Raw genomic sequence first — 57671 nt, forward strand, 5'->3', positions numbered from 1 at the left:
GCGAAGATCACATTAAACAGATCGCAGTTCGTATGGCTTCAACGCCTTTCCCGGTTGTTGTCGAACCCAGTTCGATGTCAGTCAGGGAATCTTCGGAATATAAATATCCGATACATGGCAATGACGACCTGGACATGCATCGTCGCAATATCATTGTCAAGATGCTGCAGGCGATGAACGTTCAGGATGCGGACGAACGTGTTGTTGTGGCCCCTGCCTTCACACCTGGCTTCGAAGGCTTCGAAGCCTACAGGGCTTACTCCACCGGATTCTCGAATCGCGGAAATGGCGGTGGATTTGGCGGTGGATTTGGTGGTGGATTTGGTGGTGGTGGTGGTGGATTCGGCGGCGGTGGCGGTGCGGGTGTCTTCTAAACTCGACTGACTGAAAACTGATTTAAGGTGGACGGATTCTTAAGAATCCGTCCACCTTTTAATAAAACGATCCATTCACACCTCTCATCACAGAATTAAAATTTTCAACCATTTCTGCAGACGATTTTTTTCACTGTGACACCTTAGAATTCCAGTTGAATTCTTCAATATTTTAGTCGAATTACGTCAGGACAGAGTTATGAACGACAAAGGATTGTTTTGTTCAGCTGTAATCCTCATCATTTCACTTCAGGGATGCGCCCAACTGGGAACACAGGTTTCCAAGGTGAAATCAGCTTTACCGGGAAAACATCATTCGGAACAGGTATTAACTGCGGCACGCGGCTTTGAGCGTAAAAAAGAGTGGATGGCAGCGCGGAAACAGTACGAAACCTATCTGAAAAAGAATCCTCGTAGCGTTGTCGCCTGCCATCGATTAGGGATTGTCTGCTCGCAGCTGGGTGATTCGGTTGCTGCCACACGTTACTTCACTCAGGCAAAACAGCTGGATCCTAATAATTCAGAAGTGCTGAACGACTTCGGTTATGCCCTGTATAAACGCGGTCAATATGAAGCTGCGGAAAAAATCCTGTCAGCAGCCCTGCGGAACGATGCGAATAATAAACGTGTCATGAACAATCTGGCGTTAACAGTAGGAAACCAGGGACGTTTCAAAGAAAGTTACACACTCTTCCGCAATATCATGTCAGATGCTGAAGCCCATGCGAATGTGGCATACATTCATACTCAGCGGGGTGAAGGGGAAATGGCCCTTAAGGAATATGATCTGGCATTAACCGCTGACCCGACTCTGGAAACCGCTGGTCTGGCTGCAGCCGAATTGGCTGTGATGAAAAACATCTATCTCGCAAAACAGGAAATTCAGCCACAAGCTCAACCGGACAAACAGCTCGCTGCCAGCCAGGCACAGCCTGCTCAAACCGCTCCTGAAAAAACAGCGACAAAGAATCCATTGAGCGAAAAAACGGTCACGAGACAAAGTGTCGCCAGTCGGACGGAAACAGTAAAACCGGCTGGAGAACCCGATTTTCGTAAAATACCAGTTCAGCAGAATACTCAGTTAGTGAGTGCAAATCAGACTGCTCCAGAAGAATCACGGCAGTCTCTCAATTCACCAGTCAAAATAAACAGGCAGAAACTGGTGACACAGGCGACTCTCAAGAGAGAGTTACTTGCTCCAGCTGAGCCTGCTCCTGTAGCTAAAACCGCGCCGGTTATCGAAAATCAGGCCGAAGAAGAACTGGAACCGCTGGAGATCAATTCGTTCCGCAGCCTGGATGAAATCACCGAGGAAGACAAACCAGCCATTATCCGGATCTCAAACGAGGTTCCAGCAGAAGCACCCATGTTCCGCTCACTTAATGAACTAACCAGTCCGTAAACCTCTGTCACGCTTAGTTGATCCGTGCTTCAATTGCTTTCACCGTGGAAGCAGCCTGAAAACGAAAACTGTTTTTAGTCGTAGTGCGCGTGACCTCCTCAATTTTTTTGAGGCTTTTTTCTGTGCCAATCTCTTTCAACACACGTAAGACATTCACCAGTACAATAAACTGATCAGGATCCAGCTGTTCCAATACGGCATCTTCAGCTCCACTCCCATACTCAATCAGCTTCTTAGAAGCATGATGAGCTTTCACCGGGTCCTTCAGGAGTCCTGCCACTGCCTCGACACCTTCTGGGGTTTCGTGTTTCAGGATCGCTTCCATCACGTTTTCCTGGCCCAGAATATTCACTTCGGATAACACTTCGGTCATTGCAGGAATATCATCCTTCGACGACCAGACAACAAGCGCCCGTGAGGCATCCAGCACAACAGTGATGTCTTTACTATTCAATACCCCGATTAAGATTCCGGATATTTCTCGATTCGGTTGCTCTGGCTTCGCCTGGCTTAACTTCTGCAATGCCGCTTTTCGCTTGAAAATATCTTTTGTTGCCAGATCCTTAAGTATTGTCTTCAATCCGGCGTCAATATTCTCGGGAATCTCAAATCGGGCTGCCTCCTCACGTTTTTTCATTTCAGCCGCTTGCTTCGCCATGGCTGCTTTCTGGTCTGCTCTCAGCTTTGCCAGTTCGTCTGCACTCAACAGTGTAGATGAAACGGTAATCGGAATTTTTTGCGTGATGTTCTCTGAACGCTTAATGAGTTTGTAATTCAAAGCCAGATTTTTAATGCACCCCTGTTTTTGATCGAACTGAACCGTGCCGTCTCCGGACAGTTCTACTTCCGGACCACTGTCTTCGATCATCGAAACTGTCTGGTAAGAGTACTTGACTTCTACAGTCACCAGATCTCCCTCTTGATTAACAATCTTATAATCCGTCGTTTTCTTGGCTCCCAGTGTCTTTTCTACATTCGAACCCCGTAAAGGAGAGGAAAAACGATCTGAGGAGATGACTGATATCTTGCTTTTTTCAGATTCCGACCATGATCGCTCCCCTTCAGGTGAAAGCGGAATCAGGTTGATCTGAGAGAGGTGTCCCAGCAGATAAGGCAACAAGGATGAACCTTTAACGGTATCGATTTCGCCAAAGCGGTTCAGTTTAATTTCATGTTGTTCAAACGCGCCTGAAAAGTTGCCAGACAGTCCGGCAAAAGGACTGTGTAGTTGCATTCGCATCGGGGGAATCAAGATACGCCTGCTCTTCCGTTTGGTCACGGAATTCAGACTTCCCGTACATCGTACAGAGATGGAATCGGCATCAGACTCGGTCACGTCATATTGCTCAACTCCGCTTAGCGTTTCCGCATACTCTTCCATGCTGACTTCAATTTTGACTCGATAAGCATACTGCTGGCCTTTTTCCCAGTTGTATTTCAGGCGAAGCGGCTCTGCAGCCAGGCTGACAGCCGGGGCAGTGAACAGCAGGAAAGAGTAAGCCCCAAACAGCAAACTGGCAAACATCAATCGAGAGAAGTGACGAGCGAACATTGGAGACTCCACGCAAAGAATGAAACTGGTATCTTCCGGTAAAACACCAGGCAGATGTCCCTGCCAGTATACACATAATTACTCACGTTGCATTAGTTTTATCGTGTTTTTTCCGGTCCTCCTGCATTCATCCTTTCAGCAGCCAGTCGACAGCCGCTGCTTCTCGATTTGCCGTTTCATTATACAAAGTCACCTGATTCAGTTGGCCAGCCGCATTGTATGTCGCCTGAATCAGCTCAGGAACCGAACTTGATTTTCCCGCAAGCCAGAGCGATGCTGGCTGACACAGAGACAATAATCCTTCCACGTCACCATACTTGATGGCGCCAGGCCACAAACGCAGATCCCGAATATTAGTGATCTCCTTAAAACGGAAGCCCCTCGTATCAACAGCCAGTTTCTGAATGATATCGGAAGAGTGCGCACCAGCCGCAGCCGCCAGTACTCCGGAAAAACCAAAACCAGCCAGAGCAATCGATTGAGGCTGACTATCGTGATGCTTCGAAAATGCGAGTACATTCAAGATGTCATGAACCTGCTTCGAGAAAACCGGATGATTATAGCCCAAGGTATACCCGGCGAATTCCCGGGGATTATTTACCACAGGCATTTCCGTTGGGGCCGCCTGCAGCTTGCTGAATTCTCCCTGATATAATACATCGATCCCCGCGACAGCAGTCCCGGAATCAACCAGTCGCTGGATCGGCGATTTGAGAGTTCCATCAGCTTTCAACAGTCCGGATTTCCCCTGATTGTCTAACCAGATCACGACTTTCTGATTCCATTGATCAGGCAAAAAGAAGAGGGTTGGTGTGACTTCTTCATATCGTTTGTTTTTGATCAATGTATGATACTGTCGATAACCTGATTTGGATTCTTCAGAAAGATTCTCTGGTTCCAGGTCTTCTTTATCGGGCAGCGAACGGCCGATCATCACTTCAATCGCGCCGCCGACAACTCGGCGGTACTCCGCCAGGCTCTTTTGATCCCGCGGCGTTAATCGTTTAATCTGTTTCGCATTATTCTTCGCCAGCGTATGTAGAATTTTGATTTCCGATTGTTCATCTCCGGGAGGAGCCGGGTATTTTTTGTTCCAGACAGTTAATTCCTCACGAGACAGCGGCTTGAAATCAGCTTCAACAATCGGAGAAGACAATCCCAGTTGAAAATGCTGATTGAAGAACTCATACATCATCGCCCGACTGACATAATTATAATTATGAGGGAACGGAAAGTATTTCCCGATCACATTTTCTGGCACACCCAGCATTTTAAAATGCTGTTTCAGTTCCGGCAGACCTTTGCTTTCAATTTCTTTCGTCCAGTCATCAGCCGCCGTCACGCCCAGCGGACGCGGTGCCAGCAAAGCTGCAAATTCAATATTGCCCGTTCCGACGCGCAGATAGGTCGCATTTTCACAGGTACAGCCCCCCTGCATCGCAGTAGAAACCATCACTGCTGGAAACGCAGCGGTAATCCGCTGATCGATGGCAGCCAGGATAAATGTTTGTGTCCCGCCGCCACTGGCCCCCGTAATCCCGATCCGTTTCTGATCGACTTCCGGCAGAGAGCAAACCCAGTCCAGCGCACGAATCGAGTTCAAAGTCTGCAAACCCAGCGCGCTGATCAGCCGCAATTCTGATTGCGCGCTGAACAGCCCCCAGTTCTTTTCACTCGACATTTCGGGCCGCTGTTTCGCAAAGCGGTGGATCAGATCATAACTCAAACAGAAACCGTCGGCGTATCCGAGCATATCATAATGAAAGACCATACACCCCATGCGCGCCAGTTCGACACAGCGCGCCTGTAATGGATAGCGTCCGCCGACTTCATATTTTTCTGCGCCCGCTTTAATATTAGCCTGAACCTTCTGCGCCCCACTGTCATAGAAACGGCCTTCTGCAAAATGTCCATGCGGCGAGAGTACCATCGGAAATGGTCCTGATTTGCCTTTCGGACGATACAGGTTACCGGTCACATACAGTCCCGGAGAACTTTGAAAAAATACTTTCTCAACGGTGTACTCATCCCGATCTACTTTTCCATGGAGAGTTGCGTTGATTTTTGTATTCTCTGGTTCAGGCCAGACTCCGGCGGCGACTTTAATCTGCCGCCTGACATATTCAGCTCGCTTTTCCCAGGCTTCCGGCGACTCCGCAGGCGTAAACGGGAAGTAACCATTCAGGTCCTTCAATGCTTCCAGCCGACTGTCTTTAAATGCCGGGTCTTCGTCCGCTGCGAATACGGATGCCAGTCCCGTGGGAGAACCAATGACTCCTGCGGACACCAATGCCAGGCCAATATTCTGCAAAGCAGTTCTGCGGTCCATGGAAATCTGGTCGTCATTCTGAATCATCGTAGCCCCGCTTTCTTCATTGATGCGATCTGAGAGGTAATTCCAGCTGGAATCGAGATTGAATTTCGTCTATTCAGTCTAACCGGAACCACTTGATTGTTGCCAGTCCGAGAGTGCCTTTTACGGGAGTGTCGTACCCGATTCACAGGCTTCGCAGGAGTCAGGCCCGTTTTCTGATCAGGTACACAGCAATTAGAATACACAGCAAAGCGATGCCCGATACCAGGCTCCAGATCAGAGGAATGGAATGAGGCTGTGGAGCCGCCTGATAGGTGGGAACGTGGTGGCGCTCCCCCATCGCCAGCGAGTCGGGATGATTGGGAAATGCTTCCGCAGTGATCGACAGATCTTTCCACAAAACCTGGACGGGAGTTTCCAGATCGCTCTGCTGTGCTCCCAGCCGCAGCAGATCGACATCGGCTGTTCCCAGCTCAACTTCACGTAGTTCGCGAAACTCGTCTCCCGCTCCATCAGAAACCAGGAATTTCAGCTGACTCCCGGTTCTGATCAGCTTCAGTTTTCCTGAGTTCTGCTTCGCGTCAACCAGTTTGACATCAAAATTGCGTTTTCCTTCAACTGTTGTCGAAAGAGTGGTACTGAATACGTGCTTCTTCCCCGGGCGTAATAATCGACCAATCATCGCAGCCGATTCTTTTTCATCATGCATCCTTAAATAGACGCTCGGCCCCATTCCATAACCTGACTCGGGATTTTTCCAGCCAGGCACCTCATAAGAAGCAGTGATTTCAAAATCACCACTTAACTGAAATCGAGGGCTGATTCCTACTGAAGAGATTTTATGCCCCGCCGGCAGTCTCAAGAAAAGACCATCCCTGCGCGGCTCTATCAATTTGACGATTCCTCTTCCCAGTGGCACGAGTTGCCCGTTATCAAACTGTTCTCCGAGGAAATCGAATTTCAACTCGCGTTTTTCCTGCTCGGCCTGGAGTGCTCCCGTACTCAACTGTACCAGACAGATCACGCACAAAAAAATCACTGCAGAATGAAATTGTGACTTCACAGACCTGCCCCCGTTACGGTTTCTCCACCAGAGATGGTTCCCATTGCCTGCCAGATCTCTGTATTGATATTTTCATTCACAAATCGGACAACGCCATCTCCCATCAACACATTCACCCCCTGACCATGCCAGCTGGAGGGATTCAAAATGACCCCATCCCAGGTAAGTCCATTTTTACAATTCGTCCGATTCGGAGTTCGCACATGGTTATAACGGGTCCAGTTCATATTCCCTGCCAGCCAGGTCTGCCCCGATTCGACATCATACTGGTAGGCCCCTGCTGACTGGGGTATTAATCCTCCACAGGCATCAGAAAACTGACTTTCTGTCCAGACTCCCTGCAGGTTATATAAATCTGACAGGGGATCAATCACTGTGTCATCCCAACTGCCTTTGACATGCTCACTGAACATAGCTGTCTGAGAGAGTCCGTCTTTAACATCCCGCATGCGAACGCTGCTGTTCTGCCCAAACATCCCGTTCCCTGCTCTACCCGACCAGGAACTCCCGTTACATGACCGATAGTTATTGGGCCCCCAACGACTTTTCAGGCGGTCCAGGTCACTGGGACAGATAAAAACAGGTAGCCTGGCTTGTGCAGCCGCCCCGTTGATCACTTCATTAAATCGCAGTTCCAGTTCTTCCTGATCACCATCTGCTGCATTCACAAAGGGATAAAAGGGAGCGACATTGAAATTCAACTGATTATAAACCACTGCCTGATCCAGGTAAGGCAGTAACATCGCATGTGCAGAATAGCGACGATCTGCCAGGGTCCCCAGAGAGGAGATCGGCCCATCATGATCAGCGCCCACTCCAAATGGCAGTACGTCGTGGGATGCGTGGTAAGACTGTAAGGCAATCCCGATCTGATGCAGATTATTGGCACACTGCATTTTGCGGGCGGATTCGCGGACTGCCTGCACCGCGGGTAAGAGCAATGCAATCAATAGACCAATAATCGTGATCGCTACCAAAAGCTCTATCAAGGTGAACCCAGGTCGGATCAGCTTTACTGCTCTGCTGCCTTTATATTCAATGGCCTTCATCTATAACCCTCTAATCTAGCCTCTTTTAGACAACTTCTGGACCACCACCGCAATTTTTACATTTAATTCTTTCAAATTTCTCAGTTTTCTGAGTTAAGAAATGAACCTCACTATACAACTAACTACTGAAGTCTAACTTGAGCAGGCTTTCACAGATAAACGCGCATTTTTCACAGATAAACACGCATTTAATGGTCAGATTCACTTTTTTTTGATAATTGAAACTTTAGACATCTTTTCAATAGAGGAAACCTACCTACAGTAATGCCGTATCTCCCTATGAACATTCAAACAAATATTCAGAAAAACATCGTGTTCAGGATTACTAAAGTTTTATAATCGCAACTCCAGTTAATTTATAATCTTACGATTCGTTTCCACGTCTAATTTTGTTTAACTAAATATTTTAGACTGCATAATTCAAGTATGTTTTCAATCGTCCTCCTTGCCGTGTAGACGATAGTATACTAGAATAGAAGCTATATGAAAAATCAGGATTCAATGTGAGTATCACATGAAGACACCCTCAATTCTTCTTTTCTTGATTTTTCGTACTACTTAAGAGATCCCAAAGCGGTTCTGTTTTGGGATCAGGCATTTTTTTGTTCCTGATTGTTTCAGGAATCTATGATCAGTTCACTCTATATTGAAGAAATGGGGTACTTTGTTATGGCAGGCACCAAAGCAAACCTTACACAACGACAGCAGGAAATTTATGATTTCCTGAAAGACAAGATCATTAACCGTGGTTATGGCCCGACCGTCCGTGAAATCGGTGCCAATTTTGGCATTCGCTCCCCCAATGGCGTGATGTGCCACCTGAAAGCCCTCGAAAAGAAAGGGCTCATTACTCGCGAATCTCACATGTCACGTGCGATTCAGTTGTGCGATCACTCACAGAAACGGACACGACTTCCACTGGCTGGACAAATCGCCGCAGGAAGCCCTGTTCTGGCTGTCCAGGATGATGAGCATATTGACTTCGGCTCCCTGTTTGATCCCGATGATCAGTTCTGCCTCAAAGTCAAAGGCGTTTCCATGATCGAAGATCAGATCGCTGATGGAGATTATGTCATCGTCCACAAGCAGAACACCTGCAAAGAAGGTGATATTGTTGTCGCGCTGGTCGATGGTCAGGAAGCAACCTTAAAACGTTACTATTCCGAAGGCGATCGCATTCGCCTTGAGCCCGCTAACTCCAGCATGCAGCCAATTTACTCCAAGAATGTTGACATCCTCGGAGTTGTGACAGGAGTCATTCGAAAATATTAAAAGGATCTGTCTCGCTGAATCATCTGTAGCAACACTGTAACAGATAAAAGCAGACGGTATGTTTTTCGAAGCTAATTCAAATCAATGCTCTGGCAGAAAATGCCAGAGCATTTTTTTATATGCATGGAAAACGTGGTGGACAGACGGGCTTAACCAGCGGCCCGAGTCTGATACTGATTCAGTTTGTTGTACAGCGTTTTCAATGCGATACCCAGTTCAGCCGCACATTTGGGTTTATCACCATCGTGCGTATCGAGAACATGGTAAATCACTTCCATTTCGATATCCCGCAATGTTTTCCCCTCCATGCCCTCGGTCCAGTTGACGGCAGTCGAACCAGAAGACATCGGAATCGAAGAATGCCGGGTCAGATTGGATGGCAAATCGCCGACCTGAATCTGGACGCCATCCCATAAAATCACTGCATGTTCCAGAGCATTGGCCAGCTCCCGAACATTGCCTTTCCAGTCATACTCCTGCAGGATCTCAATCGTATCTGGTGAGAGAATATCCAGGGGAATGGAATCCTTTTTCAAATGCCGTTTCAACAGCACACGAGAAATTTCCGGAATATCGCCTTTTCGTTCCCGCAATGCTGGAAGATTGATCTCAAACGTATTCACGCGGAAATAAAGATCTTCGCGGAATGTGCCTTCCGTAACCATTTCTTTCAAATCACGGTTGGTCGCGCAGACAATCCGCACATCAACATGGAATGTTTCACTGTCACCCACGCGACGGACTTCTCCTGATTCCAGGAAACGCAGCAGTTTCACCTGCATGGTTTTGTCCAGTTCTCCCAGTTCATCCAGGAAGAGTGTACCGCCATTGGCAATCTCGATCAGACCCTTACGTGGTGTATCTGCACCGGTAAAGGCTCCTTTACGATGACCAAACAGCTCGCTTTCCACCAGGTTTTCCGGCAGGGCACCACAGTTAACAGGGACAAAGGGCATAGAAGCACGCGTACTCAAGTCGTGAACTCTGCGTGCCACCAGTTCTTTCCCGGTCCCGGTTTCTCCGAGGATCAGCGCCGTCGAATCGGTCGGTGCGATCTTTTCGATCAGTTTTTTCACCCGCATCATCGGGGGCGTTTCCCCCACAATCTGGCAGGGACCTTCCACACTTTTCAAGCGGGATTCCAGGGCATAATTTTTATTCTGCAGGGATCGTTTATCAGCCACTTTCTGTAAAACAGTAGCAATATCAATCAGTTTGCATGGTTTCGGCAGGAAATCATAAGCGCCGCGTCGGATCGCCTGAATCGCTTCGTCGATACTGCCATGACCGGTACTGATAATCACTTCGGTCTCGGGGGAGACCTTATTAATATGATCGACGACATCCCAGCCACTCAAACCAGGCATCCGTAAATCAACAATCGCTGCATCAAAGGTAATTTTATCCAATGCGATTAGTGCCGACTGGCCATCTTCACAAATGGTGACATCATGTCCCATACGTGGCAGCTCAATTCGCATGACTTCCCGAATTGCCGCTTCATCGTCGACAAACAGGACCCGTAATTTATTGACCGAATTACTCAAGTTGTGCTCCTTCTTCCTGCTCTGACATCCTGTCAAAGAGAAAGCCATTTAACAAATTTCATAACCGAATGGTATTCAGGAAGGATTATGGGAAAGGCTCTGGAGAAAGCCAGTTCGCAGTGAACTGACTCATCCTGTTCTCCAGTTTCGATACTCAAAGTTGCAGCCCCGGAACCGGGACTCCATACAGGACCTTTCTCTGCACGAACTGTGTCAAATCAGGAAGGGAAATACTGAGACTTGCCTGCAGTACAGAGAACATCCATTTTCTCCTGTATCGTTAACTTTATGTGAATCATTTGTGGGGAGAGACGTGTGATATCAGATTTTGAAAATCGTGGCAATCGGAGAATCGCAGAAACTCCATCAGAAAAAAATACCACTAAAGTATTAAGCAGCAACACTTTGCAGCTTAGTCTTTTTCGGCAGTTCAACAAAAATGGTACTGCCCAGCCCGGGCCCGGGACTTTCCACTTCGATCTCACCACCATGATCTTTTACAATCCGATGTGTGATGGACATGCCCAGCCCCGTCCCTGTTCCATCTGCCCTCTGAGTGAAGAAGGGGTCAAACAGACTCTCTTTCACTTCCTGGGTCATCCCTCGACCATCATCCCGAAAAATCAGGGTGACCGAATCAACATGCTCATGGACTTCGATCTCCAGATTTCCCCCGACTTCCATAGATTCCAGGGCATTCGTCATAATATTAAGAACCACCTGCTTGATTTCAGCAGGGTTAAATTCAGCTCTACAGGGATTGCGGACAGAAAAATGAATGTTCCTGCCTTTCAGTCGCTTGATCAGGTTGACCATGGAGCAGACTTCATCAATGACTCCTACAAGATCATTCTGACTGCGAACGGAATTCTGGCCACGGGAAAAATCAAGCAGTTTCGAGGTAATCTCGCGACAGCGCATCGATTCTCGCTGAATCAGACTCAGATACTGCTCGACAACTTCAAAGTCCGCATCTTCACAATGGGGTTTTAAGTCGACGATCCGTCCCTGTAATGATTCCGATGCCATCGAAATCGCAGACAAGGGATTGTTGATTTCGTGCGCCACGCCTGCTGCCAGCACACCGATACCCGCCAGGCGCTCTGAACGTACCAGCTGTTTACTCCGCTCGTCCACCTTATGATTCAATTCGTCTCGTTTCTCTTTGAACCGCATCGTCATCTTGTTGAATGCTTCCGCCAGTTCCGCCATCTCATCGTCAGATTTAATTTCAAAATGGTGGTCATAATGTCCCTGGGCCACGATGCGTGCCCCTTCATGCAATGCCTGAATCGGTGCAAGGACGGTACGGTAGCCGTACCAGATCAGACAGCCAAATGCGATAAAAACCACCACGCAGGTCACTGATACCAGATTAAAGCGGGAACGATAAACGGAAGTCGCACGTGCCAGCACCGCTTTCGTACCAGAGGGGACATCGCGTACTTCCAGAATCATTGTTTCCAGATGGGCCACTTCCAGAATCATTTGCTCGGCCATCTCATGACGCTTCTGGGGATTTTCCAGTTGAACCTTCATCAGTTCCAGTTGATTCAGGATAGACATGCACGCACTGTGTTCGCTCAATTGTGATTCGACGAATCCTTTCCAGTTTTTGATTGCTGGATCCGCGGGCAAGCGATCCACCTTCTGCAGAAAGCCCTGGATTTCCATGCGTACTTCCTGCAGTTGATTATCAAACTCCTGCTGAAAATGTGCACTGGCTGCTGGTTTGGAGTGACGAATTCTCTGCAGGGGTTTATTGAGTGCCACCACAGAGACAACCAGGCGATCACGGTCAGGCAAGTTATCCAGAGAATACTTAAACTCATTAACCGTATTATGATAAGACTGTAAACCGGACACTGCGCCATAAGCCATGATGATGAGCATGAAGAAGATAATCCCCAGCCCCAGTCCCAGCTTGCGCCTGATTGTTTGCGTAAAGAACACACTGACCTCCGTGTCACAAGTCCTTCAGAGTCACTGAAATAAGGGACGGATCATATCTGAAACCCGTCGGGAATCCAATGTTAAAATTACAAAGATCCGAAAGTGAACAAAACCCTGCAATCCTTGCAGATTTCTGAACAGCCGACATAGAAACTGGAGCGCATCACATTTGACCAGAGCGTCTCTCGGTCTATTATAATCGGTCTCAGTGTCTCTGGAGATGCGACAGCGAATCGGAACACTGTCTAATCTTCCGGGGAAGAGGTCGGAGGCCCTTTTTTCCAGCGCGCCTGATGCACCATTTCTTTACGGTAAGAATGCAGACCCGTCATCAAGATATCAATGGCACGGGAAAAATCGCGAAATGCGTGCAGATATTTCTTCTGTTCCAGCTCTTCTTTGGCATCGTAATAGATCTTGTTGTGTTCGGACCACTCGATCGTCCATTCCTCTTCCATCGCTGCCCGTTGTAACTCGGACTCCATGGTAGTCAGATACTGCAGGAAATCCGTATTAAACTTCAGCTTCTCTGATCGATAAGGCCTCCACTCAATCGTCTTACTTTTATCCAGATATTCTTCACGTTTACTGGACTCGCGCTGCGCAAAGACTTTGCGGACCAGTAACATCACCAGTAGTGACATGCCCCCAAACGTCAGAAACTCGCCCCGGTCAAATTTGGTCAAAATCCACATCAGAATTCCGGCTGCCACCATCAGCGAAGCCACCCAGACCCCAGCCAGCCAAAACCACTCTCCATAGTCGCGTTCCAGTTCGATTTCCGGCTCTGCTTCAGGTGCTTTTTCCTGAGGTAAATTCACGTCCGGCAAGTCTCCCACGCGCACCACGATGACCGAGATGTTATCTGACCCGCCCCGCAGGTTGGCGAGATTGATCATCAGGCGACAGGCGTCACTTGGTTCCAGGTATTTGGCAATCATGCCAATCTCTTCATCTTTCAGATGACATGTCAATCCGTCACTGCACAAGATGTAACGATCCCCCTCCAGGACCGCATAGGGACCTTCAATGTCCACTTTGACAACCGGTTCGGGGCCCAGTGACCGGGTGATGACGTTACGAGGCTCATTCAGATAAACATCTTCGGGCTTCATCCGTCCCTGCCGAATCAGTTCCCACTGCAGGCTATGATCAAACGTCAGTTGATCGATACGATTTTCACGCACCCGGTAGACGCGACTGTCCCCTACATGACCGATTACCGCGCCTTCAGAGCACAGACACAAGGAACTGCAGGTTGTCCCCATTCGCATGAATTCGCGATTGGCCATCCCCCGCTCATTGATCGCCTGATTTGCAACCTCAATCGCAGATTTCAACGATTTGTCAACAGGCCCCGGTTTATTCTTGAAGAAGGTATGAGGTACCGTTTCTGAGGCAATCTTACTTGCCAGCTCACCCACGGCATGGCCTCCCATACCATCAGCAACCAGAAAGAAGTGCCCGTGATCTCGCCAGCCTTCCTGATCTTTACAGATTCGAACCGAGATCGAATCTTCGTTATTTCTGCGCCGAAAGCCAACATCACTCTGCGATGCGAACTGAACCGGATGTTCCCAACGCATTCAAACCCCCACAAACTTTAGAAACGTTATACCACTACTTGATTCCACTTCAATATCTTGGTGAATATTGAACGTAAACACCAGAGAATACTACCGGAAAACCTGTTTTTGTTACTGAAAAACAGGTACACGTTAATACTGCTCATATGGATTATTGTTCGTTTTCCTGAACGATCCTGCAGACAGAATGTCACTGTTTCGTCTCTGAAAGCTTAACGTTGATCCGGCATGGTTTTACCAGTCAAGCTGTAAACGTAGGCCATAATCTCAACGAAGACCTCATATAACTCAAAGGGAATTTCCTGTCCGGTTTTTACATCGCGGTACATCTGACGCGCCAGTGCTTTCCGTTCGATAATCGGAATCCCTTTTTCATTGGCAATTTTTCGGATCTGAAAGGCGATCTCCCCTGCTCCCTTAGCCACCACTACCGGGGCGGGCATCGATTCCGGATCATACTTGATCGCGATCGAAATATGTGTGGGGTTCGTAATCACCACATCCGCTGTCGCCACCTTGGAAAGTTCCTGAGACATCGCGAGCTTTCGATGTGCCTCACGACGACGCTGTCGAATCAGTGGATCTCCATCCATCGACTTCATTTCTTCACGAATTTCCTGTTTACTCATCATCAGGTCTTTTTCATGCTTCCACTTCTGAAAGGCATAATCCAGTCCACCCAAAATGATCAGCGACAGTGCCAACAGCAATCCCAGTTCGATCGTCGAATTAAATATGTCACGCAAAATCGTTTCAGGAGACGCCCCCATCAGTCCCAGAAAACTGGGAAACACCAGGTAGCTGAACCAGGCAGCAATCAACACCAGCAGACAGATTTTACCGAGACTCACTCCCAGCTTGACCAGGCCACGGATGGAAATGATCCGCTTGGCTCCTTCGATCGGATTCAACCGTTCCCACTTGAGTTGGAGCACGTCCGGAGTCATCATGAATCCCACCTGCACGATATTCAGGAACACCGCAGAGACAAATAACGCCACCATCATCACGACTGTCCCCTCCAGGAACAGTTCGATAATGGACTCACAACGTTCGATGAGCAATGGATGATCTACACGCAGCCAGACGGGAGTCGTCAGCGAGACTTCCATCAGATTTTTCATGTCACTGCTGAGATTGACAGCAAAAAAATAAAGGACAGATGCTGTCGCCAGCATCATTCCGGCTGCAGTCAGGTCGGTACTTTTTGCAATGTTCCCCTTCTCGCGGGCTTCATTGCGCCGACGATCCGTAGGTTGCTCTGTTTTTTCTCCTGTATCGTTTTCAGCCATGACAAAACGTTTTCAAATCGATTTATAAAACAGTACTGCGACTCAACTGATCAATGGCAGAGGGAATGGATTCAACCACAATATCTGCAGCCCCCGACAGTGTAAAAACCAGAACAATCAGACTGATCATTGCTCGAATCGGAAAACCGATCACCAGAACATTGATCTGCGGGACGGTGTGCCCGAGATAGCCCATTGAAATCGAGATTAAAGCACTGACAGCCAGTAAGGGGGCTGCCACTTTAATCGACAGTACCAGCGACTGATGCATCAGCGTCTGCAGCAGATCCAGGGTATTCGTGGATACGATCCCTTCCCCTACAGGAAAGACCTGGAATGTATCAATCAGGGACGACAACATTAACAGATGGCCGTTGACCGGTTCCATCAGCAGAAATACGGTGATCCCTATAAAATACAGATACTGACCGCTAAGTGAAGCATTCATGTCAAAGCCAGGATTGAAGACCTCTCCCAGCGCCATTCCGGCCTGCTGATCAATCATCTGACCGGCCATCTGCAGACTGAGTAGAATGATGTAAATCCCCAGCCCCAGCGAAAAACCTAACGTCAATTCCCCCAGAATCGACCAGGCATAATCCAGCAGGGAGTTCGGCATCCGCGTCACGAACCGGTAATCATTGACCGTCAGTTCTTGAGTCGCCTGGCGCCCCGCTGTGACGACAAGGTCATTAAATCGGTCCTGGAGATGTTCCGGAACTTCATCCTGACTCAGCCTCTGGTTCTGGTTGCTGTCCAGTTGATAAAAGCCGACTGTCGTCTGGTCATGCAATGTCGGAGTAATGAGCAGAGACAGGCTCAGGATCAGCAGAATTCGGATATTCGTGGGAAAAATCGGTTGCCCGAACACAGGGCCGATAATCATCAGGCCACTGATCCGCACGACCACCAGCGTAAACGCATAAAACTGCAGCATCGCCCACTGCAGCAGCTGTCCCGGAGCCAGCTGCAGGATCGGATTCATCACATATTGATCGAGGAGTTCGCTCACAGGACTCGTGGTTTCCCTGGTTCATACGACACAGGCAGTTAAAGGCGTGCCGGAATATTGGTAATCAGGTTCGTACTGTATTCCACCATTAATGAAGTGATCCAAGGCAGCGTATACAGGATCGCCAGCACCATCATGATAATTTTGGGAACGAAGCTGATTGTCTGGTCCTGGATCTGCGTGACGGCCTGTCCAATACTGATCACCAGGCCTACCACAACCGCGGTCAGCATGACCGGGCCGCTGACCTCCAGCATGATCAGCAGTCCCTCGCGTCCCAGATCAAGAACAGTGGATGTATCCATAACATTTACCTGAAATTAAGAAAGATGCGGGCGCAACCTGAGCGCCCGAAGTCAACCGACGGCCCTGATACTTTCCAGCAACATCCCGACCGTCAGTAACCAGCCATCAATCAAGACAAACAACAGAATTTTAAAGGGTAATGAAATCAGGACAGGAGGCAGCATCATCATCCCCATACTGATCAGGATAGAGCTGATTACCATATCGATCACAATGAAAGGCAGATACAGCTGAAAACCGATTAGAAAAGCAGTCTTCACTTCACTCAACATATAAGCGGGTAATAAAACCGTCAGTGGTACGTCGTCATAGTCCTTGGGTGCCTGATACGACTCAGCCCCGGGTGAACCTGGCAGAGGCTGCTGATAATCCAGAAACATCCAGACCGTATCACTGTTGCCAGTTAATTCAATCTGATCACTCATAAATTTTCGCAGGGGTGCTACGGTTTTCTGAAAAGCAACTTCAAGTGAAACCGGTGCCTGTTGCGTCTGATTCGTGTAAGGCACAATGCCTTCGTCATATGCTTTTTCCCAGATCGGCGCCATGACCATGATCGTCAGAAACAGACTCAAGCTGGTCAGCACCTGGTTGGGCGGCAGCTGTTGAGTCCCCAACGCCTGTCGCAATAATCCAAACACGATTACAAAACGAATGAAGCTCGTCGTCATGATCAGAATCGAAGGCGCCAGGCTTAATATCGTCAGCAGTAGAAACAGCTTCAATGTCGAATTCAGCCCCTGAGGCGATGTCATTTGTTCGACATCCAGCATTTCCGGAACACCCGCTCCGCCATTTTGATTATCTTGCGACATAAAAACCGGCTGAACAGGCGACTGTGGGGAATTCTGGCTGGAAACCCCCTGATTGGATAATGCCTGATTCGAAGCAGGCGGCTGTGCCTGGACTCCCTGCGCAGACAATCCCAGCCACAGGATAACCAGCAGTGATCTTAGAAATCGTACTGTTGATTCAGTCATCTTAGCTGTGATCAGTTTTGGAACGCCCCCCCGGCTATGCATGGTCCGACTCCGCACGCTCATTCAGGGACTGGCGAGGTGAATGCAGCAGCTTCTGCTGTAAACGGCTCACAGCCGAGTCATAATCTGAGTACTGGTCCTGTTCCGGAACTGGTTCTGATTCGTCAGCGTCCTGAAATGGTTCCGCTGCTGACCGTGTAAAACGCGACTCCTCTTTTTTCGATACGCTTTGAAACAGGTTTCGAAACGAATTCGCAGATCGAGCCGACTCAGCGCCTTCCCGGCACATGCCCGTGATCAGATCGACCTCTACAGGATCAGCAACTTCACTCAGCATTTCCAGTCCGGCAGGAGAGGAACCAAGAATCAGAATCCGGGATCCACACCGCACGAAGTGGATAGTCTGCCTGGCATCCAGTGGTTTTTTTCCCAGCACTTCCATCACTTCACGGGGCAGACCCGCTGACCCGAGCGGATGATGTTTCTTAAATAACTTTGCCCCTACCAGGATAATCGAGATCACTACCAGCAAAGCACCGAATGTCCCCCAGATTGAGGGAGCCCGTTTACTCACGCTTTGACTGGAGGAGCCTGAACCGGTCTGCTTCTGACGCTCCAGGGGAGTGATGAGGTTAGGCTGGGACCTCCGCACATCGACTCCGCTGCGCTGCGGCAATGCCTGGGTTCTCGACTTGTGCATTGCATTCGAATCGGAAACGACGTTCGGCCGACTGGTTTGTGCGACTGGTCGCGGTGTGCCGCTTGGCATCGGCTGCTGATATTTTTGCTGGAACTGCCCTGTCGAATGATTCTGGTTTCGAAATTCGGATGGCTGTGTAAAGGCCGGATTCTCTGCTGAATGCACAAGAGAAGTACAGGTCAGAGAACACAGCAATGCCAGCAGAGATCTATTACAAAGACGAATCATCACATCCTTTACGTCGTCAGTCTTCCCGCTTCACAGGAACACCGATTTCCAGCTGCCAATTACAACTCCGGAGAAATAATCTCTGCGACACGGACGCAGAAATTATCATTCAAAACCAGCACTTCACCTCGAGCGATAATCCGACCATTCACCAGAATATCAACCGGATCCCCCGCCAGTTTATCCAGAGGAACTACGACGCCCTCTTTCATTTTTAACACTTCTTCAATCAGCAGTTCAGTTCTGCCTAGCTCAATACACAGGTCCAGCTCTACATTTTGCAGCGATGACAGTTTCATCGCTTCTTCCGGATTACTGGCCATTGCCTCAAAATTGGGGAATGCAAACGCTTTGGTTCCACCCAGATCATTGGGAATCCCGTTTCCAGGTCCCAGGTTAGGGGAAATCGCTGCAGCCAGATTTGCTTCCGCCTGATTTAATAATGCTTCCGTCTCTTCGCGTGAAGAAAACGGCATCCCTGACTGATCGTCTGCCCCGGAGGAATGCTGATTGAACAGAGCATCGATATCATCGTTGTTGACGACTTTTCCCGGCTTGTCTGCGCCTTCGTTTTCTGTGGCTCCGGCCCCTTGCAGTAATTTTTCAATATCATCAGGATCGAGAAGATTATCTGAAGCCTCTCCCCCGGCAGGAGGAGAATCTGCAGGCGCACCCTGTCCCTGAGCATTCAGCAGTTTTTCTATTTCAGAAGGATCCAGAAGATCATCATTCTCATCAGCCACATTACCATCCTGTCATGCTATACACGCATTATTGTGTCATTGTGCGATATTCGCTGATCACAGTCTCGATGACATAACTTTTCTTGAGAACCTTGTTAACGGCCTCTTTCATCATGCGTTTCATCGTACTTAACTGCGGATCATTCAGATCACTCAGACTGGATTTTCGCACGACTTCAATGACTGCCTGCTTGACACGTGCTTTATTCTGCTCTTTGACCATGGAATCAAAATCAGCAGCAGCCCCCTGCTCGACCAGTGCTACCAGATTAAATGTGACATGAATCGTCGCTCCTGGCTCGGCGATATTGTTTGTCACGCTGAAGTTATCGACAGTCACTTCGGCTGTCGTCACCTGCAGATTTTCACTCCCTTTTGAAAGTGAATCTTCTGCCAGTTCAGCGGGTTGAGCCGGTGGAGTCAGCAGCCAGTATGAAATGCCGATCTGCAGGATGATTACCAGTAGTAACAATCCTCCAATTTTCAGCAGCTTTCCTTTCGATTGCCCCTGGGATGCTTCTTCCGTTGAAGCAACTGCCTCCGTATCGACACCAGGCTCTTGCGTTTCGGTGTCTGTTGCCACGAGTCTCCTCCTTGAACTCTCGCATCCTGTTTGCGCAAAGACAAATCCCTTGTCTTAAAATACGCTCCGCTTCAGGCGGATCAGTTGATTACAGGCTCAGCGAAATATAACCGAGTGAATCTGAAAACGCTCGATCAGGTCTTATCAATCGTCTTGCTTTAACGATTGCCTGTCTTAGGAGAGACTATATACGCATCAATTAAAAATACGTCAACCCGACGATTTAAGGATTGCTCTTCAGGGTTACGCGTGATCGTCCTGGGCTCGGCATCACCCACTGAACTGACAATCAGTCTTTCGGGTTCAATTCCTTTGGACTCAAGATATTCTGCGACATTCTTGGCCCGATAAAAAGACAACTCCTGTGAATCCAGGAATTTTGAGTCCTTTGGTAAAGGTTCTGGTGACGCATGTCCGCGGACGATCAGCCGATTCGGCGTTGGCAGAAGAATTTCGGCAATGATGTCGAGTTTTTTCTTTATTTCCGGGGTCAGCTCAGCCGAAAATCTACCGAAACTAGCCGCTCCCCCCAGAGTCACTTCCGTACCTGTATTGATACGTTCGACGGTTTTATTCGGGCCGCCCCCCCCGCTGGACTTTTCTTTCCCCGTTTTAGTTCCGCCATCAGAACTGGAGCCTTTTGAAGCAGGCTTACTCTGGTTACTGGTGGGGTCCAGAGATTTCCCGGGCACCGCAGCTGTTCCCTGATGAGTACCAAACCGCTCGCGTAACGAATCCAGCATCGCGCGGACGCTACCTTCATCGTTACGAATTTCACTCATTGACACCAGCATGATGAAGAATGTCAGTAGCAGCGACATCATATCACCATAGGTCACCACCCATTCCGGAACGCCAGGAGGTGCATCTTCTTCCGGCATCGCCATCTGAATATCCTCCTTTGCGGTCTGCGAATATCAAAAACAAAACGGTTCTGGAACGAATCAGCATTCCAGGAGCATATTCAAAAAATCAGGCTGCCTGGCTGTCTTTGCCCACCCGCTGATCCTGAGGTAAAAAGGTATTCAGTTTCTGTTCGATCACGCGCGGATTATCGCCTTCCTGAATAGCAATCAGACCTTTGATGATGACTTCACGGACTTGAAATTCCTGTTTGCTGTAATATGCCAGCTTATCTGCAAACGGAAGAAAAAACAGGTTCGAAACCAGGGCGCCATATAACGTGGTGATCAATGCCACCGCCATACCAGGACCGATTGCCTCTGGGTCATCCATGTTTCCCAACATGATGATCAACCCCATCAGAGTCCCGATCATCCCAAACGCGGGAGCATAACGTCCCACAGTATCCATCAGTGATTTACCGTTTTTATGTCTGCCGGCAACTGCTTCCATTTCCGTTCTCAGGATCTGCTCCATGAGATCCACATCGGTACCATCCACCGCCATCTGGACCCCCAGAAGAATAAACGGATCCTCGATCTCTGCGGTCTTGGCCTCTAATGCCAGAATCCCATCTCGACGGGCGATCTCAGCAAACTCCACAATTTGAGTAATCACGGGAGCCAGATTCTGCTGTTTGGGAAAGAATACTTTCTTGAGCACCTTGGGAAACAGCATCATCGCTGCACCGGGAAACGCAATAAAGCAGGCGGCGATAGCCCCGCCGACCACGACTGCAGCAGAGGGTATATCAATAAATGCTGCGAAACTGGATCCCGGCGCAATCGCAATCGCCAACAGCAGCAATGCCATCCCGGAGACTAATCCACCCGCGGTTGCCTTATCCATTTCTGCCAATGTTCCTGATGATCGTGGCCTGTCAGCCACTGTAAATTCAAATCACTGCCTGATAGAGCTCACCAGCTGTGTTTCAGTTTTATAATCCGGGTACAAGACGAATCGCCCGTGAATAGGCGATCGAACGTTTCACCACCTCTTCGACGCTTTCACGCACAATCAATCGATCATCTGATGTCAGCGTAATAAAGGTATCGGGACGACTTTCAATGCATTGAATCAACTCTGCATTCACGACGAATTCTTCGCCATTCAACCGGGTCAATTTGATCATACCGCCAACCTCCCTGGCAAAGCAGTTTCTGTGCTGCGATCATGAAACTTCATGCGCGGCTCACTATCGCCCCAGAACCAGCAGTTCATCCACCAGCTGCTGCACAGAACTGATCACCCGCGCGTTTCCACGATAGTTAGTGGAAGCAACAATCAGGTCAACCAGACTACGACCGACGTCGGTGTTTGATAATTCAATTGAACCAGCACGAATTGTTCCCGCTCCGAAGTTACCGGGTGTCACCAGGAAGGGAGGACCGGAACTGACCCCTTCCTGAAATGTCGAATTTCCGAATTCCAGTAACCCCTGTGGGTTCGAAAAGCGTGCCAGAGTCACCTGCCCCAGAGTACGAATAATACCGTTATCGAATACGCCATTGATAATCCCGGTTTCATCAATCACGAAACTGGCGAGCGTTCCCGGATCGGAACCATCCTGCAGAGTCAACTTCAAAGTACTACCGGCACTCGCAGAAGAAATACCGGAAATATCGGACAGGTCGATTGTCACATCCATTTCATCAGCGGCTGTATTAACACGACTGATTCCAAAGGTATTGGGAGTAAAATCGGTGACATTCCCGTTACTGTCAAATGTAATTGTTCCGGTCGATACAGCAATGTCTCCATCGTTATCGTCAGCACTTTCCATAAAGTAGCGGAACACCGTATTGTTAGACGAACGAGACTCCAGCACGCTGGTCATCTTCATTGTCACAGGCTCACCAAGTGAGTCAAAGATCACAAAGTCGGTAATTGCACTTTCACCATTGGACGTTTCTGTTTTTGTAAATGGCAGAGACACCGTTGCACCATCGGATGTGATATTACCGATTGTGATAGCGATGTCATTTACCGTTCCTGTATTACCGACGACTTGAAATGCTCCTCCCGCGGTTACCGAGACCCCTGGCTGGGCTCCCGTAGTGGCATCATTGGGAATGCCGCTGCCATTTTGAATTCCCAGGGTCCGATCCAGGAAATCTGCAAAGTCGGCTGCCGTCGTGGTTCCGGTTACCAGCAAGGTCAGCGGATCCAGCGAACGACCTCCCTTGTTGGGAGTAAATTCCAATGTCTCACCCACAGTAAACAAAGGCGTTCCAATCGAGGCTTCGACATCTGATAACAGGGTGGCTCCCGTAATGGCAGCATTTGCATTTCCAGCGTCTGTCAGGTTTGCTGTGGACAGGATAGACCCCTGAGTTCCCAGGACACCCGTCGGTAACAAGGCACCACCAATCTGGACGTTCTGAGTGGCCTGAGCTACGTTCAAATCCCCCAGCGGAATTTCAATATCAGCCAAAGTTGTTGTGACCAGATTAAAGTCTTCATCAACACCGTATCCCTGGACTTTAAAACCACTCTGGTTTGTCAACAGGCTCTGGCTGTTAAGTTCGAAGTTACCATTTCGAGAGTAAACCTGACCATCCGGACCATCGAGAATAAAAAAGCCATCCCCCTGGATCGCAAGGTCGGAGGGACTGGTACTGTTGGTCACACTTCCCTGAGTAAAGTCTTTTCGAATCGAGGCACTCAACGCCCCCAGACCAACCTGACGGGGATTTGTACCACCATTACTGGTCGTCGGACGTGACCCCACACTTAATGTACGGGATAACTGAGTGGTAAACAGCACATTTGAGGCTTTAAAGCCGTTCGTGCCCGCGTTGGCAATATTGTTACCCAGCACATCGATACTGGTTTCATTCAGGCTTAAACCACCCAACGATGTATTTAATGCAGATGTCAATCCCATGACTACTCCTCGGTTGAATCAACCAGGTAAAAACCTAATCCATTGGTTCCAGAGCGCAGCATCAGCTTTGCTGAGGCCGCTCCCTGTTCTGAATATCGTCTAAATAGAAACAATTCATACCATTTTTTTTAGAATGTCTCTGTTATCAGAGAACCCCATCAAAATGAAATTGCTGTAACCTTAAAAACTCTAAACACTTGCGGGCTCTTGAACACTGGTAATTGCAGAGACAGGCAATTCAAATGCACCAATGCCGACATACGACTTTCCATCGCGGACAAAAGCGCGCTCCACAACACCCGCTACCGGGTTTTGCTGGCCTTCCTGCCCTTCTACTTCTTTTCCAATTAACCCGGCTGCCTGAGTCAGCGACTGCCCTGTCGTAATTGCTTTCAATGTATCTGATAACTCAATATTCGACTGCAGTTCCCGCATACTGGAAATCTGTGCCAGCAACTGCTCGTTCCCCAGTGGCTCTGTCGGGTCCTGGTTTTGCAGTTCGGTAATCAAGAGCTTCATAAACGATTCGGCGGTTAAACCATTGAAGCCAACTTTATCCGGATCGACGACATCTACTGCAGACGTACCGCCGGTACTGCTACTTCCACCAATTCCATCAACGGCCATAACGGCACTCCTTCATCCCTGAAAAATGGACTTAAATTTGTACGTCGATCTCTTCAACATTCTCTGTCACGATCCCCTGAGAACGAGCTACCTGGGGACGATCCTGGTCGGCAGGTTCATCCTGCTTCACAGTATCCTCTACAAATGACTGCTCACCCGAGCGTTGCTCATTGTCTTGCGGGTTATCTGAGAACTGCTGAGAATTAAAATCATTTCCTGAGTTTGACTGTGTCCCTGACTGAGAAGAACGCTGGTCTTCACTGGCATCCGTATTGATGTGCACGTCAATACGATCTAACGAGACGCCTGTTTTTGATAATGCTTCTTTTAACTGGGCGATATTATCATTGATCACTTTTTGTGCATGGCGATTCTGAACTTCCAGCTTCGCCGTGTATTCACCGTTTTTCAACGAGACTTCAATCTGTAACGTTCCCAGCTCAGGCGGACTCAAACGGATCTTTAGCTGCTGCCCGGTGGAATGTGACTGTTTGACGGCTGTGGAAATCCGTTCGACCAGTTGATCAACCTGTTTGACATCAAGCACGGGCCCTGCGGGCGCAGCTGTTGTTACCTCATTTGTCACGGGAGCAGCCAGATTGCCGTTGAGTGCTTGTATATTTGAAGGATCTGTCTGCTGATTCGTGATCGTATTGTGAGTCTGTGGACTGGCCTTGGAAGCCTCTGTTAACAGGGGATTAGATGAATCTGGCGCAGACTTCACAGTCGGATGTGTCGGATTCAGGGTGGCAGCTTCTATGGAATTATCGCCCGAATCATCGACGGTCTCTGTCTGCGCATCTGTCTTTTTATCTGTCACTTCACTCTCCGCATCGGAAGTGGCATCTACAGGCTGCTGCAACTGTTGAATCACCGTTCGGGAAACTTCTTCCACAGTTGTATTTTCTGCCGACTGTTCACCCTGATTATTTTCATCCGCGGAAGAATCGGACTGGTTTTCTTCTCCGGAACTCTGATATTGCTGCTGAATGAGGGTTTGAATATCGATCTCAGAATCTTCTGTCGAAGCATCCGCGTTATCGGAATTCTCCGACTGAAATTCTTTAATCGCCTGCTTTAACTCCTCTGTTATTTTGATTTCCGGGAGTCCCGCTGACTGTAACAGAGAAACAGTCTCTTCTCCTGAATCAGCTGTTGCCTGCTCGGCTAAAGCTTCTGCTGTCAGATTCGGTTGTTGATCTGCCAGTATGAATTCACTCGACGTCCCCACCTGAGTCGATTCGGTAGATGTGATGTCGTCGCTCTGATTCTTCAATAAAGCTGCCAGACCTTCTGGAATCGGATAGGCTCCCTCTGGATTCGTTTCGGTAACTTCAGTCGGCAGTTTTACCAGAGTCTGATTCTCCGCAAACTGAAAACTGGCTGGAGGTTCTATTTCCCCAACAGTGGCAGTCACTTCCTGGAGAGATTGCTGCTGGGAATCATTAACAGCAGAATCGCTAAACAGTGAGTAGACCTGTTCTTTCTGCTTGACAGGTTGTTGTGTCTCAGCAGCCAGCGGATTGATCGTATCTGATCCGGTTTCTGCGGACTCCGTACTGCTTTCTGAAGCTGGTTCAGTTGAGTCTGCTGACTTTTCCGACACGCTGCCTGCAGCTGCCGACTGATCCTGAACCTCGCGAGAGTCGTTTCTCGAATCTTCACGCTGCAGATTGCCTGCGGATTCTGAATTTTCCTGGCTCTCAGCCGCAGTCTGAGGTGCGGGAGCCTGACTATCTACAGGAGTTCGCTCTGAGGGTAATTCCCGTGATCGGGCATCGATTTCCGGTTTTCGATCAGTAGTATTGCTTGACTGTTTTTTGGCGAGAGACTCACTTAGCTGCCTGCGATAACTCGAATCGGGATTGCGGGTTGCTCCCTGTTTCAGATCAAGATTTTGCTTCCCATACTTACTGAGATCCAGCGATTGTAGATCCAGCAGCGAAACCTTGTGAGAATCTGACATTTCTCATTACCTTTAAGTAAAATAAGTACCGAGGACAGTCTTCCTGCCGATTACTTGCGAACCGCGCAGTGGTATCCACAATGGAAATCAACTGTTTCATCAGTATCATATTCGTCAAAATCCTCACCCGGACATCACGTAAGAATACACAAAATAGATCAATTTTAGCGAAAAATTGCATTAGCCCGTTTAAAGGTCTGACCAGAGAGGGCTGAGAGGAGGTGAAGCAGACTTGATGCGAGAGTCGTGCCTGCATCAGATCACATCAAATGTCAGACAGGCTACCTGGAACGCATCACATTTTACCACAGTATGTTTCGTACTACTCTACCCGGCCGAAATGCCATGGGCGACACTACAGAAAAAAACTGGGCACAATCTAATTATTCCGGGACAATTCGTCCATCGTTCCATCGGCGAAACTGCGGAACGGTTCATCCTGAGAGATCTCTTTGAATATCTCTTTCCCGCGTTTGATTACCAGCGGGTCAGGGGCAACCAGGAATTCTTTCAAGAGCTTGGCTATAAACTTACCATCCATGCCTTTCAACAGTTCGATATTTTCTTCGATGGAAAGCTGCATCAGATATTGAACTGCATCTCCGGAAGGTAAAGCAACCAGCACTGACTGGGTCTTTTTTGTCGCGACTCCCTGACTCTGTTCTTTCAGAATTTTCAGTTCTTCTTCAAAGGTCTTTTTCGCCAGTTCAAATGCCAATCGCTCTTTTTTGAGAGAATCTGAGGATTCAGTAATCGAACTTTTCAACATCTCGATTTCATCTTCACGTGATGCTAATTCCAGAATTCGCATTGCCCGTGTTTCAGCAACTTCATTTCGTGAGGGCAGACTGGTTTCTTCCTCAATTAATTCCACGTCATCCAGTGACTGTCCAGTCACGATCATACGAATGTCCTTAACGGAATCCGCATTCAGATGTCCGCGAACCCATAAAAAACTGAGACCGAGTATTTCCGAGATAATGGTCGCCACACAAAACACACAGAGAATAACAACCAGAGGACGAATCATTGATTACCTCCTGTCTGCTGAGTTGCTGACCAGGTCTCTTCCAACTCAACCATCTCTTTCTGATTTTGTACATAGAGGAATTCGTCACGATATTTATCGGACAGTTTTTCCATTGCTTTGACTTCCTGCTCGGCTTTGGCCAAAGCCTGCCTGCAGAGTGCAATCTGTTTTGCCACTAATTCCCGATTGGCAATGATCGACTGAATTTGTGTTTGTAACTGGCCCGCGTAATACCGTAAACTGGTCGTCCCATCGATGTCGACACGCCCTTCAGACTGACGCGCCCGGATTTCCTGAAACTGTTCTGTACGATGTAGTTTCAATTGCTCAGCCTGATCAATCAGCCGCTGATCTGCCTGGAGAATCTCCCCCAGCAACTGATGGCACATACTGCGTTTATGCCGTCGCATTTTAAGTACTGATTCAAATTGAAAATGAAATTTTTTCATCTCACTCAGGTTCATACAGGATTAAAATACAGTTGATCGTTTGATATGTTTTATGTTAGCGGGCGATTTCTGCAGTTTGACCGGTTGCGGGCGGCTGACCTGCCACCGAACCAGTATTCATTGGTTTAAGTTGCTGCATCCGCGCAATCAGATTACCGAGCCCCTCTGAAGCAGAATGAAAATCAGAATCTTCAGTATTTCCCTGCTTCAGAAATTCATTCCAGAGAGGTCTCATCTTGATCGCCAGATCGACTTCCGGATTTGACCCCGCCTGATAGGCGCCAATTGAGATCAGATCTTCTGACTGCTGATAAGCGGCCATCAGTTTCTTGATCTGAGCCACAGCCTGCTGATGCGCGGGTGATGTAATATCGTTCATGGAACGGCTGATGCTCTGCAGCACATCAATCGCCGGCCAGTGTGATTCATGTGCCAGTTTCCGAGAAAGCATAATATGCCCATCCAGAATTCCGCGTACCGTATCAGAAATCGGCTCGTTCGCATCATCGGCTTCAACCAGAACAGTATAGAACCCGGTGATGCTGCCAGATTCAGTCCGCCCACTCCGTTCAAGCAGCTTAGGCAGGAGGGAAAACACGCTGGGTGGATAGCCCCTTGTCGCCGGTGGCTCTCCTGCTGCCAGCCCGATTTCCCGCTGTGCCAGTGCATAGCGGGTTACGCTGTCCATCATCAGCAGGACATCTTTGCCACAGTCTCGGAAATATTCAGAAACAGCGGTCGCCAGATGAGCCGCCCGTAATCGAATCAATGCAGGTTCATCACTCGTAGCGACGATTACCACACTGCGTTCCAGCCCTTCTTGCCCTAAATCACGATCCAGAAACTCACGAACCTCACGCCCTCGCTCACCCACCAGGCATACGACATTAATATCAGCAGAACTCTGACGCGCCATTTGCCCCAAGAGTGTACTTTTACCAACACCGCTCCCGGCGAAAATCCCAAGTCGTTGCCCTTTACCACACGTTAACAGCCCGTCGATAGTGCGGATCCCTGTACTCAAGGGCGTGTCGATACGGGGACGATTCAGGGGAGAGATCGGTTTGGCTTTTAAATTCGCGCGATGGGAAAGCATCGCCTGATTTTTACCATCAATACAGCGACCGCGACCATCCAGAACTCTTCCCAGAATCCCCTGTCCCACGGCAACGGCAGGCACCGATTGTATCAGACTGACACGATCTCCACGTCGGATCCCCGCCAGATCCTCATAAGGCAGCAACAGTGTTTCTTCATTCTGAAAACCAACGACTTCCGCTTCGATCGCAGAACCATTTTCCCGATCAATGGCACAGACGGATCCCAGCGGCGCCGGAAAACCGGAAACGGACGCCGTCAACCCGACCACGCGCGTGACTCTCCCAGTCAGACGAAAGGGTAAAATCTGCTTTATCTGTTGAGAAACATCAAACATGAAATGTGGCTAGTCCTGAGTCTGGATAATCAGCTCCTGGAAAATACGATCCAGTTGTGCTTCGATTCTGGCGTCGATAGTTCCATGCTGTGTTTCAATAATACATCCCCCTGAGGAGATCGATTCATCTTCAATTATTTCACACGTCTGACATCCCGTCAGATTGGTAATAAAGCTCTTTGCATTCTCTCCCAGGTGGGCAACATCCGTCGGATTCATCTGGAACCGGATATGCTGAGTTCCCGATGCCAGCTTGAGCGCTTCACTCATCATGGGTTTCACCGTTTCGGGATGTGTCTCGATCTCATGCCGCACCATCTTTTCGGCAATCACCAGACACATTTTGACGGCGGTTTCATCCCATGTCTGTCTCCAGTTGACCTGTTCCTGCTGCAAGCCTGATACGGCAGCCTGCATCGCCGGAAATACCGTACCCAGCTTTTCTTCCACGATCTGACTGGCCCGCGCTTCAGACCGTGACTGGATCTGATCTTCCACATCACGTGATGCATCTTCCAGTCCCTGTTGTTTTCCTGCCTGATACGCTTCCTGTTTGATCTGTTCTGCTTCTGTTCGCGCATCGATGATCATCTGACGCGTCTGGTTACGCACATTTAAGATATGATCTTCGCAGCGTTTCTCAATGTCATTGAAGTTATAGGCGATTTTTGAACCCAGCGCGCGAAACGCATCCGCCTTTAACAATTTTGCAGTTTCCAGTTCCGCCATATCTTCGACTATATCAATCCTGTTATTATTGGTTCCATCAGATTTTCAGGACAAAATTCAACATGCATCAGGTAATGTACTGCTCGCTTTCATTTCCGGCAGATACTTCAATTTCTCCCGCATCTTCCAGACGTCTGACGCTGTCCACAATCTGCTGCTGAACTGTTTCCACATCACTGACTTTGATAGGACCAAGATATTCCATTTCTTCTCGCAGCATGTCCGCTGCCCGCTGAGACAGGTTGCTGAGCACTTTCTGTTTGATCTCTTCCGAGGCGCCTTTCAGAGCAACCGCCCACTGATTAGTATCCACTTCCTTCAGCAGAGCCTGAATCGCTTTATTATCCAGTTTCACCAGATCGTCAAAGACAAACATCAGACGGCGAATTTCATCAGCCAGATCGGGAGTTTCCTGATCCATGCTTTCGAGGATCCCTTTATTGGTCATGCGGTCTGTCACGTTCAGGATCTCGGCAACCAGTTCCACTCCCCCTGCCTTTTCTGTCCCCTGACTGAACGTATTTTTCATGCGATGCTCCAGACTCTTCTCGACATCACGTATCACTTCCGGACTGGTTTGCTCCATATTAGCAATGCGTTTGATCACATCCATCTGTTTATTGGAAGGCAGCCCGGCCAGAACTTCCGCAGCCATGTTACTGGGCAGGTGTGACATGATCATGGCAATCGTCTGAGGATGTTCTTCAATGATAAATGTCAACAGGTTGTTTGCGCCCGATTTCTGCAGGAACCCAAACGGCACTGAATTCATCGTCTGATTAATACTATCCAGAATCGAGCCGGCACCTTCTTTCCCGAGTGACTGCTCCAGCAGTTCATTCACGGCAGCCAGACCGCCTCGCTCCATGGTGGTCTGCTCGCCGCGCAGGTTTGTAAATTCGGACAAGACACTGGCCTGCTGTTCTTTGGAGACATCCTGCATCCGGGCGATCATCATTGTTACTTTTTCGACATCCTCTTTGGACATCAGACTGAGTACTTCAGCGGCGAGCGCTTTATCCAGACTCAATAACAAGACAGCGGCTTTTTGTAGTTCATCCATTTTTCAGCCTGTAAAACAAGTATTACAATAACTTCGAATCAGAAAAATCAGTCTCAGGTTTTTGAGTGGATCCATTTACTCAACACCATCGCGGCAACTTCCGGATTATCACGAACCAGTAATTGAACTTCATCACGCTGTGTCGGTTCTTTCTTAGGTTTTTCTGCTTCTTCATCCGGGTTTGATGCGGCTGCTCTTTTCTGGGGTAACTCGATCTCTTCTGATTTGATTTCTTCCATTTGAGGCATGCTCTTATTCAGCATCCATAGAGCCCAGATCGCAAACAACCCCAGGCCAATGGTACTGCCCCACTGGCTCACAAACTCGCCGACACTTTCAGTTAATGGCAATTCGAGTTCGGGTACTTCTGCATCAATGCGTACATAAGAAGCTACACTGACAGCATCTTCGGCTGACTGGGAAGGAATCAGCCTCTGGACCTGCTTTTGAATGCTGGTTTCCACTTCGGTCTGAATGGCAGTAGTAGCCTGCTTGAAAGTGGCAAGATCAGCTTCCGCTTCTCCCTTTTTGATTCCCCGTTTCACGGCAACAGCAGAGTAGTAATCCTCCGGAATGGAAACGGAAACCTGCACCGTACTGGGCATGGCAGCTACGAACTCTTTTTCTGTCCAGGTAAATGAGGGCGCAGTGGTCGCTTCATTATTCGTTTCGGTCACTTTCTCATTTTTTTCGTTCCCCCGCGCGACTGACAGTGAGTTAGGCTGGTTCGAACGCGCCCCTGGTTCTGCCCGTGTAGGCTTTTCTGTAAGGCTGCGTTCAGTAGATTGCTCCTTCGACTGCAGCGTCACTGAGCCATCAGTACTGATCTCCTGTTTGCGTTCGACATACCGTTTCAGGTTTTCAACGTCTACATTCACATTCACGATCACATCCGGAATATAGGACAGAGAATCGAGAATTTTATCCTGGTAGTTTTTTGTATGCTTATTGACCCAGCTGATGAATTTACTGTCAAAGGCATCGTTTTTATCACCCGCGGTATAGGATGTTCCCGTGGATTGATCAAATACGGTTACCGAATCTGTCGACAGGTCGGGGACCATTGTCGAGACCGCAGCTCTCAGGCTGGTTACCAGCACAGGAGTCAGTTCCTGTCCCGGACGGGGCTTGACCATCACGGTTGCCGTCACTTCCGGAGTGGTATTATTCCAGCGTAAGCGTTTTTTAGAACGTGCCCACATCACACTGGCATCTTCAATCGCGGGGATGGCGCGGATCATCCGTCGCAACTGGTTACCCAACGCGATATCCCGCATGACCTGCAATTGGTCCTTGCTGACAAACATGCTCGATTTTTCAAACTGCTCCTGCCATTCAGAAGCCCAGTCTGTCGGAAGTCCACCACCTTCAATGAGCGCTGCGTTATAGCGGGGTACTTCATTCTGCGGGACCATAATTCTCTGCCCCTTTCGCGAGAAATCGATTAACCCGGCCCGTAACAGAACTTCTTCTGCATGAATCACCTCTTCGGTCGTAAAATCTTTACCCAGAGAGAGTGAAACATAGCTCGATTGACTGTCCCGGAAAAAGAGGAAGCCAAAAGCCAGCATCATCAGCAGGGGGACAGACAGCAAAATCGCGCGCTGGCTGCCTGACATTGTTTGAAACAGGTTTGCGAACTGTTGATATATTTTTTTTATCGTATCCATACCGGGTGACCAATCGACGAATCCGTGTCAAAATGGTGAAAGTACTGCCTGACGTGCTTGAGTTTACATTTGCATCTTCTGGATCTCGTTATAAGCTTCCAGAAGTTTATTTCGCATTTGAACCATCATTCTCAGAGCCAGATCAGCCTTCTTGATTGAGGAAAAGACTTCCGCCTGAGTAATATCTTCTCCCAGTAGCCCCGCCTGAATTGCCTGTTCGGATTGAAGTTGCAACTGATTAGCACCGTCCAGAGACTGTAGCATCATATTTTTAAACGAAGGGGCGCCGGCGGATGTGCCTGCGCCAGCATCTTTGAGCCCTGCCGGTGAAAGGCCAGGCAGTAATGAGCTACCGATATGACTGATGGAACTGGTCATGCTGTTCCCTTCCCTGAGATCAGATGAATAGATTTAATTCTGTATATATCTCTAATTTAAGCTAAAATCCGCAATGAAGTGCTGAACATTTCCTTGGTGATATCCAAAGCCGATATATTGGCTTCATAAGCGCGTCCTGCTTCCAATGCATTGACGAACTCGGTTACCAGATCAATGTTAGGATAGGTCACATTCCCATCCTGGTCCGCATGGCGGTGTCCGGGATCATAGGTTTTTCTTAAGGGTGTGTCTGTATCAATTTTGACATGATATTTTACGCCGGTTCCGGAAGCGCTCTGGTCCAGGCTCTCCGTATCTGCCTGAAAGGTGACAATCCGGCGATAAAACGGCTCTTCACCACTTGCGGGATCGTGCGACACATTGACCGCTGCAATATTCCCCGCAATCGTGTTCATCCGTTGCCTCTGGGCGACCAGGGCGCTGGTACTGATATCAATTCCTTTTAACATCTGCTGCTCCTTTCAAATTTTCTGATGTTTCCTGATCGCTTAGATAAAACCTCAAGCGCGTTCAGAAATGACCGTCAACAACTGATTCATCTGCGCCATCATGACCTCGACGGCAAACTGCTGCATCATTGAGTTTTTGGTCATCTGCATCATTTGTGATTCAACGCTTCGATTATTGGCATCCTGAAACGTCAGGTTCTGCGGAGTTGCTTCCCGTGCCTGAAACAGGCTGCGCGGAAACAGATCCTCCAGTTGTGCTTCAACTGACTTGGGTTTTTCAAGAGTTACAGGCATTGCCAGAGAAGAATGCGAGATCGGATCAGCTGCATTTTCCTTCAACACAACCGCATCACGTAAAGCCTGCTGAAACTCCTGAACGGGAAGGTCTCGCATCTTATATGAAGGGGTGTCGATGTTCGCAATATTACCCGCCAGGACATCCTGTCGCCGTTCGGAGAACGCCGCCATTTTTTCCAGCAATGGTATTGCATTCGAATTGATAATCTGATCTATCATACTGCCACCTGCCTGAATAAAAACACAAAGCCCGCGATCAGGCGGCACGCCTGACCGAAAATGTCCGTTTGGAATCTGGACCTCCTCGAGGCGGGTACCCATAGGATCTGAGTTTGCCCGAAAGTGTTCTCAACCCGATATCCAGTATTTGAGCCGTACTTTCGCGATTGCCTCCACAGCGTGCAAAAGTACTCTCAATCAGTTTCTGTTCCATCTCTCGCAGAGTCATCCCCGTCAGGGATTCAGCGTTTGAAATCGATTCCGAATCAATCCATGGCAATAAACTGGCGGCATCCAGTCGTGGCCCATTATCGACACGGTTCACGTGTTGAATCAGATTTCGCAGTTCCTGAATGTCCCCGCTCCAGTTATGTTTCTTCAACAGTTCCAGGCCATCCAGGGTTAACAGTTTTGGTATCGTGCCTTCAGAGATAGCCACTTCACTTAACAGATTTTCTGTCAACAGCGCGAGATCTTCTTTCCGGTCATTCAAACGCGGAACCGACAGAATAGAGGCGGAGAGGATTTCGGCCAGCTTTCGCTTGAACTGATTCTGGGCCGACAGTTCATGGAGTGAGACATGGCTCAGTGAGATAATGCGGCAGTTTAATTTTTTCAACTGCCTGTCTTCCGGCGAGCTATATTCGCCGTTTTCCAGAATTTTCAGCAGAGCCGCCTGCACGGGCAGTGAGGTCAAATGAACCTGATCGAGCACCAGTGTGCCACCTGCTGCCTGTTCAAGTTGACCCGGATTCCATACAGGCTCATCGGAATAACTGCTCTTTTCATTTGAATAATAACCGATCAGCTCTCGTTCCACATTTTCAATGGTCAAAGTGCTGCAGTTGACTCTGATTAAAGGATGATAGTTCAGGTACATGGCATCATGAATGATTTCTGCCACCACCGACAGTTCCGCCCCGACTCCCCCCTGAACCAGTACGGGAGTTTGCAAATGCACCAGATCTGCGATCCGATCTCTCAATGTCTGGATTGCCTGACTGTATCCGATCAATCGGCGGCTGGAACGCAGGTTTAATTCGGAAATCAGCTCAGTGCATTCGCGTGACAGTCGGGAGTATTTGATCGCAGAATCCAGGAGACGACTGATATGATCCAGTGAGTCGTTCGAACGCAGTTCCGCAAAGGGTGCCATCGTTTCATGGGATGCAGTACGGGAAGGCTTCAGACAGGCCTGTTGAATCTCGTGCGTCAGCATGGGATAATACAGTACCGGGATCAGATTCTGCTCTGTAACAGCATCGACGGCAAACATAAACTCTGTAATTGACCGTTGATCCAGGAGAACACAGATATCTGCATCCGGTCGCGGGGATGTGGGAGTGAATGTCATTTCCGACAATGGAATAACCGTATAGCCCAGATTTGAGAATTGCGTGCAGACTTCCAGTCTGCGGATACGATCCTCAGAAACAATCTGAATCAGACCACGTGATGTTGAACTGTGTAACAAGCTATGATTCATTATTTAAAACCCGTTTCAATCAGAGGGAATACTGTTATTCTTTATAGTAATTTGTAACTGTTATTGATCAATATTCAGATGCCGATGTGTTGCAGGTGCCAGACTGTCACGGTAGGCCTCCCCGACTTTCGCCCCCTGATTTAACGACTGGATCTGCTGTTTTGTCCGCTCCCGTCGATCGACCATGGACTGTGTACTGGTATCCTCATTCTTCAGCAACTGTGCCAGCACCGCTTCTGAATCACTCAAAATCTGCTCACAGATTGAGCGCTGCTCGGCGGGTAACCGGTCCCTGTCCTGCTGCCACTGCTCCCAGAGCCGAGGCAACTGTTTCTTATATTGATCCAGCTGACCAAGCAGTCTCTGTTTTTTACTTAACACGTCCAGCAGACTGGAATAATCATCTTCTTTGATCAGTTCCTGCTGTTGAAGTGACAGAGTCAATAGCGCCCGGGAGTACTCCAGACGCACTGCAAACAGTTTGGGATAATCAATTGTATTTGTCGAAGTCATATCAATTACATCATTATTCAGGTTTAACAATGAGGAACAGATCCCGTCCTCTGGAAAAGTCTCCGTTTAGGCACCATTAACTGATGGCAGCGCGCTGGTTCGACTGTCGGAATCGCGAAACTCGCGCGACCAGTCCAGCCAGCGATTCCATTCTTCTCGTCCCAGGTTCGTTGCCCCGGACTCGAAGACACTATCAGGCATCTGTTTCAATATTATTTTGGCTTGTTCCAGCATACTTTTGGCTTCATTTCTTTTCCCCAACGCTTCGTAACAGCCGGACATTTTCATATACGCAATCAACACTTCTGTACATTGCGGGTACCGGTTGACGGCATCGTGGTACGATTTGATTGCCTCGGCATATTCTTCAGTCAGATACAATATGTGGGCTTTTCCATAGCAACTCGATTTCAACAACCGCTTTCCCAGAGCATTAAGCCTGTCTCGACTTTCCAGTTGGCGCAAATCACGATTCAGATATTGAAGCTGTACGAGAGCCTGTTTCAAATAACCAATTTGCTTACGTTTTAATTCCTGCCGGGCGTTGTCTGTCCTGGCTTCCTTCATCTCCTGAAGTGGCTGATCTGACAGATTCTGTAAGGACCGTGCCAGTAGATAGCGTGCTTCAGAAATTTTCTCAGATTCGGGATAACGGTTGACGTATTCGGTCAGGCGACGCGTCGCCTCTTCATAATAACGGTTCTGCCTGGAGCCGGTGACCTGTCCTTCTGGCGGGACCTCTGCGGTCTCACTCTGTTTTTCTGACTCGGCAATCTTTCCCTGGTGAAAATTCAACTTACCCAGCGAAAACAGTGCATCCCCCCACTGCTTTGCTTTGGGGGTTAAATTGTTCGACTCCAGGATCTCTTTCCACACGGTTTGAGCCTGATCGAGTTCATTTTTTTCCAGATAAGCAATCCCCAGTAAATACTGAGCTTCGAAGGCAGACACGTCGGTCGGGTAATTCGTCATCACGCGTTCGAAGTGGTTAATTGCTTCTTCAAGCTGATCCAGCTCGAGCAAAATTTCACCACGCTGAACCAGTGCCTGCGGCATTTGCTTTTCCGGATTTGTATTGATGAACCGCGTCAGTACTTTGAGCGCGGTCTCGAAGTCCATACCTTTCTGGAAGTGTTCTGCAGAGATGGCAAGGATATCTGCATAGCGGTCAGAGGTTGTCAAGCGACGGGCGAGTTCAAAATAAGCACGCCCGCTTTGCTTCCAGTGTTCATTCAACTCGCTTCTGAGCGACTCCTGCTCCGTGACTGTAGCTGCTTCATAACGCCGTTCCAGATATTCCGCCCAGCGACGATTGGCATTCGCTGCCAGTTCCTTTGCCTGGACTTCAGGCAGCAGAGGAGGCAGATAGTCAGACAGCTGAATTGCCGCATTGAAGTAGGTCACGTCGTTTTTGATCCGGTCTTCATCCACCCAGTCGTTCCACGCATTCAGGACATAAGTCCGGACGCCCTGCAGACTGATCCAGCGATTACGAAATTCATCCGGACTGTCGATGGACCGCAATGCAGTCCGATAAGCAATTAAAGCTTCTTCAGTACGTCCATTTTTCCGCAGTAATTCGGCAAGACGCAGAAATGCTGCCTGGCCTTCCTGGGTCCCTGCATAACGATGTGTTGTCTGCTCAAAAAAGTCGATTGCACCATCAGCATTGCCAAGCGACTCTGCACACACGCCCATCAGATAGGACGCCTGTCTTGAAAATTTACGCTCCAGACCCAGGTTGTCCTTAACCGGAGCCAGAATAGTTAAGGCTTCCTGGTATTTTCCTTCCGCCATCAGGGTCTGTGCCTGAAACACAAGTGTCACCTGATTCACAGAATCCTGCTGCTTGACCTTGTCCAGAACTTCCTGTGCCTGAGCATTCTTGCCTTGTGCCAGAAAAATCTGTGCACGCTGTAAATACAATCGATCGTGCGATTCATGATCCAGGTTTTCCAGCTGCAGACATTCTGAATTTAAATCGAATGCCTGCTTTATTTCAGCAGATTCTTTGTGATCGAGATAAATATCCGTCAATGACATGGAAGCACGTAACTGACCTCCCGCAAACGTCTTGACCGCTTCTTCCAATAGAGGACGCGATTTTTGAATAGACCCTGTCAGGTAGAGACTTGTGCCCAGTGCATAGCACCATTCCGGACGATGTTCCTGATCAATGGCCCTGCGGTCTGCTTCTTTCAGGTAGCGGCTGGCAATCAGATACTGGTGATCCTGAGCTTCCCCAGTCAGCTCTTCAGCATTCCGAAAAGCAACAATACCAAAGATAAAGTACAGAGCACCAGGAAAATCGGGATCCAGATATTCCTGTTTTTTCAGCAAATAAGCCAGTTCCAGAGCCTCGGTCCGTGTTTTTGTATCTGTCGAAGCCTCCAGTTTCTGCAGTGCCTCTGTCAAAATTTCTTTGGGAGTCTTTTCCGGCTCCCCGGAGAGAGACATCAGGTATCCACCCAGCAGGAGAATCACCGGTACGCTACCCGCCAGAATCTTCCAACGTGATTTGACAAAGCCTGTTAAACGAACGCGCAACGCGACCGAATCGGAAGCAGCAGCCTCGATCTCTGCGTCTTCTGATGGTTTTGCAGGTGAGTTTGGAACTGGGACGTTCGCTGACTCATCTGATTCTGGTTGAGCTATTGTTTCATTGGCCATGACTGAGTTGCCCGTGAAGTAATCAGGTCATCCTCAACAAGGATTCGAAACCTGATTTAATATCAGCAGGTGAATTTTGGAATGGAATATTGGAGTAGAAGCAGAAAAGCTAAAATGACTTGTCGTATTCCGCGCCGGGAAGAAATCCGCTTCGCAGAATTGATGTGAGAGTGTTGTGATTATTGAAGAAGTGAGAATGAGAGAGGTGTAACTTGAGCATTAATACAAAAAAAAGTGATTTTTTGTCAATATTGATTCAAGTCTGCTCCAAATCACAGGGCAGAGAGTTGCTCAGTCTCCTGGAAATCACAAAACAGGTAAACTGAAAAATTCAGCGAAGGGCATTTCGCAATTTTTGTGCAGTCCGTTCTGGAGGCGTCTGACTGGAATGATCAAAGGGAACCCGTTGATACATTAATGTCTGCTTCAGGATTTTTGCAGCAGGAGGCCCGGCAATCGTTCCTCCATAGTGATTCTCACCTACCGAAGGCTCATTCACCACAACCAGCACGAGAACACGGGGATCATGTGCCGGGGCACCACAAATAAAGGAACTTACATGTAACTCGGAGGAATACTTGCCTGTTTGCGGGTCGGGCTTTTGAGCGGTCCCCGTCTTCCCAAACACCACGTACTCCTCAAGCTGAGCTTTCCTCCCGGTCCCTCGCGTCACCGTCTCCACCATGGGAACCTGAACCAGCCAGTCAGCGACTTCAGGAGAAACAATCGGTGTCGAAACAAGGGGGCGTACCTGGGCCGGTTCTTCTTCTGACCGGGGAAAGTAATTGTGATCGATCTGATCACGAATCAAACGCGGATTCAACAATTTCCCCTGATTCGCCAGCGCCACATGTCCGGTAATCAATTGCACCGGGGTGACGGCAATTTCCTGCCCCATCGGTATCGAACCTGTCGAATAGATATTCCAGTTTTTTAAAGGCCTGACTATCCCCCCCAGTTCACCGGGCAACTGGATGCCTGTCTTCTGGCCAAACCCGAACGCTGTCACTGCTTCATATAAGCCGGGATTGGTCAGTTTCTCTCCAATCTTGGCCATACCAATGTTACTCGACTTCACAAGAACATCAGTCACGCTCAACACCCCGTAACTGTGGTGATCGTGCAACAGTCGCTTTCCCATGCGGTATTCGCCATGCTCACAATCAAATTCTTCGTCAGTTTGAATCAATCCCTTTTCGAGCGCTGCTGCAACAATAAACGGCTTGAGTGTTGAACCAGGCTCATAGATCGAAGCGATGGCTGTATTTTTCCAGGCAGATTCATCGATGCCTTCGGGATGATTTAAATCGAATGTCGGAACCGATGCCATCGCCAGAACTTCACAGGTTTTAACATCCATCACGATCGCACAGGCGCTTTTAGGCTTCCACTCTTCTACAATCGACTGCAGTTGCCGTTCAGTGTAGAGCTGAATGATGGAATCCAGAGTCACCACCAGCGTTTCGCCATTTCTGGCTGCGACTCGTGAGTCATTGCGAACTTCAATCACGCGACCATGGGCATCACGAATCAGAAAACGATGACCATCCTGACCACAAATCAAATGGTTAAATGCTTCTTCCAGCCCCCCCTGACCTTTTCCATCAATATCCCGCAATCCCAGGGCATGCGCTGCTAAAGCCCCTTGTGGATACTGTCTGCGATATTCCTGCCGAAATCCCCAGGCGTCATCTGAAAGATCCAGTGCCCTGACCCCGGACAGTTCCCGATCAGAGAGACGACGTTTGACCCACAAGAACAATTTGTCCTGATTTTCTTGCAAGCGATTTCGAAACGCAGCCTGATCGAGTTGCAGAAGGTCACAGATCCGGGCGACGCTCTTCTCATTTTCCAGTCGCTGGGGAACGACATACAGACTGTTACTGACAATTGTGGTAGCCAGCAGTCGACCGTTCCGGTCGAGAATGTCCCCGGGACGCGCGGGAATTTTTTCTTTGTAGACCTGCTGTCGCGCCACAACCCGGGCAAACTGACGGTGACCAATATATTGCAGATAGACCAGACGCGCCGAGATCACAAGCCAGGCCAGCACCACAATCAGGACCAGGCTCCCGGTGCGCCAGCTGTTTCGCAGATTTGATGGTACGAATTTCAAAGATTGCTTCTCCCGCAGATCTGGCTTCTGCTGCTCTTCGCCTGACAGGCAGAGCACGACAGCATGCAGACAGTATTATTTTTCTGCCTGCCCCTTAAGCGGGTTTAAATGCCATTGCAGTAAAGGCATCTCACGTCGATTGCTGAGCGCAGGCTGCTGATTCGATTCGACATCCAGCTCCCCGCGTTCGATCGAATTTAAAACCTGACGGGGAGAACCCGCGCGTTGCGTTGCCAGCTTCATCTTGGCATGAGCATTCACCAGAACATCCAGCTGATAATATTGTCGACTGACCAGTCGTTTCAGCTTCAGGCTCTCTTTTTCCAGTGCAATTCCGATCAGAGAGACGGCAACCGCCAGTAAGATTGCACTACTGAAACGGAATAACATCCAATCGACCTTCCCCGCCAGCGAGAATGTTAGAGCGCATCACATTTAATTATAGCGTCTGTCAATCTGATCTTCTCGGTCCACAGGGACCTGGAGACGCTACAGTAAAACTGGACACAGTCTATAGGAAAGTTCGCCGCCAGCTAAGTTGATAATGAAACAGAACGCACCATTGCGCCTGTATTCACTATCGGCTGGATGAGTTCCCAGGAACAAGACTGACCCGGCTGGCATCATAAGGCAGCTGCAATTCTGTCCCAATTTGAAGCTTGTTCGGGTTTTGCAGTCTCTGACGGTTAATCTGATAAATCTGATACCAGCGAGACGAACGTCCCAGATGCTTCTGTGAAATATCAGTCAACGTGTCATTACCTCCCACACGATACATGGGCTGCCCGTCGGAGCTGATAAAAAATCCGGAAGGTTTACCTGACTTGCGGACGGCTTTATTACCGGCGAACTCACTGACGATGGTCTGAGTTGCTTTATGGCTGGCCTGATAGCGTGCTTCAATTGCCGCCTGATCAGGAGCGATCAATTTCAAACCCGGTTTCATTTTGCGAGGATCACTCACGCGACTCTTATTGATCTGAGCCAGCAGTTGAAAATAGCGACCGGTTCCATAGAGTTTTTTAGAGATCGTCCAGAAATTTTCACCATTCTGCACCACATATTCTCCGCCCACTGCTGTCGCAGGCTGCTGACTGAATGATTCTTTCTGAAATGATCCAAACTCTTCGGTAGAAACTTCCTGCACCGGAGCCGGCCCGTCAAACAACCCGCGCGCCTGTACCTGATTTTCAGCGGACATTTCGGCATCGCGAAATGTATTCGAATCAATGGCGGCGGCAGGACGTTTCACAGTCGTCACACTTTCTGCCTGCTGTGCTGAAAACTCTTCCGCCCGAAAATCACCAAAACGCTCTTCAGTTTGAGCGACTTCCGCTTCGCCGAATTCCGAAACGGAGGGACGTTCAAACTGCCCGTTTTGCATAGCCGGTGTTTCCGACTCAAACGTGTTTTCAGCCTGCGCTGCGGGAGTTTGTGGTTGTTCTTGAGAAAAACCGGAATCACTAAACTCGTCAAACCCCTTCGAATTTGAGATTTCCGTAATATTGACTCTCGCTGTTTTCTCGGGTAATGATTCATTGTTCTGCATCTGACCTGCACTCGAATCCTCCGCCAGTCCGAAACTGTCAAACTCGTTAGCGGCAGGTTGCTGCGGCTGCATCGACTGCGCCGGTTGCGTTTCTGCTCCGAATGGATTTTCATCCACTTGAACTGTTTCTGTTCCCGTTTCAGCGGCAGGCGCAAATTCGTTTGCGGCAGGCTGTTCCATCAAGCCTGACTGATCAATGGCAGCGGGTTGAGAAAAATCGGACACCGGTTCATTTCCAAATTCGTTCGTTTGAGGTGTTGTCGCTGGTTGCTGTGCAAACTCGTCAGTCCCGCCAAAAGGGTCCTGTTGCGGTTTATCAAAAGCGGCTGGTTCTGCCTGATTCTGCATGCCTCCCTGGAATTCATTCGCAGAGGGATTCGAAAATTCATTCGCGGGTTGTGGGGGAGGATCAAACTGTTGAAATCCGTTGTCAGCCTGATTGGCTGCAATATCGATTGACTGTGCTGGCTCACTTTGTGAATTGAATGCATTCTGATCGAACTGATTTGTGGTCTTTGATGCAGATTGTTCCGATGCAAACGGGTTATCCTGACCTGAGGTCTCAGCAGAACTCGAAAAACCTGAGTTCTCAGTCGGCGGATTAAAGTCATCGGACTGCTCAGCCATCTGACCACTGGTTTTAGAATCGTCGCTACCTGCTGCAAAAGGATCGACTTTCCCGGACGATTCCTGTTCCTGAGTTCCCTCTTCAGGACCATTAATGGCAACCGCTTCCTGCGGACGATTTATTTTCTGATAAACAACCAGACCAAAGGCACTGAGCAGGATACAGATCAGACACAGTCCTACTTTAGTTTCAATGGCGATTCCTGACTTGGGTTTTTCAATTCCCCAGTCTTCTTCAGTGGGTTGTTCTGCTTTTTTTTCTTCAGTCATGGCTCTGAACCATTTCCCGTTTAAACGAAATAAGTCTTATTCAGACAAACAGAAAACTGTCTGTCTCCCTGTTCATTTCAATAGTCACATTTATGTTTTCACAGCCACTCGCAGCTTGGCAGAGCGGCAGCGTGGATTGACTCTTTGTTCTGCCTGAGACGCCACAATGGGTTTGGCAGTCAGGTTTTTCCAGATCTTCTGATTTTTGAAAGCCTGCTTGACCATCCGGTCTTCCAGAGAATGAAAGCTGATAATCACAGCCCTGCCACCGGGTCGCAGCACCTGTGGTAACACAGATTCAAGCATGGTTTCCAGTTGTTCGAGTTCCTGATTTGCCGCAATGCGCAACGCCTGAAAGACACGTGTTGCTGGATTTTTTCTCGCGTTCGCCAGCGCTTTGCCAGGAATCGCCTGCTGTACTGCTTTGATTAAATCGGCAGCTGTTCTGACAGGAGCTGTTTTCCTCTGCTTCACTAGTTGATTTGCAATCCGCTGGCTGAAACGTTCTTCACCATACACTTCCAGAATCTCACATAATTCTGATTCCGACAGACTTTCCAGTAACTGCCAGGCAGGAACCCCGGTACTGGTATCAAAACGCAAGTCTAACTCACCTGCCGATTCAAAACCGAATCCCCGTTCATCGTCGCCTAGTTGATCGGAAGATAATCCCAGGTCCAGCAGTACTCGGTCCACAGACGAAATCTGTAATTCCTCCATCACAGCAGGTAGTGCTGCGTAACTACTCTGCCGCAAGTAACATCGACCCTCGGGCAGTGACTCTGATTTTAATTTTTCCGTGGCAAAGCCCAACATCATGGAATCTCGATCCAGACCAATTAAGGCGCCTTCTGTACTAATTTTTTGCAGTATATGCTCACTATGACCACCTGCCCCGACTGTGCCGTCAACGACAATCAGCCCAGGAGACAGATCCAGTTGTGATATCACTTCACGTAACAGGACCGGTAAGTGGACAGGCCTCCTCTGATCACCGGGCTTACCTGACATTCAACTGAAAACGATTCTAAATAAATGAATTGCACAATAGATTGGTAAACTGACTCCGACAGAAAAGTCCGACAGAAGGCAGCAGAAATACGAATTGATTTTTTCGGGATGGGGTAGAGACTTGAGAAGTGAAACTCAGAGAGATTATTGACCTGAGTCGCGGATCTTAGAACAAGTCCGAACCTCAAGCGCAGGAAGTTTAGAAAAATCCTGATTTTTTGGCAAGATCAGTTAAAGATTTTTAGGAAACGGATTTTAATAGTCCTAAGTGACTGATTTGAAACCGATTGAAAGCACGCGCGTCTGGCAGATTGAATTCAGAGGAGGCATCTCAACTCTGTTCCTGCACCGACTTCTCCTGTTCAAGGAGGGAACCCTGAAGCCATCCGTCTCAAGCAGCATCCATTCTACTTGTCATCGGAGACGAACGACTGGTGGCCCAACCCAATATCATGAGCACACACAGGTGACATCCATTTCACCTTCAATCCGCAAAGCCCGGTAGCCAGCGGAAGAGTCCCAATTTGTCCTCCTTGAACAATACAAGTTACGATTTGTGTTTATCACCTGGTCATCTAACAGAAATGTTCCACATTCCTTCAACGACTACCAGGGCAGCTGACCAAAGGCCTGAGCGGCCATTTCATCAAAATGTGGCCCATGATTATTAAGATAGGTATTCCATCGTTCTGCACTCCAGATTTCCGCATGGTCCTGAACTCCAATCAAAACCACATCCTGTTTCGGCTCCAGACTGGCCAGTTCCGCTAATCGCTCCGGGATACAAACTCTTCCCTGCGAGTCGACTTCCACTTTCTCTGCTCTGGCATAATACAGACGCAGATATTGGGCAGCTTCCGGACCATTTCTGGAAAAGTCCGCTAATCGTTGAGCCTGCTGTTCAAATCCTTTTTCAGAGTAAACCAACAATACGGACGCAGTACCGGGAGCGATATAAATCTGGGGAGACTTTTCCTCTACGAGCTCTTCCTTGAGACGTTTCGGAATTGCCAAACGACGTTTACCATCCAGAATCTTATTGAAAGTTCCCGTTAACGCCATTGAGCCCCACTCACCACCACCAGACACCACAGAGTGATGAATTTACCACCCAAATTGAAATCGTCAAGCATGATTGAAAGTTCGGTTAGAACTCGGCGAACATGAATCGACCTAGATACTTATCACGACAGGAATTGTGACTTTGCTGATTTTTAAATTTTGTTGTGGGAAGTCGATTCAGCGGCCACAATTTCGTGCAAATTCAGTCTTCTAGACCCAGCAGTTGCGTATAAATCTGATCGTATCGGTCAGCAATGGAGTTCCATGTAAACTCATTCTTCACAAGATGTTGCGCAGTCTCAGCCATCTCGATAAACCTGGCAGGATGGGCACTCAAGTCACTCAGCGCCTGAGAAATCTCAGCAGGCTCTCCCGTCGCCACTACGGTCCCCTGCTCCCCATCTCGGATCAACTCGGAAATCCCATCAACCCGGGTGGAAATGACGGGTAGTCCGGACGCCATCGCTTCCAGAACCACGTTGGGCATGCCCTCCCATAAGGAAGGCAGGACAAGACAGGTTGCAGCCTTCATCAATTGGGGAACCTGGGCCTGCCAGCCGGAAAAATGAATCCGATCTGCACAGGACAAGCTGCTGGCTTTCTGCTGTAATTCTGCTTTCAACGGTCCCTCACCTGCAAACAGTAGATGAAAATCAGCCGCCTGTCTGGCGAAGAGTTCAAACGCGGTTAACAGATCATCAGGAGCCTTCTGGGGATCCAGTCTACCTGCAAACAACACCACTTTCACGCCAGCAGGGATTCCCCAGGGAGTTAAATCCAGTGGTTCCGCCGCATCAAACAGTTCAAAATCCACGCCATTCGGGATCACCGTTACCTTGGAGGCAGGCAGTTTCCCCTGTTGAATCGAGAAATCAGCCACCGACTGGCTAACACAGATATTCAGCTCTACCAGGCGATTTGTAAGTCGGTCCAGCAACAGGTGACCATTTTTCCGTTTCTCCGAAACTCGAATTCCGGAGACAATGTGTGGGATTCCCGCCAGCTTCCCGGCCAGTCTTCCGGCCAGATTCGCGTGAAACAGAAATGTCTGCAGTAAAAGCGGTTTTTGTACTTTCAGCTTTTGTGCCAGCGTTCCGATGATACGCACATCCCAGGCAGAACGAACCAGCAGGATTTCCGTCGGAATATTTGCTGCCTCCAGACGCTCCACCAGTGGGCCTGTCCCCGTCAGAGAATAGACCACCGGCGCCCAGCGTTCTCGATTCAAGCGAGTTACAATCTGAACCAGCGCACGTTCTGCGCCACCGGGTTGCAGGCCGGTAATGCAAAACGCGATTGGAACAGGTCGGGTCTGATCAGCCAAGCATCATCTTTCTGGGGACATAACCGATTTTATCAGAATGCAGGATGCATCCCGTTTCATAACCGTCTCGTTATCAGTATGATAGCCTCTCTTCCGTTCAGGGAGAGAAAACATTTCTCTTGTTCACTTATTGCCTATTGTTCTCAGGTTACAATGCGCGACAAGCTTAGATTCGGATTTAGTATTCATTGAGTCCGGAGAAAATGAAAACCTCCGTTAAAATCCTTCATTTTCATCAGTCTACCCGACGAAATGATCAACGTTCCCTGTTCAGACTGACGGAAGCAAACTCATACCATCTCCCTTGTAATAGTGAAATTCAACTTGAAAACCAGCTGGAACCTTGCTGAATGACCGATTTAAGCTCCTTTGACTATCAACTGCCTCCTGAATTAATCGCAACCGAGCCGAATCAGCAGCGGGATCAGTCGCGCCTGCTCATCCTTGACCGCAAATCTCAGTCTATTACACATGGTTCCATTTCTGACCTGCCTCAATATTTAAACCCGGACGACTGTCTGGTTCTGAATAATACCCGTGTCCTGTCAGCCAGGTTATTCGGCACGCGACAGTCCACGGGTGGTAAATGGGAAGGCCTCTATCTTGGCTCCCCTGCTCCGGGTGAGTGGAAACTGATGAGTAAGACCCGGGGTAAACTGCATCCGGGGGGAATCATCGAGTTGCGCCCCGCGCATCAACGGTCACTCGAGAAACAGGTGACACTGAAATTATTGTCGAAAGATTCTGAAGGTTACTGGACTGCCCAGGTACAATCCGACGAAGATCACCACAGCCTGCTTGCCCATTTTGGGACGATGCCCCTGCCTCCCTATATGAAACGCGATCTTGCCACCGAGGAAGACTGGGAACGTTATCAGACGGTGTATGCTGCTCAACCAGGAGCAGTCGCTGCCCCGACTGCGGGATTACATTTCACACCGGAGTTGCTGGAACGTTGTACCCAGCGGGGAACCAGAATTGCGAACGTGACGTTGCATGTTGGTATTGGAACATTCAAACCAATCTCAGTAGAAACTCTCGAAGCCCACCAGATGCATTCGGAATGGTGCGAGCTGCCTGCCGAATCGGCAAAGCTGCTCAATCAGACGCGACAGCAGGGAGGTCGGGTTGTCTGTGTCGGCACGACCAGCGTTCGTACTCTGGAATCGGTCGCACAACAGGGGCCGCTGAAAGCCTGGCAGGGAGAGACCGATATTTTCATTTACCCCCCTTACCAGTTTCAGGCCGTGGATTGCCTGCTGACGAATTTTCACCTGCCGAAGTCGACATTGCTGGTGCTGGTGAGCGCCTTTGCCGGATCAGAATTCATTCGCGAAGCCTACAAAAAAGCTGTAGAAGCAGATTACCGCTTCTACAGCTATGGTGACGCCATGCTGATTTTATAAGTTCAGTCTGACTGGGGCAGTTTTACTGAGGCTTGGCGATCTCTTTGGGAACCTGCCCACTCAGATAACGCCAGTTTTTAATGAAGGAAATCAAATCGGCCATCTGTTGCGGATCAATCGTCTTCTCCAGACCGACGGGCATCAGTGAGACACCATTCGATTTCATCTCATCGATCTCATCTTTCAGAATCGTAATCGTCTTACCTTCCGGCTGCGTCAGGGTAATGGACGCACCACTGTCTGAAGAAATGATTCCCGTGTGAACCACACCATCGATGGTGATAATCGTATAGCTGAAGAAATTCGCATCAATGGCCCGGTTGGGGTCCAGAATATTTGTCAGCAGATACTCTGGAGTCTTGGTTCGTGAATCCCCGATATCGGGAGCCACATTCACTCCGATCTCGCCAATCTTGTGACAGGTGACACAGTTCTTGGCAAACACCAGTTTGCCTTGCAGAGGATCAGCTTTCAATGACAGCGATTTCTGATAGTCGGCTAATACTTTCTGGCGATCCGCAGGAATCGCAGCGGCAAACAGAGCAGCTGCCCGCTTTTTGATTTCGGGATTGCGATGACGCTGCAGACTGCTGGAACGCGAGGGTCCCAGTTCCGAAATTTTGATCTGATCTTTTTCGATCGCATCCAGTAACAGGCTTGTGCGATCCTGGTTCGACAGCATCGCATCCAGAACAGCACGTCGCATGCCAGGTGTTTGAGTCGAGAAACCATCCATTAATATCTGGCCAATCCGGGGATCAGAATAAGGGCTGATCGCTGCGATCGCTGCGATTTTCACCGCTTGAGAATTGCCCTCCTGGATCAGCGAAAGCAGTGTTTTGCCGCTGATTTCAAAACCGACGAACTTCAAGATACTGATGGCATTCAACCGCTGTGCCAATGGGGTTTTGGAACTGGCGGCGGCATCCACAATCTTCTGATAAAACTTCTTCAGCTTCTGCTGATCAGTCTCAGACAGCTTCGCCTGATATTCCGTGATCGACTTGCCACGGCGTCTGAGACTGTTACCCAGTCCTTCAAAACCGGCAAGCTGTAACGGCAGGAGTGCATCGGAATTGAGACCGGCCAACAAAGACAGCGTTTTCTGAATTTCCTCTGGTTTCAACCGGGGACCGATGACGGCTGTCATTTCTCCGACGGCATCAGCGACGCCCGCCTGAGCTGCCTGCTTTTCATCACTGGCTTGTAACTGTTTTAAGAATGAAGTGAAAATCTCCACCGTCTGTTCGGGTGCAGAGGAAAGCACAGCCGCACGCGTAAATGGATCTGCGGCGCCATTTAACATCAGGCTCGCCAGCTGATCGACCGCAGACGGGCCGCCTTTCGCTTCCCCCAGACTGATCGCCAGCTGAAATCGCAGGGGGCCATCCGCAGACTTCACCAGTGACAGCACTTTGGTTTTCAGCTTGTCATTCTGAGACAATCGGGGCTCACTCAATCGTACTGCCTGGGCCACAACACGCTGAGACTGGTCCTTCAATGCCGCTTCAATGAGAGCATCACTAAGTTTTCCCAGTCCTTCCAGAGCCCACAAAGCAAGAATTCGCGACTGTTCCGTTTTACCATTAGAAACCAGTTGTTCCAGTTGGGGTTGAATCGATGTATCCTGACGTTCGAAAATCAAACGGGAAGCCGTTTCCCTCTGCCAGGCATTTTCTGAGGACAACGCAGCGACCAGCTGTTTCACAGTCGCATCTTTCAGAGATGTATAGACATTCTTGTCGATCTTCGCTCCCTTGGGAAGAATGCGATAAATCCGGCCACGATCAATTCCATCATTCAGATCGGAGCGTTCTTTCAATTCGACAGGCATAAACTGCGGATGCTCGATCACAGCGCGATACATATCACACAGATACAATGCACCATCCGGGCCATTGGCCAGGTTGACGGGTCGGAACCATTCATCGCGGCTGGCGATGAACTCCACCTGATCGCGTCCGTATTGAGAGTCATAGGTCGCGCCCATGGGAGTCAACACATCCCGGTGAACCAGATTTGCAGTCGGTTCGCAGGTGAAGCTGTTCCCATAAAATGAGTGGGGAAACAACCCGCCACGATAAATCGTCACGCCACAGGCGGCTGTAAACTGCCCTGCGTGCAATGTGGAAGTTGTCCAGGTACGACTAATCGCATACACGCGGGAATCTTCTCCATCGGGTGAGACATCATGGTAAACCGACTTCACTGCGAGATAAGGATTACGCTTCAGGTAGCGATTTTCCAGGACGATATGTTTATTGGGGTTGCGATTGGTACAGACAAAACGATTCCCGTAATCATCAAACGTCAAGCCGAACTGACCGATGCCGGAAATCGATTCATATTTTCCAGTCAAAGGCTGAAAGCGAAAATCCAGACCGCTAATAGGAACCTGTTCCGCCTTCTTTTTCCATTCGGGATGAGTGGCAATCACCGAACCGCCCCGTAAGCCGTTGGCAATATAAATATGATTGTCTAAACCCAGTGTCGGGTGATTGGCCCGCAACTGAGAGTTATCTTCTTTGAAGCCGGTAAACCAGGTCTCGACGAGATCCGCTTTGTCATCACCGTCAGTGTCTTTCATGTATTGAACTTTACCCGCCAGGGTGACAATCAGTCCCCCTTTCCAGGGTTGAATTCCTGTGGCAAACAGCAGTTTGTCGGCAAACACAGTGGCCGTCTCATAATAACCATCCTGGTCTTTATCCCGTAATAATTTGATCCGACTTTTCGGTTCTTCACCTGGCTTGGGACCATGGGGATAGTCAGTCATTTCCACTGCCCAGAGCACTCCGGTTTCATCAAAGGCAACTGCCACAGGATTGATGATATTTGGTTCTGAAGCGACCACCTGCATTTCAAAATCAGGATGCACCACCGTCTGCTGCAAACTTTCCTCCGGTGTTAAGGGAGATTTAGGCACTTCTTTTTTCGGAGGATCGGCAGCAAAAGAGAACTTCAGGCAGACAGCGGCCACCAGCAGGAGTGCACCCCAGCGGAAGGCCAGAGTAGGAATTCCCGGGATCGAATGATTTCCATCACCGGCGGGTCGTTTAAACGCAAGAAAAGTAGCTGATTTCATGTGGGATCACCGTAACAATACAGATTGAATTCTGATGTCTTATCAGACCTGGAATGGCACGTTGGTCGAAATCGTCCGCACACTGGTTGGCGTGCTCGCCTGACATCGACCACCTGTCAAAACAGGATTGATGGACCAATAGTTTAAATCACAAAAAATGAATTTACTTCGAATCTATCCTAACCGACAGGATGACGACTCTCTATCTTACTTGAACCTGCTTTTTGAGAATTTATAAACAATATTAACGTTTAACGAGACGCATTGCACCCCTGCAGCGAGACTCTCCCTTTTTTTCGGTATCACTGCCAGCTATTTTGGGGATTCGTACACTCGGCGACTCAATTGGCTTTTCAGTCCTCTCCTGAATTGATTAACCTGATAGCACGCTTTTGAGGAAACAGAAATTAATAACTACCGAAACAACGTTCTATTGAATAATAGTGAATTATGCAGTCATTCAACCTGGTTTTAATCCGTTTCTGTCTGTCGGCCTGGGTAGGCGCAGCCGTGATCTTTGTGATCAATGGCGTACAGGACGTCACCTTTCAGCCTTTTGACTCCTTAACCAGGGATCAGCTGATTACATTACATTTCCCTGTTTACTATACGATCGCCTGGGTGCTCTTAACGGGATCTTTTGTGAGTTCGCTGGTACTTAGAACAAAAAACATCTGGTCCCGGAACAAAGCGAACCTGATCACCGCTCTGATCATGCTGAGCCTGGCCATCAGCGTAGTGGATTACTTCTGGATTTATTTGCCTCTGGAATCCATGATTACTCCGGCCGGCAGCCCGCGGCCTGCTCAGTTCCATCACTACCATCAGGCTTCGAAGTACATTAACAGCGTGAACATTCTACTGGCATTGATCGCAGCAATTCTCGTCAACGGCCCCCTGCTGTCCCGGATGCCAACAAGCAGCGACGCAGACGGCTCAGTCACGAATGTGAAATAACTGTTTGAGCGCGTCGAGCAGACCATGTGGTGTGCCTTCCCGGGCTTCCTGTCTCAACACTTCCAGCGGTGGATGCAGGAGTTTATTGACGATCTGTTCAATCGAGCGTTTGATGAGGTCCTGGTCTTTTCCATCCAGATGCGAAAGTTTGCTGAACAGTTTTTCGACTTCCTGTTCGCGCACATCATGCCATTGTTCGCGAAGCTGTTTGATGATCGGCCCTGTCGCCCGGTGATAGACGCCGTGCATGAAACGTTCTGTTTCTTCGTCGATTATCGCGAGCGCCTTTTCGACTTCCTTCTGACGTGCCCGACGATTCTTCTCACAAGTCGCTTCCAGGTCATCGATATCATACAGGAAGATATTATCGTTGATCTGACCGACTCCCGGTTCAAAATCGCGGGGTGCACCCAGATCAAGAATGAAGAACGTTTTGTTTCCGGATTTCTTCAATACCCGTTCAAAGCAGGCGATATCGACAATCGGTCGTGAGGCACCCGTTGTACTCACAATCACATCAGCCGCCGCCAGACAATCTTCGAGGTCCTCATAAGGCCGGGCTTCCCCGCCCCACCTGCCTGCCAGTTTCTGCGCATTTTCCAGGCTGCGATTCACGACGATGATGTGTTTGACGCCCTCATCTTTCAGATAAGTCAACGTCTCTTCCGCCATTTCGCCGGCACCGATAATCAGCACAGTCTTGTCATCAAACCGTTCAAAAATTCCTTTGCCGAAAGTCCCTACAGCCACACTGGCAATCGAGACTCTGCCTTCCGCCAGTTGGGTTTCGGTACGTACCCGGGCGGAGACCCTGATCGCCTGTTGAAACAGTGCATGCGTGAGCGGCCCACAGAGTGCATTGTCTGTCGCACACTGGTAGGCTTCTTTGACCTGATTCACAATCTGGGGCTCGCCGAGCACCATGCTGTCGAGACTGGAAGCCACCTGAAACAGATGCCGCACCGCATCCGGTCCCTTGCGTTCCAGAAAATCTTCGAAGAAATCGCTGACGGGTACCTGATGGAATTCAGAAAAGAATCGGGCCAGATCCTGATGCGAAGGCCCGATTTCGGAATCCTGTGTAGCGGTATACAATTCCACCCGATTACAAGTCGAAATCACCACGATTTCGGTATCGGGATAAGATTGCTTCAAGACAGAGTACGCCTGATCCAACTGCTCTTTGGAAGAAAAAGCCAGTCTCTCTCGAATATCCAGACCCGCAGTCTGATGGTTGCAATACACGACCTGCAGATTCACGACAGAATCCTTTCTGCAGGCGAGTCATGCAATTCAATCACGGGGTTGGTAATCTGTGAATGCCACGATTCAAAATTGAAGGGGCGTACATTGGAAAGGATCTGAATGCCGATCACCGTCAGCAATATGAGGCCTCCGGTCCAGATCGTCAACTGAGCAATATGCTTCTGATTGGGCTGTTTAGTCCGCAGAATAAAAATGACACTCAGCATCATTCCCACCCAGACCAGTTCATAGACGATGATCACAGGATCAAAAAATGAAATGGCATGCGCGCCTTTGCGAACATAAACCCCCAGCCCGATACCGATGCCCATCCCCACTGTCATCAATGGTGCCGATATCATTAACGCCCAGCGATTCAGGCGAGACAGCTTTGCCAGGCTGGGCAGATTGAACCCGCTCGAAAAATTCTGTTTCTGCTTTAATCGTCGATGCTGAATCAGATACATCAGACTGAGGACAAAGCTGAGAACAATGCCCACCCCTCCCAGCACCAGTAAGGATGCATGCAGCATCGCCCAGGAACGAATGGAAGGTTCCATCAATGGGCTGGTAACGTCGTCTACAAAATAAGAAGAAATCACCAGCGCCAGCACCAGGGGGATCAGGAACAGTCCGATCGAGAGTTCTTCATCAATCAGATTGATAAACAGAAATATCGCTACCAGCACCCAGGAAAAAACAATCAGCCAGTCATGGGATGAACTGAGCAGAGGCGGCAACTGTGTTGTCCGGGCTCGATTCAGCAGATACGCGGTCTGGGCGATCAGACCAGCGAGTGAGAACAGAAAAATCAGAGGCCGCAGAAATCCGTTTTTTTTTCGCAGAAATCGGGTCAACTCTAATCCGAGAGCAACCAGATAGCTGGCCATAAAACAGAAAACGGTCACTTCCGACAACATGCCTGGTACTTTGTCTGATTAGAGAGGAAATAAAGTGGTGGGCTGTTTACATCGCTGATGGGACATCAGCGGCCTCTCTATTATAGGGCTGTACAGCAGGTAGAGGGCAAGTCATCTTGCTTCGGATTCTAATTCGTACTCCGAGATTTTTTTATGTAGCGTGTTCCGATTAATACCCAGACGCGTGGCGGTCTTGGTCTGTACACCCTGGCAGGACCTCAAAACCTGCAAAATCACTTCTTTTTCCACAAGTGATACAATCTGAGCATGCACATCGGTTGAAGACTCGCCTACACGCTGTAACTCCATACTCACCAGATCACGACACATCGTCTCTGGATTCTGTGTTTTAGACGGTAACGAGCGTGCGATCGCCTTGCCGGTAACGTGTCCCGGCAACAGGTCCAGCGATGGACCATCCAAACCGGAAAGCACAATCAAACGTTCGACGTAATTTTGCAGTTCGCGTACATTGCCCGGCCAGGCGTAATTCTTAAAGGTCGATAAAACCTCTTCAGAAAATTCAGGTAGAGGTATTTTCTCCCCGGCGGAAAACTGTTTTGCAAAAAAGTGAACCAGTTCGGGAATATCTTCCGATCGGTCTCGCAGGGGTGGCAGGTTAATAGGAATCACGTTCAGGCGATAATATAAGTCTTCTCGAAACCGCTCTGCTTCGATTTCATCCAGCAGATCACGGTTCGTGGCAGCCACAATCCGACAATCCACCTGAATAGACCGCGTATCACCGACACGCTCAAATTCGTGTTCCTGCAAAACCCGCAGCAGTTTCACCTGCAATGTAAAACTGACCGAGTTGATTTCGTCCAGAAAAATCGTGCCGCCATGGGCCGCTTCAAAACGGCCCGTACGATTTTCAACAGCACTGGTAAAAGCCCCTTTGATATGCCCGAACAATTCGCTTTCCAGCAGACTTTCACTGAGTGCGCCACAATTCACCCGAATGAACGGACCGGTGGCGCGAGGACTTAATTCGTGAATCGCGCGGGCAATTAATTCTTTACCTGTCCCCGTTTCTCCCGTTAGTAAAACGGTCGATGACGTGGCAGCAGCGCGGCGGGTCAGTCGATAGATATTCCTCATGGGCGGACTTAAACCGACCATATCTTCTAAAATGGGGCGATCGTCTTCCATTCTTTGTATTGGAAAATCCTATTCATTCACAGGGTAAAGTATCGAAGAAGCAAATCTGTGAGATATTGGAATCGCAAAGCTTTCGGACCACTGGCTTTCCGAAAGAAATCGAAACTCCCTGTTAACCAGCATGAAAAAACTGCACCTACATGCTCAAAAAGATGGCGAACGCTAAGATATTGTACGCTGCCATAGCAGAAGAGGAAAGTGGCAGACCTGTTTTTTTTATAATTCAACAGTATTAGATCAGGTCAGATTATAAAAAAACCCAACCCTGCACAGAACGGAAGCACTACGCACACTTAGTGGGCACATCAATCAATACTGGATACGGCAGCCACTTCCGGAGTCACTTGAGAATTCTGAGAATCAACGAGTACCACTTTGGGCTGATGCCGACGGGCCTCTTTCTCTTTATATTCAGCGTAACTGGCGATAATTACCAGATCCTGAGGTTTCACCAGATGGGCGGCTGCACCATTAATACAGATGACACCTGAACCCGGCGCGCCGATGATGGCGTATGTGGTCAATCGAGTACCGGAAGTGATATTGTAAATCTGCACCTGCTCGTACTCGACGATATCTGCAGCGTCCATCAGTTCCCGATCAATGGTTACACTTCCGTTGTACGCCAGATTTGCTTCGGTCACAGTTGCCCGGTGGATTTTTGATTTCAATAAAACGCGCTTCATCATTCTTAACCTGAAAGAAGTAGGACTTCTTTTTAACTGGATACAGACTTTCAGACTGAAAGGATCGGCGTATACTAACCATTCGCCTTAACGATAAGCAAGAATATATTCATTTGCCCACCAGGGTGTGTTTTCAGGTCTGTATCTGCACGGGGCCTGACACGGGATCCTCATGTTTATTATAGTCAGCTCCCTCTTCCTTTCCATCCATTTTACGAATCCAGGGTTCATCTGCTTTGGCCCCCAGTGCCCGTGCATAGAGATAGTAATAAGTGGGGATCAGGAACAGTACGAGAACTGTCGCCAGCATTAAACCAAAAATCAGGCTGGCGGCCATGGGAATAATAATTTGTGCCTGGAAGGAAGTCTCTTTTAATATCGGCGCTAAGCCGACGATTGTTGTCATGGAAGTCAGCAGAACTGGTCGAAAGCGACGACGACCTGCATCGACCAAGGCTTCGCGTAAAGGCAGACCGTCTGCCACGCGATGGTTGATAAAGTCGATCAGAACAATCGAATCATTGACCACCACTCCCGTTAACGCCACCAGCCCAAACAAAGAGAAGAGCGTCAATTCCATACCTAATATTGCGTGACCAAATACCGCACCAATAATACCCAGTGGAATGATCCCCAGTATGATTAAAGGTTGAAAGTATGATCGAAATTCGACAGTCAACAGCGCGAACATGGAAGCCAGGGCAATCAACAGACCTACAATCAGACTGTTTACAGATTCATCCGTCTGTTCCTGCTGCCCTTCCCAGCGAACCCTGACATTGGGGTAGTTTGCCAGTAACTGATCCATAAAGCCTCCCGACTTTTTCAGGGACTTTACAATCTCGCTTGCATTCCCCTCTTTTTCATTCAAATCGGATGAGACTGTAATGGATCGTTGCTGATCGATTCGATTGATTTCTGAATAGCCGCGCTGAACCGTCACGTCTGCCAGTTCAGTCAAGGGGCGTTCTGCTCCATCACCGGTTCGCACCCGAATGTCATCAAAACTCATTAAAGATCTTCGATCTTCTTCCGGATAGCGCACCATCAGTTTGACTTCGTGTCGTCCCCGCTGCAGACGCATCACCTCTTCTCCATAGTACGTGGCACGAACCGTTTCTGCTACATCGGCCAGGGGAATTCCCATCGACCGCGCTTTATCCTTAATTTTGATTTGAAATTCCCATTTACCAGGGCTGGAATCGTCGTTGACATCTTTGACCCCCGGATAGGTTTCCAGTTCCCGCTTACAGGCTTCGACTGCCGCCTCCAGTTCGGTGATATGTTTCCCATCTGCCAATAGTTTGAATTCAATCGGCTTGCCTCCCGGCCCCATGGAAGGAGATTTGAATGTGAGTCGGTCGACACCCGGGATTTTCCCGACCCGCTCTCTCCACATATCGAGGATTTCCTCGCTGCCCAGTGTGCGTTCTTCTGCCTCCACTATTTCGACGCTGACTTTTCCGACATGGCTGCCTTCTACAGAGCCTCCCAGATTTGCCCC

General features: G+C 48.9%; 49 protein-coding genes (2 of these 49 only partly in view). 5 read left to right on the forward strand and 44 right to left on the reverse strand.

The genetic code is table 11. The features are described from left to right. Both Pan161_RS06390 and Pan161_RS06395 read left to right on the forward strand, forming a co-directional pair. Nucleotides 1-374 carry the 3' portion of a hypothetical protein gene (locus tag Pan161_RS06390; RefSeq protein ID WP_145225145.1) on the forward strand. 232 nt of this gene lie to the left of the window's left edge, so the window shows 374 of its 606 coding nt (coding positions 233-606); its start codon lies beyond the left edge, outside the window; its stop codon occupies nucleotides 372-374. A 199-nt stretch (nucleotides 375-573) separates the two neighbouring features. Further along, nucleotides 574-1776: a tetratricopeptide repeat protein gene (locus Pan161_RS06395; RefSeq protein ID WP_145225147.1), complete on the forward strand. Its 1203-nt coding sequence runs from the start codon at nucleotides 574-576 to the stop codon at nucleotides 1774-1776. A gap of 13 nt (nucleotides 1777-1789) precedes the next feature. On the opposite strand, the gene Pan161_RS06400 is transcribed toward Pan161_RS06395, so the two are convergent. The 4 genes from Pan161_RS06400 to Pan161_RS06415 all read right to left on the reverse strand — a co-directional run bounded on the left by Pan161_RS06400 (nucleotide 1790) and on the right by Pan161_RS06415 (nucleotide 7754). Beyond that, nucleotides 1790-3328: a HEAT repeat domain-containing protein gene (locus tag Pan161_RS06400; RefSeq protein ID WP_145225149.1), complete on the reverse strand. Its 1539-nt coding sequence runs from the start codon at nucleotides 3326-3328 to the stop codon at nucleotides 1790-1792. A 127-nt stretch (nucleotides 3329-3455) separates the two neighbouring features. After that, entirely contained in the window at nucleotides 3456-5684 is a 2229-nt protein-coding gene (locus tag Pan161_RS06405) for an alpha/beta hydrolase family protein (RefSeq protein ID WP_145225151.1), read from the reverse strand. Between the two features lie 160 nt (nucleotides 5685-5844). Beyond that, entirely contained in the window at nucleotides 5845-6705 is an 861-nt protein-coding gene (locus Pan161_RS06410) for a DUF1583 domain-containing protein (protein WP_197995726.1), read from the reverse strand. After that, nucleotides 6702-7754: a DUF1559 domain-containing protein gene (locus Pan161_RS06415; protein WP_145225155.1), complete on the reverse strand. Its 1053-nt coding sequence runs from the start codon at nucleotides 7752-7754 to the stop codon at nucleotides 6702-6704. The genes Pan161_RS06410 and Pan161_RS06415 overlap by 4 nt, the downstream gene beginning before the upstream one ends. 669 nt (nucleotides 7755-8423) lie before the next feature. Here Pan161_RS06415 and lexA point away from each other — a divergent pair. After that, nucleotides 8424-9026, forward strand: a complete 603-nt coding sequence (gene lexA, locus Pan161_RS06420) for a transcriptional repressor LexA (RefSeq protein WP_002649781.1) — start codon at nucleotides 8424-8426, stop codon at nucleotides 9024-9026. Between the two features lie 149 nt (nucleotides 9027-9175). Here lexA and Pan161_RS06425 read toward each other — a convergent pair whose 3' ends face one another. The 34 genes from Pan161_RS06425 to Pan161_RS06590 all read right to left on the reverse strand — a co-directional run bounded on the left by Pan161_RS06425 (nucleotide 9176) and on the right by Pan161_RS06590 (nucleotide 46707). Further along, nucleotides 9176-10573: a sigma-54-dependent transcriptional regulator gene (locus Pan161_RS06425; RefSeq protein WP_145225158.1), complete on the reverse strand. Its 1398-nt coding sequence runs from the start codon at nucleotides 10571-10573 to the stop codon at nucleotides 9176-9178. Between the two features lie 390 nt (nucleotides 10574-10963). Continuing rightward, nucleotides 10964-12526, reverse strand: coding sequence for a sensor histidine kinase (locus Pan161_RS06430; RefSeq protein WP_145225160.1), 1563 nt, complete (start codon nucleotides 12524-12526; stop codon nucleotides 10964-10966). Nucleotides 12527-12771: 245 nt separating this feature from the next. After that, complete coding sequence (locus Pan161_RS06435; protein WP_145225162.1) at nucleotides 12772-14112, reverse strand: PP2C family protein-serine/threonine phosphatase; 1341 nt, start codon at nucleotides 14110-14112, stop codon at nucleotides 12772-12774. 212 nt (nucleotides 14113-14324) lie between these two features. Further along, nucleotides 14325-15404, reverse strand: coding sequence for a flagellar biosynthesis protein FlhB (gene flhB / locus Pan161_RS06440; protein ID WP_145225164.1), 1080 nt, complete (start codon nucleotides 15402-15404; stop codon nucleotides 14325-14327). A 22-nt stretch (nucleotides 15405-15426) separates the two neighbouring features. After that, nucleotides 15427-16416, reverse strand: coding sequence for a flagellar biosynthetic protein FliR (locus Pan161_RS06445; protein ID WP_145225166.1), 990 nt, complete (start codon nucleotides 16414-16416; stop codon nucleotides 15427-15429). 38 nt (nucleotides 16417-16454) lie between these two features. Next, complete coding sequence (fliQ, locus tag Pan161_RS06450) at nucleotides 16455-16721, reverse strand: flagellar biosynthesis protein FliQ (protein WP_145225168.1); 267 nt, start codon at nucleotides 16719-16721, stop codon at nucleotides 16455-16457. A 51-nt stretch (nucleotides 16722-16772) separates the two neighbouring features. Beyond that, a complete protein-coding gene (fliP, locus tag Pan161_RS06455) occupies nucleotides 16773-17702 on the reverse strand; it encodes a flagellar type III secretion system pore protein FliP (protein ID WP_232103645.1) in 930 nt (309 codons plus the stop codon). 34 nt (nucleotides 17703-17736) lie between these two features. Beyond that, nucleotides 17737-18471 (reverse strand): FliO/MopB family protein, encoded by a 735-nt coding sequence (locus Pan161_RS06460; RefSeq protein ID WP_197995727.1) that lies wholly within the window; start codon nucleotides 18469-18471, stop codon nucleotides 17737-17739. Between the two features lie 218 nt (nucleotides 18472-18689). Further along, complete coding sequence (fliN, locus tag Pan161_RS30435; RefSeq protein WP_197995728.1) at nucleotides 18690-19373, reverse strand: flagellar motor switch protein FliN; 684 nt, start codon at nucleotides 19371-19373, stop codon at nucleotides 18690-18692. A 28-nt stretch (nucleotides 19374-19401) separates the two neighbouring features. Then, nucleotides 19402-19956 carry a hypothetical protein gene (locus tag Pan161_RS06470; protein WP_145225174.1) on the reverse strand — a complete coding sequence of 185 codons (555 nt, stop codon included), beginning with the start codon at nucleotides 19954-19956 and terminating at the stop codon, nucleotides 19402-19404. 158 nt (nucleotides 19957-20114) lie between these two features. Next, nucleotides 20115-20843: an OmpA/MotB family protein gene (locus Pan161_RS06475; protein WP_145225176.1), complete on the reverse strand. Its 729-nt coding sequence runs from the start codon at nucleotides 20841-20843 to the stop codon at nucleotides 20115-20117. An 85-nt stretch (nucleotides 20844-20928) separates the two neighbouring features. Continuing rightward, nucleotides 20929-21708: a motility protein A gene (locus Pan161_RS06480; protein WP_145225178.1), complete on the reverse strand. Its 780-nt coding sequence runs from the start codon at nucleotides 21706-21708 to the stop codon at nucleotides 20929-20931. An 88-nt stretch (nucleotides 21709-21796) separates the two neighbouring features. Next, on the reverse strand, nucleotides 21797-21991 hold the full coding sequence (locus tag Pan161_RS06485) for a flagellar FlbD family protein (RefSeq protein ID WP_145225180.1): 195 nt from the start codon (nucleotides 21989-21991) through the stop codon (nucleotides 21797-21799). Between the two features lie 63 nt (nucleotides 21992-22054). Continuing rightward, nucleotides 22055-23746 (reverse strand): flagellar hook-basal body complex protein, encoded by a 1692-nt coding sequence (locus Pan161_RS06490; RefSeq protein WP_145225182.1) that lies wholly within the window; start codon nucleotides 23744-23746, stop codon nucleotides 22055-22057. Nucleotides 23747-23935: 189 nt separating this feature from the next. After that, nucleotides 23936-24373, reverse strand: a complete 438-nt coding sequence (locus Pan161_RS06495) for a flagellar hook assembly protein FlgD (protein ID WP_145225184.1) — start codon at nucleotides 24371-24373, stop codon at nucleotides 23936-23938. A 31-nt stretch (nucleotides 24374-24404) separates the two neighbouring features. Then, a complete protein-coding gene (locus tag Pan161_RS06500; RefSeq protein WP_145225186.1) occupies nucleotides 24405-26339 on the reverse strand; it encodes a flagellar hook-length control protein FliK in 1935 nt (644 codons plus the stop codon). A gap of 379 nt (nucleotides 26340-26718) precedes the next feature. Beyond that, the gene (locus Pan161_RS06505; RefSeq protein ID WP_145225188.1) at nucleotides 26719-27369 is read right to left on the reverse strand and encodes a hypothetical protein; all 651 of its coding nucleotides are present in this window, start codon (nucleotides 27367-27369) and stop codon (nucleotides 26719-26721) included. Further along, the gene (locus Pan161_RS06510; RefSeq protein WP_197995729.1) at nucleotides 27366-27779 is read right to left on the reverse strand and encodes a flagellar FliJ family protein; all 414 of its coding nucleotides are present in this window, start codon (nucleotides 27777-27779) and stop codon (nucleotides 27366-27368) included. The genes Pan161_RS06505 and Pan161_RS06510 overlap by 4 nt, the downstream gene beginning before the upstream one ends. Nucleotides 27780-27873: 94 nt before the next feature. Further along, the gene (locus Pan161_RS06515; RefSeq protein ID WP_145225192.1) at nucleotides 27874-29253 is read right to left on the reverse strand and encodes a FliI/YscN family ATPase; all 1380 of its coding nucleotides are present in this window, start codon (nucleotides 29251-29253) and stop codon (nucleotides 27874-27876) included. A 9-nt stretch (nucleotides 29254-29262) separates the two neighbouring features. After that, on the reverse strand, nucleotides 29263-29982 hold the full coding sequence (locus tag Pan161_RS06520; protein ID WP_145225194.1) for a FliH/SctL family protein: 720 nt from the start codon (nucleotides 29980-29982) through the stop codon (nucleotides 29263-29265). A gap of 67 nt (nucleotides 29983-30049) precedes the next feature. Next, nucleotides 30050-31045, reverse strand: coding sequence for a flagellar motor switch protein FliG (fliG, locus tag Pan161_RS06525; protein ID WP_145225197.1), 996 nt, complete (start codon nucleotides 31043-31045; stop codon nucleotides 30050-30052). A gap of 53 nt (nucleotides 31046-31098) precedes the next feature. After that, nucleotides 31099-32715 carry a hypothetical protein gene (locus Pan161_RS06530; RefSeq protein WP_145225199.1) on the reverse strand — a complete coding sequence of 539 codons (1617 nt, stop codon included), beginning with the start codon at nucleotides 32713-32715 and terminating at the stop codon, nucleotides 31099-31101. A gap of 63 nt (nucleotides 32716-32778) precedes the next feature. Next, nucleotides 32779-33093: a flagellar hook-basal body complex protein FliE gene (gene fliE, locus Pan161_RS06535; RefSeq protein ID WP_145225201.1), complete on the reverse strand. Its 315-nt coding sequence runs from the start codon at nucleotides 33091-33093 to the stop codon at nucleotides 32779-32781. Nucleotides 33094-33149: 56 nt separating this feature from the next. Continuing rightward, nucleotides 33150-33563, reverse strand: coding sequence for a flagellar basal body rod protein FlgC (flgC, locus tag Pan161_RS06540; RefSeq protein WP_145225203.1), 414 nt, complete (start codon nucleotides 33561-33563; stop codon nucleotides 33150-33152). Nucleotides 33564-33614: 51 nt separating this feature from the next. Beyond that, the gene (gene flgB / locus Pan161_RS06545; protein WP_197995730.1) at nucleotides 33615-34079 is read right to left on the reverse strand and encodes a flagellar basal body rod protein FlgB; all 465 of its coding nucleotides are present in this window, start codon (nucleotides 34077-34079) and stop codon (nucleotides 33615-33617) included. A 37-nt stretch (nucleotides 34080-34116) separates the two neighbouring features. Beyond that, on the reverse strand, nucleotides 34117-35565 hold the full coding sequence (locus Pan161_RS06550; protein ID WP_145225207.1) for a sigma-54-dependent transcriptional regulator: 1449 nt from the start codon (nucleotides 35563-35565) through the stop codon (nucleotides 34117-34119). Between the two features lie 60 nt (nucleotides 35566-35625). After that, nucleotides 35626-36078 carry a hypothetical protein gene (locus tag Pan161_RS06555; protein WP_145225209.1) on the reverse strand — a complete coding sequence of 151 codons (453 nt, stop codon included), beginning with the start codon at nucleotides 36076-36078 and terminating at the stop codon, nucleotides 35626-35628. A gap of 66 nt (nucleotides 36079-36144) precedes the next feature. Beyond that, nucleotides 36145-38748 carry a tetratricopeptide repeat protein gene (locus Pan161_RS06560; RefSeq protein ID WP_145225211.1) on the reverse strand — a complete coding sequence of 868 codons (2604 nt, stop codon included), beginning with the start codon at nucleotides 38746-38748 and terminating at the stop codon, nucleotides 36145-36147. Between the two features lie 331 nt (nucleotides 38749-39079). Then, a complete protein-coding gene (locus Pan161_RS06565) occupies nucleotides 39080-40921 on the reverse strand; it encodes a peptidoglycan D,D-transpeptidase FtsI family protein (protein WP_232103646.1) in 1842 nt (613 codons plus the stop codon). An 18-nt stretch (nucleotides 40922-40939) separates the two neighbouring features. After that, on the reverse strand, nucleotides 40940-41254 hold the full coding sequence (locus Pan161_RS06570; RefSeq protein WP_145225213.1) for a hypothetical protein: 315 nt from the start codon (nucleotides 41252-41254) through the stop codon (nucleotides 40940-40942). Nucleotides 41255-41441: 187 nt separating this feature from the next. Next, on the reverse strand, nucleotides 41442-43310 hold the full coding sequence (locus tag Pan161_RS06575) for a LysM peptidoglycan-binding domain-containing protein (RefSeq protein WP_145225215.1): 1869 nt from the start codon (nucleotides 43308-43310) through the stop codon (nucleotides 41442-41444). A 90-nt stretch (nucleotides 43311-43400) separates the two neighbouring features. Then, on the reverse strand, nucleotides 43401-44321 hold the full coding sequence (gene rsmH / locus Pan161_RS06580; RefSeq protein ID WP_145225217.1) for a 16S rRNA (cytosine(1402)-N(4))-methyltransferase RsmH: 921 nt from the start codon (nucleotides 44319-44321) through the stop codon (nucleotides 43401-43403). 606 nt (nucleotides 44322-44927) lie between these two features. Beyond that, the gene (locus tag Pan161_RS06585) at nucleotides 44928-45383 is read right to left on the reverse strand and encodes a division/cell wall cluster transcriptional repressor MraZ (protein ID WP_145225219.1); all 456 of its coding nucleotides are present in this window, start codon (nucleotides 45381-45383) and stop codon (nucleotides 44928-44930) included. 202 nt (nucleotides 45384-45585) lie between these two features. After that, nucleotides 45586-46707, reverse strand: a complete 1122-nt coding sequence (locus Pan161_RS06590) for a glycosyltransferase (RefSeq protein ID WP_145225221.1) — start codon at nucleotides 46705-46707, stop codon at nucleotides 45586-45588. Nucleotides 46708-47057: 350 nt separating this feature from the next. Here Pan161_RS06590 and queA point away from each other — a divergent pair, with 350 nt between their 5' ends. Then, on the forward strand, nucleotides 47058-48113 hold the full coding sequence (gene queA, locus Pan161_RS06595) for a tRNA preQ1(34) S-adenosylmethionine ribosyltransferase-isomerase QueA (RefSeq protein WP_145225222.1): 1056 nt from the start codon (nucleotides 47058-47060) through the stop codon (nucleotides 48111-48113). A gap of 22 nt (nucleotides 48114-48135) precedes the next feature. On the opposite strand, the gene Pan161_RS06600 is transcribed toward queA, so the two are convergent. After that, complete coding sequence (locus Pan161_RS06600) at nucleotides 48136-51198, reverse strand: PVC-type heme-binding CxxCH protein (protein WP_145225224.1); 3063 nt, start codon at nucleotides 51196-51198, stop codon at nucleotides 48136-48138. 450 nt (nucleotides 51199-51648) lie between these two features. On the opposite strand from Pan161_RS06600, the gene Pan161_RS06605 reads away from it, so the two are divergent. Next, complete coding sequence (locus tag Pan161_RS06605; RefSeq protein ID WP_145225226.1) at nucleotides 51649-52155, forward strand: hypothetical protein; 507 nt, start codon at nucleotides 51649-51651, stop codon at nucleotides 52153-52155. On the opposite strand, the gene hemA is transcribed toward Pan161_RS06605, so the two are convergent. From hemA to Pan161_RS06630, 5 genes are all read right to left on the reverse strand, one after another. Next, nucleotides 52135-53415, reverse strand: coding sequence for a glutamyl-tRNA reductase (hemA, locus tag Pan161_RS06610; protein ID WP_145225228.1), 1281 nt, complete (start codon nucleotides 53413-53415; stop codon nucleotides 52135-52137). The genes Pan161_RS06605 and hemA overlap by 21 nt on opposite strands. Next, a complete protein-coding gene (locus Pan161_RS06615) occupies nucleotides 53412-54320 on the reverse strand; it encodes a cytochrome C assembly family protein (protein WP_145225230.1) in 909 nt (302 codons plus the stop codon). Before Pan161_RS06615 ends, hemA begins: the two co-directional genes overlap by 4 nt. Before the next feature lie 111 nt (nucleotides 54321-54431). Further along, on the reverse strand, nucleotides 54432-55472 hold the full coding sequence (locus Pan161_RS06620; RefSeq protein WP_145225231.1) for a sigma-54 interaction domain-containing protein: 1041 nt from the start codon (nucleotides 55470-55472) through the stop codon (nucleotides 54432-54434). A gap of 314 nt (nucleotides 55473-55786) precedes the next feature. Further along, nucleotides 55787-56167, reverse strand: coding sequence for an aspartate 1-decarboxylase (gene panD / locus Pan161_RS06625; RefSeq protein WP_145232526.1), 381 nt, complete (start codon nucleotides 56165-56167; stop codon nucleotides 55787-55789). 133 nt (nucleotides 56168-56300) lie between these two features. Then, nucleotides 56301-57671 carry the 3' end of an efflux RND transporter permease subunit gene (locus Pan161_RS06630; protein ID WP_145225234.1) on the reverse strand. The gene runs 1863 nt beyond the window's last position, so the window shows 1371 of its 3234 coding nt (coding positions 1864-3234); its start codon lies off the right edge, out of view — the gene reads right to left on this strand; its stop codon occupies nucleotides 56301-56303.

The organism is Gimesia algae (assembly GCF_007746795.1).
GTDB lineage: Bacteria > Planctomycetota > Planctomycetia > Planctomycetales > Planctomycetaceae > Gimesia > Gimesia algae.

Bases quoted from the DNA above. Each gene is read 5' to 3' on its own strand.
- Pan161_RS06530 (WP_145225199.1), bottom strand. From the start codon at position 32,715: ATGGATACGATAAAAAAAATATATCAACAGTTCGCAAACCTGTTTCAA.
- Pan161_RS06575 (WP_145225215.1), bottom strand. From the start codon at position 43,310: ATGACTGAAGAAAAAAAAGCAGAACAACCCACTGAAGAAGACTGGGGA.
- Pan161_RS06570 (WP_145225213.1), bottom strand. From the start codon at position 41,254: ATGTTATTCCGTTTCAGTAGTGCAATCTTACTGGCGGTTGCCGTCTCT.
- Pan161_RS06500 (WP_145225186.1), bottom strand. From the start codon at position 26,339: ATGTCAGATTCTCACAAGGTTTCGCTGCTGGATCTACAATCGCTGGAT.
- Pan161_RS06495 (WP_145225184.1), bottom strand. From the start codon at position 24,373: ATGGCCGTTGATGGAATTGGTGGAAGTAGCAGTACCGGCGGTACGTCT.
- Pan161_RS06490 (WP_145225182.1), bottom strand. From the start codon at position 23,746: ATGGGATTGACATCTGCATTAAATACATCGTTGGGTGGTTTAAGCCTG.
- Pan161_RS06395 (WP_145225147.1), top strand. From the start codon at position 574: ATGAACGACAAAGGATTGTTTTGTTCAGCTGTAATCCTCATCATTTCA.
- lexA (WP_002649781.1), top strand. From the start codon at position 8,424: ATGGCAGGCACCAAAGCAAACCTTACACAACGACAGCAGGAAATTTAT.
- Pan161_RS06435 (WP_145225162.1), bottom strand. From the start codon at position 14,112: ATGCGTTGGGAACATCCGGTTCAGTTCGCATCGCAGAGTGATGTTGGC.
- Pan161_RS06605 (WP_145225226.1), top strand. From the start codon at position 51,649: ATGCAGTCATTCAACCTGGTTTTAATCCGTTTCTGTCTGTCGGCCTGG.
- Pan161_RS06505 (WP_145225188.1), bottom strand. From the start codon at position 27,369: ATGATTCGTCCTCTGGTTGTTATTCTCTGTGTGTTTTGTGTGGCGACC.
- flgC (WP_145225203.1), bottom strand. From the start codon at position 33,563: ATGTTAAAAGGAATTGATATCAGTACCAGCGCCCTGGTCGCCCAGAGG.
- panD (WP_145232526.1), bottom strand. From the start codon at position 56,167: ATGAAGCGCGTTTTATTGAAATCAAAAATCCACCGGGCAACTGTGACC.
- rsmH (WP_145225217.1), bottom strand. From the start codon at position 44,321: ATGTCAGGTAAGCCCGGTGATCAGAGGAGGCCTGTCCACTTACCGGTC.
- Pan161_RS06460 (WP_197995727.1), bottom strand. From the start codon at position 18,471: ATGCCAAGCGGCACACCGCGACCAGTCGCACAAACCAGTCGGCCGAAC.
- Pan161_RS06615 (WP_145225230.1), bottom strand. From the start codon at position 54,320: ATGTTGTCGGAAGTGACCGTTTTCTGTTTTATGGCCAGCTATCTGGTT.
- Pan161_RS06560 (WP_145225211.1), bottom strand. From the start codon at position 38,748: ATGGCCAATGAAACAATAGCTCAACCAGAATCAGATGAGTCAGCGAAC.
- Pan161_RS06475 (WP_145225176.1), bottom strand. From the start codon at position 20,843: ATGGCGATGCCGGAAGAAGATGCACCTCCTGGCGTTCCGGAATGGGTG.
- fliP (WP_232103645.1), bottom strand. From the start codon at position 17,702: ATGACTGAATCAACAGTACGATTTCTAAGATCACTGCTGGTTATCCTG.
- queA (WP_145225222.1), top strand. From the start codon at position 47,058: ATGACCGATTTAAGCTCCTTTGACTATCAACTGCCTCCTGAATTAATC.
- Pan161_RS06520 (WP_145225194.1), bottom strand. From the start codon at position 29,982: ATGGCGGAACTGGAAACTGCAAAATTGTTAAAGGCGGATGCGTTTCGC.
- Pan161_RS06550 (WP_145225207.1), bottom strand. From the start codon at position 35,565: ATGAATCATAGCTTGTTACACAGTTCAACATCACGTGGTCTGATTCAG.
- Pan161_RS06585 (WP_145225219.1), bottom strand. From the start codon at position 45,383: ATGGCGTTAACGGGAACTTTCAATAAGATTCTGGATGGTAAACGTCGT.
- Pan161_RS06415 (WP_145225155.1), bottom strand. From the start codon at position 7,754: ATGAAGGCCATTGAATATAAAGGCAGCAGAGCAGTAAAGCTGATCCGA.
- fliG (WP_145225197.1), bottom strand. From the start codon at position 31,045: ATGGATGAACTACAAAAAGCCGCTGTCTTGTTATTGAGTCTGGATAAA.
- Pan161_RS06510 (WP_197995729.1), bottom strand. From the start codon at position 27,779: ATGCGACGGCATAAACGCAGTATGTGCCATCAGTTGCTGGGGGAGATT.
- Pan161_RS06400 (WP_145225149.1), bottom strand. From the start codon at position 3,328: ATGTTCGCTCGTCACTTCTCTCGATTGATGTTTGCCAGTTTGCTGTTT.
- Pan161_RS06620 (WP_145225231.1), bottom strand. From the start codon at position 55,472: ATGGAAGACGATCGCCCCATTTTAGAAGATATGGTCGGTTTAAGTCCG.
- flgB (WP_197995730.1), bottom strand. From the start codon at position 34,079: ATGATAGATCAGATTATCAATTCGAATGCAATACCATTGCTGGAAAAA.
- Pan161_RS06405 (WP_145225151.1), bottom strand. From the start codon at position 5,684: ATGATTCAGAATGACGACCAGATTTCCATGGACCGCAGAACTGCTTTG.
- Pan161_RS06515 (WP_145225192.1), bottom strand. From the start codon at position 29,253: ATGTTTGATGTTTCTCAACAGATAAAGCAGATTTTACCCTTTCGTCTG.
- Pan161_RS06555 (WP_145225209.1), bottom strand. From the start codon at position 36,078: ATGACTTCGACAAATACAATTGATTATCCCAAACTGTTTGCAGTGCGT.
- fliE (WP_145225201.1), bottom strand. From the start codon at position 33,093: ATGACCAGTTCCATCAGTCATATCGGTAGCTCATTACTGCCTGGCCTT.
- flhB (WP_145225164.1), bottom strand. From the start codon at position 15,404: ATGGCTGAAAACGATACAGGAGAAAAAACAGAGCAACCTACGGATCGT.
- fliQ (WP_145225168.1), bottom strand. From the start codon at position 16,721: ATGGATACATCCACTGTTCTTGATCTGGGACGCGAGGGACTGCTGATC.
- Pan161_RS06600 (WP_145225224.1), bottom strand. From the start codon at position 51,198: ATGAAATCAGCTACTTTTCTTGCGTTTAAACGACCCGCCGGTGATGGA.
- Pan161_RS06485 (WP_145225180.1), bottom strand. From the start codon at position 21,991: ATGATCAAATTGACCCGGTTGAATGGCGAAGAATTCGTCGTGAATGCA.
- Pan161_RS06480 (WP_145225178.1), bottom strand. From the start codon at position 21,708: ATGGATAAGGCAACCGCGGGTGGATTAGTCTCCGGGATGGCATTGCTG.